The following is a 40603-nucleotide window of genomic DNA, read 5'->3' as shown; positions in this document are numbered from 1 at the left end:
CGCAGGATATCGCGTTCCCCCAGGAGTGCCGCGACATCGCAGGCCATGCCCGCCAGCCCTAGGTCCTGGCCGCGCAATAGCAAATGGCCAATGCGTGGATGCGCCGGCAGCTCGGCCATGGCCTGACCATGACGGGTCAGCGTCTCGCCGTCCAGAGCGCCCAGGCGCTGCAGCAGATCCTGCGCCTGCGCATAAGCCGCTGTCGGCGGGATATCCAGCCAGACCAGTTGCCCGGGCGTCACGCCCCAGCGACCGAGTTGCAAGGCGAGCCCGGCAAGGTCCGCCGAGAGGATTTCTGCACTGGCATAGGCCGCCAGTTGTTCGTGCTGATCCTGGGACCACAGGCGATAACACACCCCCGGCTCCAGACGCCCCGCCCGGCCCGCACGCTGGGTGGCGCTGGCGCGGGAGATGCGCTGAGTGTCGAGGCGGGTCATGCCGCTGCCGGGATCGAAACGCGGCACCCGCGCCAGCCCGGCATCGATCACCACGCGCACGCCGTCGATGGTCAGACTGGTCTCGGCGATGTTGGTGGCCAGTACCACTTTGCGTTTGCCCGCAGGGGCCGGATCAATGGCCGCTCGCTGGGCAGCAAGGTCCAACTCGCCGTGCAGCGGGCAGAGCAGCACCGGGGAACTGTCGCCCAGCGCATCGGCTAGCTGTTGATGCACTCGACGAATTTCCGCCTGCCCGGGCAGGAACACCAGCACGCTGCCGGCCTCATCGTTCAAGGCTTCGAGTATTGTCTGCACCAGCCGCGGCTCGATGAATTCACCGGCCTGGAACGGCCGACCCCAGCGCATCGCCACAGGGTACATGCGGCCCTCGCTGCGCAGGATCGGCGCATCATCGAGCAACCCGGCCAGACGCTCGCCTTCCAGGGTCGCCGACATCAGCAGGATTTTCAGCGGCTGGTCTTCGCGGAACAGCTCCCGGCCGTTGAGGCTCAGGGCCAGCGCCAGGTCGGCATCCAGGCTGCGCTCGTGGAATTCATCGAAAATCAACAGGCCCACGCCTTCCAGCGCCGGGTCATCCTGCAGGCGTCGAGTGAGAATACCTTCGGTCACCACTTCGATACGGGTGTTGGGGCCTACTTTGCTGTCCAGACGAATCCGATACCCCACGGTTTCCCCGACCTTCTCGCCCAATTCACTGGCCAGGCGCTCCGCCGCGGCCCGCGCGGCCAGGCGCCGTGGTTCGAGCATCAGGATGGTCTGCCCGGCCAGCCAGAGCTCGTCGAGCAAGGCCAGAGGCACCCGAGTCGTCTTGCCCGCGCCAGGCGGTGCTTCGAGCACGGCTTCATGACGTGCGGCCAGGGCTTCACGCAGGGCGGGTAAAACTTCATCGATCGGTAAAGAAATCATGCTGGCTCCCAAACAGAGGCGCGAGTATAACGGCGAACTGCCTGGCGTTTATCACGGTCCTAATTCATACCGACGACGCTTCGTTTTCCAGATGACTCAAGGAGATTCATATGCGTGCTCCCTTTCGCCTGATAGGTGGTGTGTTAGTAGCGACCCTGCTGACTCAAGTGACCGCCTGCGGATCGATCTTCTACCCAGATCGGCGCGGTCAGATTGATGGCAAGATCGATCCGGCCATTGCCGTATTGGATGCCGTGGGCCTGCTGTTCTATATCGTCCCGGGCCTGATTGCCTTCGCCGTGGACTTTGCTACCGGCGCGATCTACTTCGAGCCGGGCAAGACCGCCCAGGTCGCTCCGGAAAAACTCCAGCAAGCGATTGGCGCGGACGGCCAGGTCGACAAGCGCAAGCTGCAGACCATTCTGCAAACCGAGCTGGGCCGCAGCTTCCCGCTGGATGATCCACGCCTGATCCAGCACAAGGGCAGCACCCAGCAGTTGGCGATGTTCGGCCTGCAACCCGCTGCATAACCTTAATTGCAAGGAACCGCCGCACTTATGATTTCCAGCTCCGAACACGCCCGCCTGCTGCGGTTGGCGACCCGAGCCTCGGTGGCGGTAGCCTGTACGCTGGTCGTCGCCAAAGCCATCGCATGGTGGTTAAGCGGCTCGGTCAGCATGCTCGCCGGGCTTACTGATTCGGCGCTGGACGGCGTCACTTCGATGCTCAACCTGCTGGCGGTGCATTACGCTCTGCGCCCGGCCGATGACGATCACCGCTACGGCCATGGCAAAGCCGAGTCGCTGGCCGGCATGGCCCAGGCGTTGTTCATTGGCGCAAGTGCGGTGCTGATCGCCTTTCAGGCGTTCGACCGGCTGCGACACCCCGAGCCGGTAGGCGCGCCCTGGATCAGCATCGGGGTGATCCTGTTCTCCCTGGTGCTGACCCTGGCGCTACTCGTGTTGCAGCATCGAGTGGTCAAGGCGACCGGCTCCAATGCGGTGCACGCCGACTCCCTGCACTATCGCTCGGACCTGCTGCTCAACGGCAGCATCCTGATCGCGCTGGTGTTGGCGGGGTTTGGCTGGCATCAGCTGGATGCGTGGTTCGGCCTGGGCATCGCCATTTATATTTTGTGGAGCGCCATCCAAATCGCTCGCGAGAGTTTTACTGTGCTGATGGATGAAGAGCTGCCACTGGATGTCAGCCAGCACATGCTTGAACTGGCCTGCAGCGTGCCCGGCGTACTGGGCGCACACGACTTGCGCACCCGGGTCTCGGGCAATCAGTGGTTCGTACAGTTACACCTGGAGTTGCCCGGCAACTTGACCCTGTCCGTCGCCCACGGCATCAGCGATCAGGCCGCCGATGCAATCCACGCAGCTTACCCGCGCGCCGAAGTGCTGGTGCACGCCGACCCGCAAGAAGTGGTGAAAGCGGCCCGCGTTCAGAATTTGACCTGATAACCGCGACTGCCGAGACAGTTGCCTTGCGCCTGACGGTAGATCTGCACCACCGATGGGTCCGGCTGGTAAGTGTCGGCGCGCGGATCGAAACCACTCTGCTCGACCGCATACCGGTAGCAGTCGTAGCCGTCCTGATTGACCTGCTCCGGCGACTGCCCATTCGCTGGATAAGCTTCCACGTCGAAGCCACTGCTGGCCGACTGCGGCAGCGGTAATCCCGGCGGCTCGACCACCACGTAATCCCGGGTGCTTTCCTGATAAGCGTAGTAAGAGCCGGCCGCCAGGAACAGTAGCGAACCGCCGATCCACACCTCACGCGCGTAATCGGGCAGGTAGCCCACCCGAATGCCGCGCGGTGGTTGCACCACCACATAACGCGGCCCCTGTGGACGGTACCAATAGCCGCCCGAGTAGAAATAATCGCGGCCACCGTAAGGCACGCGGTAATCACGGTCCGGGAAGCGGTCAATCACATGACCTGGACGATATTGCGGCCCCGGTCCCCAGCCATTACCGTGCCCAGGGGGGCGACCAGCCCAGCGATGATCATCGGGACGCGAACCCGGCCCCCCAACCTGCCACTGTTGGTTGCCATTGTTGCGTCGTGGCACATCCTGGTAGTACCCCCGCTGAGGTTGCTGGGTCTGGCGCACGCTGTCGGGGCGGCCCTGGATCGGCAAGTCGTTGGCCGGTAACTGAGGTGGCGGCGGCGGTGGCCGCACGGGGCTGTTGTAATCCGGTGGCGGGCGGCTCGGCCCATTGCGATTCTGTCCGTTATGCTCGAACTGCCGGCTGTTGTCCCCGCCAATGATGTCGTTGTTCTGCCCCCGGGGCTGATTGTTCTGCTGAGGAGCGTTCTGCGGGCGCTGCGGGTGATCGTTGCCGCCGCGTCCCTGGTTGCTGCCATGGTGACCATCACCCTGTTGCCCACCATTGGGCCCACGATTTTGCGGCTCATCAGCCAGCGTTTGCGTCGTGACACTGATGCACACCAAACCAACACCGGCCAAACGCCAGATGCGCGACTTCATGCTTTTCCTCACAGGAGCTCAGGGCTTGTACGTAAGACTGGGAAAGCACAGGCCGGTTCTGCAACAGGTTATCAGTCGCACGGTATTTTTTTGGCATTAAAAAAGGGAGACCCGTCGGCCTCCCCTTGAGAACTTCGTCCGTGCTCGACGCTTATGACGTCGGCTCACCTCACGCCGTCTTCTGGACAGTGTGCAGCTCGGAGGCCGGCACATCCCCGGTGGGGGTGGCGGCCGCGGCTGGCCTGATTGGGCGAGCCGCAGTGGACTGTTTGTCCGAGCAGTGATTCTGGTAATAAGAATAGGCCTGAGGCAGCGACAGAGGATTGCGAAGATTGCTGAATTAAACATCACTTGCGCAATTTTTAACCCTGGATAGATAATCCGCCGCAATAGTTATGATAAAGGCCTGAATGATGAGCAAACTCGACCGATACGACTTAAGCATTTTGGCGGAATTACAGCGTGATGCGCGCATCTCCAACCAGGAGCTGGCTGAACGCATAGGCCTTTCACCTTCCCCTTGCTCACGTCGGGTCAAGCAACTGGAGGACGACGGCTACATCACCCGCCAGGTCGCCCTGCTGGATCGCAAGATGCTTGGCCTGAGCCTGACGGCATATGTGCTGATCGGCATGGACCGCCACACGCCGGAACGCTTCGAAAACTTCGAAGCGGCGATCCGAACCTTGCCCCAGGTGCTGGAATGCAGCCTGGTGACGGGGATGGACGCCGACTATCAGCTCAAGGTGGTAGTGCCTGATATGGATCACTACCAGAAATTGCTGCTGGGGCACCTGACCCGGATTGACGGGGTGACGAGTGTGCGCTCGAGTTTTGTGTTGAACCAGGTGTTGAACAGTACCGAACTGCCTTTGACGCATCTGCGCAGTTGAAGACCCCATCGCGGGCAAGCCACGCTCCCACAGGTTTTGTGTTGAAATCACGATTGTGAGTGAGCCAAAACCTGTGGGAGCTGGCTTGCCAGCGATAGGGCCGGCAAAGGCGACCAATGACTGCGGCACACCGACGCAGGTCAATACTGCGCGAACCTTGCGTAACGTATACTCGCCCCGCCCTTTTAGCCGCGCCCATGCTGGAGATGTTCGATGGATCCTGCCGTATTCGAAGAGTGGATGATGACCGGACTGGTCACCATCCTGATCATATTCATGGGTTTCATCGTCTGGGATCTGGCGAAGAAATCCAAGGCTGGGCGCTTTGGTTCGATGATTCTGTTCTTCGTGCTGGGCCTGGGCGTAGCGGCGTTTGTCATCAAGAGCGTAGTGATCGGGCTGATCGAATCCGGCGCCTTATAAACGCGCCGGCACTTCCTTCCACTGGCCTTGATCGAGCCCTTCGATCGTCCAGTCGCCAATTCTGACCCGCACCAGGCGCAAGGTCGGCAAGCCCACGGCAGCCGTCATGCGCCGCACCTGGCGGTTGCGCCCCTCGCGAATGACCAACTCCAGCCAACTGGTCGGCACGCTCTTGCGAAAACGCACGGGTGGATTGCGTGGCCAAAGCTGCGGTTCTTCCAGTTGCCGGGCCTCGGCGGGCAAAGTCATGCCGTCATTGAGCTCGACGCCATCGCGCAGGCGTTGCAACTGCCCGGCGTCCGGCTCGCCTTCCACTTGCACCCAATACGTTTTGGCCAATTTATGTTTCGGGTCGGCGATGCGCGCCTGCAACCGTCCGTCGTTGGTCAGCAACAGCAAGCCCTCGCTGTCCCGATCCAGACGGCCCGCCGGGTAGATACCGGGTATCTCGATGTAATCCTTGAGCGTCGCCCGCCCTTCACCGTCGCTGAATTGAGTCAGCACATCGAATGGCTTGTTGAACAGGATCAACCTGGATTCAACCGGGGGCGCTTTGGCAACCCGGCGCGGGCCTGGCGGAGGTGGCGTGCCAGGGCGACGGGAGACGGGACGAGGTGGACGAGGCATGGCGAAATGAACATCTAACGGTCAGGGCTGCTAATGCTAGTGCCCTGACCGCCAAATGACCATGAGAACAATCAGCGGAACGGCGGCTCGTCGAAGCTGCGCAGTTTGCGCGAGTGCAGCGAGTTGAGTTCTGTGCGCAACAGGTCCACCGCCTCAATGCCGATCTTCAAGTGCTGGCTGACCGCACGCTCGTAGAACGCGTTTGCCGAACCTGGCAGTTTGATTTCACTGTGCAGCGGCTTGTCCGAGACGCACAGCAAGGTGCCGTACGGCACCCGCAAGCGATAACCCTGGGCGGCGATGGTACCGCTTTCCATATCCACCGCCACGGCGCGGGACAAGTTGATCAGCGGACGCTCCTGGGCCCAACGCAATTCCCAGTTACGGTCGTCGTAAGTCAGCACGGTACCGGTACGCAGACGTTTCTTCAGCTCGTCGCCCTTCTCGCCGGTGATATTCGCCGCCGCTTGCTGCAAGGCCATCTGCACTTCTGCGAGAGCCGGAATCGGGATATTCGGCGGCACTACCCGGTCAAGAATGCCGTCGCGCCGCATGTAGGCGTGAGCCAGTACGTAGTCGCCGATGGTCTGGGACTGACGCAAGCCGCCACAGTGACCGATCATCAGCCAGCAATGCGGGCGCAGTACTGCCAGGTGATCGGTAATGTTCTTGGCATTGGACGGACCGACGCCGATATTCACCAGGGTCACGCCATGACCATCGCTGGCGATCAAGTGATAGGCCGGCATCTGGTAGCGGTGCCACACAACGCCTGCGGCAATGGCCGACGCCTCGCCGTGATCCATGCTCTTTTCGATGATCACGTTGCCCGGCAGCACCATGCGTACGAAGCGCGGGTCGCTGCGCAACTGCTCAAGGCCATGCACGATGAACTGGTCGACGTAGCGGTGGTAGTTGGTCAGCAGGATCCACGGCTGCACATGACGCCAGTCGCTGCCGGTGTAGTGCACCAGGCGACGCAGGGAGAAATCCACCCGCGCGGCATCGAACAGGGCCAGTGGCAGCGGGTCGGTGTTTTCCCAATCGTACAGGCCATCGGCGATGCCATCGGTGGCGGCGGACAGGTCGGTACTTGGGAAGACGCGCGCCAGCACGGCAGCCGTTACGCCGGAACCCGCCAGCTCGTCGCCCTGTTCAACCACGTAGGGATAAGGAATGTTCTGCTGACTGATCCCGACTTCCACGGTCACGGTGAAGTCATGCATCAGCGGCACCAACTGTTCCAGCAGGTATTTGCGAAACGCCGCAGGGTGAGTGACGGTGACGCTGTAAGTGCCCGGCAGTTGAACCTTGGCGTAGGCGCGAGTGGTCTGCGGCACTTCGCCCTGACAGTGGTAGGTCAGGCGCAATTCAGGATAACGAAACATCGCACGCTGCTCGGCGTCCGGTTCGATACGATCCTTGAGGTATCGCTTGAGCGCCTGATTCAGCGCGGTGGTTGCACGTTCGTGCAAGAGCGCAAGCCGGTCCACGGCTTGCTCGGCGGTTTGAACGACAATAAAAGCTTCGGTCACGATCAGCATCCTGTGTTCTGACTTGCAGAGCTTCATCTTGCCTGCATCGTCGCTTCACGGGAACAGCCGCCAGTGCACAATTGCTGCGACCACAGCGGATTTTGTGAGAGCGAGCCTGTCACAAGTTCGGTGTACACCAAAGGCCTGATGTGGGGGGGGGTATTCAAATACTCGGGGTCGAACGGGCGACAATTGCTTGCACATCCAGCCCCCGCGGCAAGGCGCCATATACACGGCCGGCCGAACCCAGGCGGCTGGTGATAAAGGCATCGCTGACCACGGCGTTACCCGCCTCCAGCAACAGCTTGGCCTGTAAACCCAGGGCAATGTCTTCGGTGAGCTGCCGGGCACGATACTGAATATCGCCAGTGTCCTTGAACGCTGCCTGCAACTGATGGATATGCGCAGCCAGGCGCTTGTCGCCGTGGCCATCGCCCAGTTCGTTGAACAGCACATCGAGCACTCCAGGCTCTTTCGACAACGCCCGCAGAACGTCAAGGCACTGTACGTTGCCGGAGCCTTCCCACGTCGAGTTCACCGGTGCCTCACGGTACAGGCGCGGCAGGATGCTGTCCTCGACATAACCTGCACCCCCCATGCATTCGGCGGCTTCGTTGATCATGGCCGGAGCGCGCTTGCAGATCCAGTACTTGCCCACGGCGGTCACCAACCGGGCGAATTTTGCTTCATGGGCGTCATCCAGATGATCCAGGGCGCGTCCCATGCGCAGGCTTAAGGCCAGCGCCGCTTCGCTTTCCAGGGCCAGGTCGGCCAGCACGTTTTGCATTAGTGGTTGCTCACTCAGCAGCCTGCCGCCGACGCTGCGGTGCGCGCAGTGGTGGCTTGCTTGAGTCAGGGCCTGACGCATCAGCGAACTGGAGCCGACCATGCAATCAAAACGAGTCATGGCGACCATCTCGATAATGGTCGGCACGCCGCGACCTTCCTCGCCAACCATCCACGCCAGCGCGCCGCGAAATTCCACTTCGCTGGAGGCGTTGGAGCAGTTGCCAAGCTTGTTCTTCAGGCGCTGGATATAGAACTGGTTGCGGGTGTCGTCCGGGCGGTGGCGCGGCAACAGGAAGCATGTCAGGCCTTTGTCAGTCTGGGCCAGTGTCAGGAAGGCATCGCACATCGGAGCCGAGCAGAACCACTTGTGACCCACCAGTTCGTAGGCCTGCCCCGGCCCACTGGCGCCAACCGGATAGGCCTTGGTGGTATTGGCCCGAACATCGGTGCCTCCCTGTTTCTCGGTCATCGCCATGCCGATGGTAACGCCGGCCTTGTGCGCCATGCCGATGTTGCGTGGATCGTATTCGGTGGCGAGAATTTTCGGCAGCCATGTGTCGGCCAGATCTGGCTGCAGACGCAGGGCCGGCACGCTGGCAAAAGTCATGGTCAGCGGACAGCCGCTACCGGCCTCAGCCTGGCTATGCAGATAGGTCATGGAGGCACGAGCAACGTGCGCCCCCGGCTGCGGATGCGCCCAGGGCAACGAGGTCAGCCCGTGCTCGACCGCCGCTCGCATCAACTCATGATAGGCCGGGTGGAATTCAACCAGGTCAATGCGATGGCCGTAACGGTCATGGCTGGAAAATACCGGTTTATTCTCGTTGGCCAGGAACCCCGCTTCCATCAATGGCCCACCAGCCAGCGCCCCGTAGACATCAATGCGCGATTCGGCCCAACCGGCACCAAAACGCCGCGACCACTCCTGAAGCGGCAAATCGATGCGGTACAGGTTGGCGCCATCCAGCGACGGTGGCTGGTTGGTGACTTCGTGGGTTTCGGCGAACTGATGCAGGTTCATGGCAGGGCTCCTTTGGTCAGCCAAGGGATTTTCAGTTAAGCACTGCCCCGTAGCCGATAAAAGTGTCATATCCGCCTAATTTGCGGCGCTTTCACCCTGCTCAAAACCCAGCAACCGTCGTTGCAATGCGGCCTGCAAATCCTCGAATTTTACCGGTTTGCTCAAGTAGTCGATGAAATTAGCGCCGGCGCAGTGCTCCCGATCAATGCTCAAGGCAATCATGAATATCGGCAACTGGGCGCATCCCGCCAGCGTACGGATCTGGCGGCTGAAAGAGGCTCCGTTGAATGGCGGTAACTGGCAGTCGAGCAATACCGCATCAAACGCCTCCCGCTGCAGGTAATCGAACGCCGCCGGACCGCTGTCGGTCGTGCACACCTGATACCCGAGCTTGAGCAGCATGCCGCGGATAACCAACTGGTTGACGGTGTTTTCGTCCACCAGAAGCACCTTGCAATCTCGCGACTGGCGCAGGCGCGAGAATTGCTGCGCTGTTCGGTGCGAAGATTGCGTCATGGAAAGTTCAAATTCGACATCCAGCTGGAAACGACTGCCGCGCCCCAGCTCGGAGCGGTGCGTCAGTCTTCCCCCAAGCAACTCCACCAGCTGCCGGCAAATTGCCAGGCCCACGCCTAGCCCGCCATATTCGCGGGTCATTGAGCCATCGAGCTGGAAGAAGCGCTGATACATCGTCGCCTCCCCCAGGTCGGTGAAACCGATACCCGTATCGATCACCGCAAAGCACAGCGCCATTCGGCCGGGTTGCGCGGGCTTGCCTGTGACGCGCAGCGCCAGTCCACCAACCCGGGTGAACTTGATCGCATTGTCCAGCAGGCATTCCAGGCACTGGGCTAACTTGGCGCTATCACCGTGCAAACGGTCGGGAAGGCCCGGTGTCACATCGACCTTGAAGTCCAGCGACTTGCTCAAGGCATTGCCCTCGAACTGCACGCGCAAGGTTTCGATCACGCTGCGCAAGCTGAACGACGCCCGGCTGGCCGAGAGTTTGCCGGCCTGCAACTCGGTCAGGGTGAGAATGCCGTTGACCATGCGCATCATCTCCCGGGCAGCTCCCGATGCCGTTTGCTGGTACTGCTCCAACTCCGGATCCATCTCGACAGTTTGCATCAGTTCCAGCGAACCGATGACCCCGTTCATGGGAGTGCGCAACTCGTGGGTCAGGGTGGCGAGGAACTCGTCCTTTAGCTGGTTGCTGCGGGCCAGTTGCTGGTTCAGCACTTCGAGCTTCTGCCCGGCATCAAACAGGGTCTGCGCCTGCTGCTCGCGCATGGCGTTGATGCGGTCGGCGAGCGCCAGGGACAGGAGAGCCACTTCGATGGCCGAACCAATCTGGCTGGAATACATGGTCAGGAACACGTTCGGCAGATACCCCAGGACCATCAGTGTATTGATGATGCCGCCGAGCAAAAAGGCCGACCAGGCAATGATGAAATACCGCGCTACGCGCAAACCGCGAAGCCAGGCGAAGATCCCTGCGGCAAAGATCACCACGGTGAAGGTCAGGGCCAGTGCCGTGGCCAGGCGCAAGGCCAGGGCATAGCTGGTCATGAGGGACAAGCCGATGACGATTGCGCCAAACGTAACCAGTGCCAGCAGCAGGCGATCGAGCCAGCGACTGTGGGTGGCCGTCTGCAGGAAGCTGCGGGCGAACTGACTGCCAAACAAGCCGGCACAGCCAATGAAGAATGGCGTGGCAGCGTTGGCCCACCAGGGATTGTTCGGCCAGAAGTACTGCACGGCCGCGCCGTTCACCGACAACTGATACAAGCCAAACGAGGCAATGTAGAAGATGTAATAAAGGTAACTGGTGTCCCGCACGCTCAGGTAGATGAACAGGTTGTAGACCAGCATCCCCAGCAACACACCGTAAATCAGGCCCAGCACATACAGGCGCAACGGTTGCTCTTCGAGGAATGCGGTACTCGACCACAAGGTGACCGGAGCCTGGATCGACCCCTCGCTCTGCAGGCGCAGGTACAGGGTTTGCGCCTGGTCGGGGGTGAAATTGATACCGAACAGGTAGTTGTTCTGGCGGATTTCCCGGGTAGAGAAAGGCAAGGCATCGCCGGTCTGGCGCACCAGTTGGTAGTTACCGGTAGCGTCTGGCAAATACAGATCAAGATGATCGAGGGGCGGATAAGCCAGCTCCAGCAACCAAGTCCTTTGCGCCGCCGGATTTTTCGGACGATAGTGCAGGTCGATTTTCAGCCAGAACACTGAACGCGAATAACCGGCGTTGAGGGTGGCATTATCGTGGGGCTTGAACTGTCCAGCGGCATCCTGGGCACGGACATCGGCAATGGTTGCCTGTCCACCTGCGTCTTCGAACACTTGCAGGGTTTGGCCCAATGGCAGGCTTTGAGTGTTCTCGTCGAACTCGACTGCGCTCGCCAAAAGGGGCAAGCAAAGTAGCAACATCAGCAAATAGCGCATCTAAGCCCCAGCGTGGCCAGTCCGGTTATCTCAGGAAGCCCCTCATTCCCTTTGAGTAGACGTAAAACCGGCATTACCTGTTATTGATTTGGATCCACTCTAGCATAGCCGTTAGTGGCCAATGTATACCATTGGAAAATTTCCTTCGATGGCTCTAGTACGGGCATTCCAGCGCTATAAATTGAGAAAGAACGGATTGAGCCACGCACGCGACTTCGAAGGGAGCCTGCCGCTGTATGCACCTCTCATGACTCGGTGGTCGACTGGTGGTAAGCTCGCGCACCATGAATATCTACAGCTCTCGCCCCGTTGTCCTCTGTCTCTCCGGCCACGACCCCAGTGGTGGCGCCGGCTTGCAGGCAGATATCGAAGCCCTGCTCGCCCAGGGCTGTCATGCGGCTCCGGCCGTCACCGCGCTGACTGTGCAAGACACGGTCAACGTTACTGATTTCCGCGTGCTCGACCGAGCGTGGGTGCTGGCCCAGGCCAATGCCGTGCTCAACGACTCCGAAGTCGCCGCCGTCAAGCTGGGCATGCTCGGCTCGCTGGAAATGGTCGACACCGTGGTCGAGTTGCTGCAAGCGCATCCGCACTTGCCAATGGTCTGCGACCCGGTACTGCGTGCCGGCGGCGGCGGACGACTGGGCAAGGATGAAGTCGGCTACGCGATGCGCGAACGGCTGCTGCCCTTGGCGATCATTGCCACGCCCAACCTGCCCGAAGCGCGGATCCTCGCCGAGCTGCCCGAAGGCACTGCAGACCAATGCGCGGAGAAACTCCTGCCGTACGTCAAGCACCTGCTGATCACTGGCGGTCACGGCGACGAGCAGGAAATCCACAACCGGCTGTACACCCGCGACGGTCGCCGCGAAACCTTCACCTGCCAGCGTTTGCCCGGCAGTTATCACGGTTCCGGCTGCACGCTGGCCAGCGCCCTGGCCGGCCGTCTGGCCCAGGGTGAAAACCTCGTCAGTGCCGTACAGACCGCGCTTAACTACACGTGGCGCACCCTGCGCGATGCGGAGCAGCTGGGCAAAGGTCAATTTGTGCCACGCCGCCTGCCGCTGGATTTCTGTTCGTAACTTCCCATTAGTCATGCGGTGAGGCTTGTCCGATGAAACTACGTGGCCTTTACGCCATCACCGACAGCCAGTTACTGGCCGGTAAATTCCTGTCGTACGTGGAGGCGGCGCTGGAAGGCGGCGTCACCTTGCTGCAGTACCGCGACAAGAGCAGCGACGAGGCCCGAAGACTGCGCGAGGCCGAGACCCTGCGTGATCTGTGCGACCGCTACAAGACCAGGCTGATCATCAATGACGACGCCGAGCTGGCAGCGCGCCTGAACGTTGGCGTACATCTTGGCCAGACCGACGGCCCGCTGACCCCGGCACGTGCATTGCTGGGCCGCCAGGCGATCATCGGCTCGACCTGCCACGCGCAAATCGACCTCGCCGAACAGGCGGCCAGGGAAGGAGCCAGTTACGTCGCCTTCGGTCGTTTCTTCAATTCCAGCACCAAACCCGGCGCACCGACCTGCAGCCTCGAACTGCTGGATCAGGCTCGCAGCAAATTGCATCTGCCGATCTGCGCCATCGGCGGCATCACCCTGGAAAATGCCGCGCCACTGGTGGCCCATGGGGTCGATCTGCTGGCGGTGGTCCACGGTCTGTTTGGCGCCGAGAGCACGGCTGAAGTGACACGCCGCGCCCGTGCCTTCAATGAACTGCTTTCCATTTAAGTCGCTTAAAATCTTTTTTGAGAGTCCGATCATGTCTCGTTCCGAAACTTTGTTTGCCAACGCCCAGAAACACATCCCCGGCGGTGTGAACTCGCCAGTGCGCGCGTTCAAGAGCGTTGGCGGTACGCCGCTGTTTTTCAAACACGCTGAAGGCGCCTACGTCACCGACGAAGACAATAAGCGCTACGTTGATTACGTCGGTTCCTGGGGCCCAATGATCCTCGGCCACAGCCACCCGCAAGTTCTGGACGCAGTGCGCAAGCAGCTTGAGCACGGCCTGTCCTACGGTGCGCCGACCGAGATGGAAACCCAGATGGCGGATCAGGTCTGCGCCCTCGTGCCGTCGATGGAGATGGTGCGCATGGTCAGCTCCGGCACCGAGGCGACCATGAGTGCCATTCGCCTGGCCCGTGGCTTTACCGGTCGCGACAGCATCATCAAGTTCGAAGGCTGCTATCACGGTCACTCCGACAGCCTGCTGGTCAAAGCCGGCTCTGGCGCCCTGACCCAAGGCGTGCCGAGTTCGGCAGGTGTGCCGGCGGCGTTCGCCAAACACACGCTGACCTTGCCGTTCAACGAAATCGACGCCGTCGAGACCATGCTCTCTGAAGTCGGCCAGGACGTCGCATGCATCATCGTCGAGCCAGTGGCCGGCAACATGAACTGCGTGCCTCCGGCCCCGGGTTTTCTCGAAGGCCTGCGGAGCTTGTGCGATCAGCATGGCGTTGTGCTGATTTTCGACGAAGTGATGACCGGTTTCCGCGTGGCACTGGGCGGTGCACAAGCGCACTACGGCGTCACCCCGGACCTGACCACGTTCGGCAAGATCATCGGTGGCGGCATGCCGGTTGGCTGCTTCGGTGGCAAGCGTGAAATCATGTCGCACATTGCGCCACTGGGCCCTGTTTATCAGGCCGGTACGCTGTCAGGTAACCCCCTGGCAATGGCGGCGGGGCTGACCACGTTGCGCCTGATCAGCCGTCCAGGCTTCCACGCCGAATTGACCGACTACACCAGTCGCCTGCTCGATGGCCTGCAACAACGCGCCGATGCAGCCGGCATCCCGTTCGTGACCACACAGGCCGGCGGCATGTTCGGCCTGTACTTCAGTGGTGCCGATGACATCGTGACCTTCGACGACGTGATGGCCAGCGATGCCAAACTGTTCGGGCGCTTCTTCCACCTGATGCTCGAAGGCGGCGTGTACCTGGCGCCAAGCGCATTCGAAGCCGGCTTCACCTCGATCGCCCACGGCGACGCCGAGTTGAAACTGACCCTGGACGCCGCTGAACGTGCGTTCGCTGCCTTGAAGTAATGCCGTGCCGCTGACGTTGGCGACTGCCAGCGTCAGCATTTACCTACATCCGCGCCCTTTCCCCTGATCATCTGCCAGGATTTTCCCGTAAATTGGGTTATATATTTCCCTCGCAGCAGAAAAACGAGTAAAGACTTTGTATGGATGGCCCTGCTTATTTCATAATGCGCGCTTATTGGATCCCCTCGTTGGGTCCGCGCGCCCTTCAGAGGTAAGTCGATTCCCATGAACCGCACCGGCCGCGCCCTTGCATTGGGCTGCCTGTTGCTCCTTCAGCCCTTGCTTGTACAAGCAGGCGGCAATTCGTTGTTAATCCCAGCGATGGGTCGCTGCACCCTCAATACTCAGCCGCAGGATTTGGCCCAGGCGCTTGCTGCCTGCCAGAAAGCCTCGGATGAAGGGGATGCACAGGCGCAATACGAGTTGGGTGAGTTCTACTACGACGGCAAGAATGCGCCGCGCGACCTCAACCAAGCCCTGAGCTACTTCGAAAAAGCCTCGCTGCAAGGCCACGCCCAGGCGCAATTCAAGCTCGGCACCATGTTTTTCCATGGCGAAGGCGTGCAGGCCAACAATGTTCAGGCTTATATCGTGCTGAAGATGGCCGCAGTCAATGGCGCGGAAGATGCGCTGGACACTGCCGACGAGGTGGCCGAGAAGATGCCGCGTGAAGAACTGGAAGTGGCGACCCAGGTGCTGGGGCAAATCTTCCGTAAATATTTGATGGAATTGCAAAGTGCGGATGGGCGTACGCCGTTTTCGCCACTTCCCTAGTTTTTGCTTAGATCTGACAACTCCATCGCTGGCAAGGCAGCTCCCACAGGATTGCAGTCGCTCACAAATAATGTGTACACCGCAGGTCTACTGTGGGAGCTGGCTTGCCAGCGATAGGGGCGACGCGGTCTCGGAGGCTTACTTGTCAGGCATCGGCATCGGAAACGGCATCACATTGCCCACCGCGCCACGGGCTTCGCTGATTTTCGGCGTACCCAGGCGCTCGACTTCATCGATGCGCACAATCGAATGCATCGGCACAAAACTGCGCACCACCCCCTCGAACTGAGCCTTCAACTTCTCTTCGCTCGGATCGACGACCACTTGCGTGCGCTCGCCAAAGACGAATTCTTCCACTTCCAGGAAGCCCCACAGATCGCTTTGATAGATCTGCTTGGCATACATTTCGTACACCTGGCCCTGGTTGAGGAAAATCACCTTGTATATTGGAGCTTCACGTTTGGTCATGGTGGGCGAGCAACACATAGGGGGATAAAAATGAGGGCGCGAACTATAGCATAGCCGCCGGACGCACAGCGGTAGGAACATGGGACCATGTTCCCTATAATGTGCGGTTCTTTGAATCACGTGATGACTCTATCCATGGCCAAGAAGCTTTACATCGAAACCCACGGTTGCCAGATGAACGAGTACGACAGCTCGCGCATGGTCGACTTGCTGGGTGAACACCAGGCCCTGGAAGTCACAGCACGCGCTGAAGATGCCGACGTGATACTGCTCAATACCTGCTCGATCCGCGAACGCGCCCAGGACCGGGTGTACTCCCAGCTCGGCCGTTGGCGCGAACTGAAACTGGCCAACCCGGACATGGTGATCGCCGTCGGCGGTTGCGTGGCGAGTCAGGAAGGCGCAGCTATCCGCGACCGCGCGCCTTATGTCGACGTGGTGTTCGGGCCACAGACCCTCCACCGCCTGCCGGAAATGATCGACGCCGCGCGCGCTACCAAGTTGCCGCAAGTCGACGTCTCGTTTCCGGAAATCGAAAAATTCGACCACCTGCCCGAGCCGCGCATTGATGGCCCGAGCGCCTATGTGTCAGTCATGGAAGGTTGCAGCAAGTACTGCACCTTCTGCGTGGTGCCCTACACCCGCGGCGAAGAAGTCAGTCGCCCGTTCGACGACGTGATCGCCGAGATCATCCACCTGGCCGAAAATGGCGTGCGGGAGGTGACCCTGCTGGGCCAGAACGTCAATGGCTATCGTGGCACCACTCACGACGCGCGCCTGGCCGACCTGGCCGAGTTGATCCGGGTAGTTGCCGCTGTCGATGGCATCGACCGCATCCGCTACACCACTTCACACCCGCTGGAGTTCTCTGACAGCCTCATCCAGGCCCATGCCGAGGTGCCGGAACTGGTCAAACACCTGCATTTACCGGTGCAATCGGGTTCCGACCGGATTCTCTCGGCGATGAAGCGCAACCACACGGCACTGGAATACAAGTCCAAGCTGCGCAAGTTGCGTGCAGCCGTGCCGGGTATTTGCATCAGTTCGGACTTTATCGTGGGCTTCCCCGGCGAAACGCAAAAAGACTTCGAGCAGACCATGAAGCTGATCGAGGACGTCGGCTTCGACTTCTCCTACTCCTTCGTCTATAGCCAGCGCCCAGGCACTCCGGCAGCCGACCTGGCTGACGAGACACCGGAAGCGTTGAAGAAGGAGCGCCTGAACGCCCTGCAACATCGACTGAACCAGCAAGGTTTCGAGATCAGCCGACAAATGGTCGGTTCGATTCAGCGGATCCTGGTCACCGATTATTCGAAAAAAGACCCCGGCGAGTTGCAAGGGCGGACCGAGAATAATCGGATCGTCAACTTCCGTTGCGACAATCCGACTTTGATTGGCCAGTTCGCCGACGTGCACATCGATGCCGCCCAGCCGCACTCGTTGCGCGGCTCGCTGATCCAGTAACACCTCATTCCCCTGCGGGAGCGAGCTTGCTCGCGATGGCGCCGGGTCAGACAAATAATATGTTGAATGTCAGACCGCCATCGCGAGCAAGCTCGCTCCCACAGGGACGGTGATCAGCCTTGGGTTATTTAAGAGCTTTCGCACCCAGCCCACTGGCGTTATCCTTGATTTCATCCTAATTGCCCCAGGGCGGCTAAATACGACCTTGAACGCATCCATCGAACCACATCGCTTTATCCTCGAGCCCTTTGAGGCTCGCCGCTTCGCCAATCTGTGCGGGCAATTCGACGAGCACCTGCGCTTGATCGAACAGCGCCTGGCCATCGAGATCCGCAATCGCGGAAACCAGTTCGAGCTGATCGGCGAACCCAAACACACCACCTCCGCGGAAAATCTGCTGCGCCGCCTGTACCGGGAAACCAAGGGTACCGAGCTGTCGCCGGACATGGTTCACCTGTTCCTGCAGGAATCGGCCGTCGAAGAACTGGACAACGTGTCCCCGTCCGAGCCCTCCGTCGCCCTGCGCACCAAAAAAGGCATGATTCGCCCTCGCGGCTTGAATCAGTTGCGCTATGTGAAGGAAATCCTCGGCAACGACATCAACTTTGGCATCGGCCCCGCCGGTACCGGCAAGACCTATCTGGCCGTTGCCTGCGCGGTGGATGCGCTGGAACGCGAGCAGATCCGCCGCATCCTGCTGGTCCGTCCGGCGGTTGAAGCGGGCGAAAAGCTCGGCTTCCTGCCCGGCGACCTGTCGCAGAAGATCGACCCGTACCTGCGCCCGCTGTATGACGCACTCTACGAAATGCTCGGCTTCGAATACGTGGCCAAGTTGATCGAACGCCAGGTAATCGAAGTCGCGCCGCTGGCCTACATGCGCGGTCGCACGCTCAATAACAGCTTCATCATTCTCGACGAAAGCCAGAACACCACCGTCGAGCAGATGAAGATGTTCCTCACCCGGATCGGCTTCGGTTCCACTGCAGTCATCACGGGCGACATTACCCAGGTCGACCTGCCGAAAGGCACCAAATCCGGGCTGCACCACGTGATCGAGGTGCTCAAGGACGTGCCGGGAATCAGCTTCACCCATTTCATGCCCAAGGACGTTGTGCGCCACCCACTGGTGCAACGTATTGTCGAAGCCTACGAGCGTTTTGAAAACCGTGTTGCCGACGAAGCACCCAAGGACAGCCGCCGCGATGCTTGAGCTTGATCTGCAACTGGCTACCGAAGCGCCTGTTCCCAGCGAAGCCGAGTTTCGCCAATGGTGCGAGCTCGCCTTGCGCCAACGCACCGCCGATTCCGAGATAACCATTCGCTTGGTCGACCAGGAAGAGGCTCGCGAGCTCAACCACACCTGGCGGCAGAAAGACTACGCCACCAACGTGCTGTCGTTCCCGGCCGACGTGCCTGACGAGTTCCTCGATATACCGCTGCTGGGCGATCTGGTGATCTGCGTGGCAGTGGTCGAGCGCGAGGCTGCTGAACAAGGCAAGGAACTAAAAGCCCACTGGGCACATCTGGTGATTCATGGCTGCTTGCATCTTCTGGGTTACGACCATATAGATGACGACGAAGCCGAGGAAATGGAAGCGCTGGAACGAACGTTGCTTGCCGAGTTGGGTCATCCGGACCCGTACGCGGACGACGAAACAGAACCATCCCCTATCGTTACAACAAAGGATTCAGAGTAATCGCTATGAGCGAAGATCGATCGAGCAACGGGCAGAAGTCATGGCTGGGTAAGCTCACCCAGGCTTTTGCCCACGAGCCGAAAAACCGCCAGGAGCTCCTCGAGCTGCTGCGTGATGCCCATCAGAACAAGTTGCTGGACAGCGAAGCGCTGGCCATTGTCGAAGGCGCCATTCAGGTCGCTGACCTGCAGGTTCGGGACATCATGGTCCCGCGCTCGCAGATGATCAGCATCAAGGCGACCCAGACACCCCGAGAGTTCCTGCCTGCCGTGGTCGACTCGGCCCACTCCCGCTACCCGGTGATTGGCGAAAGCCACGATGACGTAATGGGCGTGTTGCTGGCCAAGGACCTGCTGCCGTTGATCCTCAAGGAGAACGGCGACAGCTTCAACATCAAGGACCTGCTGCGCCCGGCCACTTTCGTGCCGGAGTCCAAGCGCCTTAATGTGCTGCTGCGCGAGTTCCGCGCCAACCACAACCACATGGCCATCGTGATCGACGAATACGGCGGTGTCGCGGGCCTTGTGACCATCGAAGACGTGCTGGAACAGATCGTTGGCGACATCGAGGACGAGCACGACGTCGAAGAAGACAGCTACATCAAGCCGCTGCCCAGCGGTGACTTCCTGGTCAAGGCCCTGACGCCGATCGAGAACTTCAACGAGTTCTTCGACAGCGAGTTTTCCGACGATGAGTTCGACACCGTCGGCGGCCTGGTGATGAGCGCGTTCGGGCACCTGCCAAAACGCAATGAAATCACTGAAATCGGCCCTTATCGCTTCCGCATCCTGAACGCCGACAGCCGTCGGATTCACCTGCTGCGCCTGACGCCTATTGCCCGCTAAGGATTGGGGTGTTTCATCAGCTGTTTCCTGCATCGCGTTGCGCCTGAAAGCGGGCCAGGCAAGGCGCGGTCCGCAGGGAATGGCTTGCCCTTTCCAAGGACTGCAACGCAGCATGGCCCGCTTTCAGGCGCAACCCGAAGGGCCGGGTCTGCTGTTACGAGGTCTGCGTTACTCGTCGCTCATTTGAAAAACCAAACCACACTCCTCGCGCCTTGCCCTGCGTAACAGCAGACCCGGCGCGATACAGGAAATAGCTGATGACACACCCCCTGCATCGTATGACCCGCCCCGGCTGGCCCGGTAACCTGCTGGCCGTGGTGGCCGGTGCACTCACCACCCTGGCCCTGGCGCCGTTCGATATCTGGCCGCTGGCATTGCTGGCGGTCGGCTTCTTCTATGCCGGCTTGCGCGAACTGGGACCCCGTCAGGCCTTGGGCCGTGGCTGGTGCTTCGGTTTCGGCCTGTTCGGCGCCGGTACCAGCTGGATCTATTACAGCATCCACCACTTCGGCGGCGCCTCGGTGCTGTTGGCCGGCTTCCTGATGTTGATCTTCACGGCGGCGATTGCCTGGTTCTTCGCCCTGCCCGCGTGGATCTGGGCGCGCTGGCTGCGCCGTAATGAGGCGCCCCTGGCGGACGCCTTGGCATTCGCCGCACTGTGGGTCGGCCAGGAAGCCTTTCGGGGATGGTTCCTCACCGGGTTCCCCTGGCTCTACTCCGGTTACAGCCAGCTCGACGGGCCTCTGGCCGGGCTCGCGCCTATGGGCGGCATGTGGCTGATTTCCTTTATCCTCGCCCTCACGGCAGCGCTTATCTATAACGGCCTGCGCCTGGTGCGCAGTGGACGCAAAGGTTTTATTGCTGCTGGCGCATTGCTGCTGGTCGGTCCGTGGGTGGTGGCCATTGCACTCAAGGAACACGCCTGGACCAGCCCGTCAGGCGCGCCGCTGAGTGTTGCCGCGATCCAGGGCAACGTCGAACAGAGCATGAAGTGGGACCCGGCGCAGCTGAACGCTCAGCTTGCCCTGTACCGCGACATGAGTCTCAGCTCCAAGCGGGTCGACCTGCTGATCTGGCCGGAAACCGCAGTACCGGTGCTCAAGGAATCCGCCGAAGGCTACTTGAACATGATGGGACAGTTCGCTGCCGAGCGTGGTGCCGCGCTGATCACCGGCGTGCCGATCCGTCAGGAAGTTCACCACCAGAAACGCTTTTACAATGGCATTACCGTGGTTGGTGAAGGCGACGGGACCTACCTCAAGCAAAAACTCGTGCCGTTTGGCGAATACGTGCCGCTGCAGGATATCCTGCGTGGGCTGATCGCGTTCTTCGACCTGCCAATGTCCGACTTCGCCCGCGGTCCGGCCGATCAGCCGTTGTTGCAAGCCAAGGGTTATCAGATTGCTCCGTTCATCTGCTACGAAGTGGTGTATCCAGACTTTGCTGCCGGCCTTTCGGCGCGCAGCGACCTACTGCTGACGATCAGCAACGACACGTGGTTCGGTACGTCCATCGGTCCATTGCAACACCTGCAGATGGCGCAGATGCGCGCACTGGAGGCCGGTCGCTGGATGATTCGCGCGACCAACAACGGCGTGACCGGCCTGATCAACCCATTTGGCCAGATTACCGCGCAGATTCCGCAGTTCGAGCGCGGCATCCTGTATGGCGAAGTGGTACCGATGCATAACCTGACGCCCTACCTGCAATGGCGTTCGTGGCCGCTGATCGTAGTTTGTATATTCTTGTTTGGCTGGGCGCTGGTGGCCAACCGGATGGCTAAAACCGTTTAATTCTCTGTAGGAGCGAGCTCGCTCGCGATGGACGTTAACGATGACGCGGGCATTCTGAATGAACGCGGTGTCTTTAAGTTTTTCGCGAGCAAGCTCGCTCCTATAGAGAGTGCGGAATGCCTAAGCATGGTTTATCGATAAAACATCAAATACCCCACCTGCCCTACCGCCTCGTTCATCAACTGCCCGCTCTGCCAGATCGACTTGAACTCCGGCATCCAGCCACCCAACGGTCGCGCATTATCCCCACCGAGAAACCCCACCGGCGCAGGCACCACCTCAAATCCGGCTTTCTGGAAACTCCAGACCGACCGCGGCATGTGAGCAGCCTGGGTCACAACCACCACGCGTTTGATCCCCTGGGGCAGCAACATGCTTGCGCTCATTTGTGCGTTCTCCCAAGTGGTGCGGCTGAGTCCTTCCTGCCAGCGTACGGTCACCCCGAAATCGTCAAGCATCGAATCCGCCATCAACCTGGCTTCGGAGGGCGGCGTGCCGTAATGCAACCCGCCACTGGTCAGCACCGGCAACCCCGATGCCTTGGCCAGTCGCGCCGCATAACGTTGACGCTCCAGACCAATACCTGTGGGCTGATCGGTCCCCCACGCCGGATCACCACGCTCGCGCCCTGAACCCAGCACCACGATGGCATCGGCACGCTGGCCAAGTGCTGCCCACTCTTCACGAGTCAACGGTGGCACGCGCTCCAGGGCATTGGCACTCCATTGCACGACAATCGGCAGGCTCATCAACCAGAAGCCCCCAAGGCCCAGCGCAAAGCACAGCCCGGCCAGTCGCGGCCGGGTGCGGCGCAACCACCAGCCCAAGGCCAGCAAAAGTAGAAGAATGCCGGGCGGCAACAGAAGTTGTTTCATGAAATAACGAAAAGGCATCGAGCATCTCCAAAGATGCCCGAAGCCTAAGAGGGTTGACGCAATGCGACAACTAAATCGAAAGGACTAAACGCTCTCATTACCTGAAATACGGCCTGTGCCTTATTTGAATTGCAGTGACCGGACCTTTACCGAGTCCCTGCCAGGTGCCTTGTCCTTGAGCCAGATGATTTTGGCCGAACGTGGTGCGTCAAGCTGCTTCACTGCTTCTGACAAGTATCCGTGTGTTTCACGTTCACTGCGGTCCAGATACGCTTTTACCAACGCAAACTCTGCGGGGCTGAGGCCACGCAGTTCCAACTCGAGGGGGCGCTCATCGCGCAGCCGGTCAGCGGTTTTTGCAGCGTCCAAGGCCATCCCCAGACGATCGATCAGTCGTTCATACAGTTCCGGTTTCGTGACTTTTTGCTGTGACTCAACCATCCCTCACCTCATTGAAAATAAGTCTTGCTCCCCATTTAGAGCTTAGCTTCCATCCCCAAACCGGCTGAGCGCCGCGACCAACGGCCCTCGCCGGGCAAATCGGGCGGCGCATGCTTGCAATCAGGGTTTCCCTCGGCAGAGCGCGGTCATGTATGCTACGGCGCTTCCTGTAACTCCACTTCCAGCTCGCCTGGACAGCGAAACGCCAAATTGGCGCGCTCACCGTCCAGCATTGCAACGAAGAGGATTAGGCCACCCCTATTCAGTTCAAAAGTAGCCATGCACGAACAATATCAGCCCCGTGAAATCGAAGCCGCCGCCCAGTCATTCTGGGACGAGCAAAAGTCCTTTGAAGTCAGTGAACAGCCAGGCAAGGAGACATTCTATTGCCTGTCGATGTTCCCTTACCCTAGCGGCAAGCTACACATGGGGCACGTGCGCAACTACACCATCGGCGACGTGATCTCCCGCTACCAGCGCATGCAAGGCAAGAACGTCCTGCAACCCATGGGTTGGGACGCCTTCGGCATGCCGGCGGAAAACGCCGCGATGAAAAACAACGTGGCTCCCGCCAAGTGGACCTACGAAAACATCGCTTACATGAAAACCCAGCTGCGTAGCCTGGGCCTGGCGGTGGACTGGTCCCGTGAAGTGACCACCTGCAAGCCCGATTACTACCGCTGGGAACAGTGGCTGTTCACCCGCCTGTTCGAAAAAGGCGTGATCTACAAGAAAAGCGGCACCGTGAACTGGGACCCGGTCGACCAGACCGTCCTGGCCAACGAACAGGTGATCGACGGTCGCGGCTGGCGTTCAGGCGCGCTGATCGAGAAACGCGAAATCCCGATGTACTACTTCAAGATCACCGCCTACGCGGATGAACTGCTGGAGAGCCTTGACGAGCTGACTGGCTGGCCTGAACAGGTCAAGACCATGCAGCGCAACTGGATCGGCAAATCCCGCGGCATGGAAGTACAGTTCCCGTACAGCGTCGATTCCATCGGCGAAACCGGTGCGTTAAAAGTCTTCACCACGCGCCCGGACACCCTGATGGGCGCGACATACGTGGCCGTGGCCGCCGAACACCCGTTGGCGACCCTGGCCGCAAAGAACAACCCTGAGCTGCAGGCGTTCATCGCCGAATGCAAAGGCGGCAGCGTGGCCGAAGCCGACGTCGCCACCCAGGAGAAAAAAGGTCTGCCGACCTCGCTGTTCGTCGAACACCCACTGACCGGTGAGAAACTCCCGGTATGGGTCGCCAACTACGTGCTGATGCACTACGGCGACGGCGCGGTCATGGCTGTTCCGGCGCACGACGAACGCGATTTCGAATTCGCCACCAAGTACAACCTGCCCATCAAGTCCGTGGTGCGCACCAGTTCTGGCGAAACCAACCCGGCGCCATGGCAGGATGCATACGGCGAGCATGGCACGCTGATCAATTCCGGCGAGTTCGATGGCCTGGACTTCCCTGGCGCGTTTGACGCCATCGAAGTCGCGCTGATCAAGAAGAACCTCGGTGCCTCGCGCACCCAGTTCCGCCTGCGTGACTGGGGCATCAGCCGTCAGCGCTACTGGGGCTGCCCGATCCCGATCATCCACTGCGATGCCTGCGGTGACGTACCGGTTCCGGAAGACCAATTGCCTGTCATACTGCCAGAAGACGTGGTTCCGGACGGTGCGGGTTCACCTCTGGCGCGCATGCCCGAGTTCTACGAGTGCAGCTGCCCGAAATGCGGCCAGCCGGCCAAGCGTGAAACCGACACCATGGACACCTTCGTCGAGTCCTCGTGGTACTACGCCCGCTACGCGTCGCCGCACTATGAAGGCGGCCTGGTAGAGAAATCCGCAGCTGACCACTGGTTGCCGGTGGATCAGTACATCGGCGGTATCGAGCACGCGATTCTTCACCTGCTTTACGCGCGCTTCTTCCACAAGCTGATGCGTGACGAAGGCCTGGTGAGCTCCAACGAACCATTCAAGAACCTGCTGACCCAGGGCATGGTGATCGCCGAGACTTACTATCGTCGCGAAGCCAACGGTGCCTACACCTGGTTCAACCCCGCGGACGTCGAACTCGAGCGTGACAGCAAGGCCAAGGTTATCAGCGCCAAGCTGATCGCAGACGGCCTGCCGGTGGAAATCGGCGGCACCGAGAAGATGGCCAAGTCGAAAAACAACGGCGTCGATCCACAGTCCATGATTGACCAGTTCGGCGCAGACACTTGCCGCCTGTTCATGATGTTCGCATCGCCACCCGACATGAGCGCGGAGTGGTCCGACTCTGGCGTGGAAGGTTCGCACCGTTTCCTCAAGCGCGTCTGGCGCTTGGCCCAAAGCCACGTCACTCAAGGCCTGCCGGGCAAACTGGACGTCGCAAGCCTCAACGACGACCAGAAAGCCATCCGCCGCTCGATCCACCTGGCCATCAAGCAGGCCAGCCACGACGTTGGCCAGAACCACAAATTCAACACTGCCATCGCCCAGGTGATGACGCTGATGAATGTGCTGGAAAAAGCCCCGCAAGTGACCGAACAGGATCGCGCCCTGGTGCATGAAGGTCTGGAAGCGGTGACGCTGCTGCTGGCTCCGATCACTCCGCACATCTGCCACGAACTGTGGAACCAGCTCGGTCACCCTGATGCCGTGATCGACGCCGGCTGGCCGGTACTGGATGAAACCGCGCTGGTGCAGGACAGCCTGACGCTGGTCATCCAGGTCAACGGCAAGTTGCGTGGCCAGATAGAAATGCCAGCCAGCGCGACTCGCGAAGAAGTCGAAGCCGCTGCGCGCACCAACGAGAACGTGCTGCGCTTCGTTGACGGCCTGACTATTCGTAAAGTGATCGTAGTGCCCGGGAAACTGGTCAATATCGTCGCCAGCTAATTGGCTCAGGCGCCAGGCTAGCCTGGCGCCGAGTAAAACCTTTCGGGCCGCACAGTCGGCCCACCTGGTTTCAAGGGGAACAACAAGATGATCAAACGCAATTTGCTGGTGATGGGCCTGGCGGTCCTGTTGAGCGCCTGCGGTTTCCAGCTGCGTGGTACTGGTACGACTGAGCTGGCGATCAAGGAAATCGACCTGAGCGCACGCAACGCCTACGGCCCCACCGTGACCCAGATGCGCCAGATGCTCGAAAGCAGCGGCGTCAAGGTCGCCGCCGGTGCTCCGTACAAGCTGATCCTGACTAACGAGCAGGAGAGCCAGCGAATCCTAAGCTATGCAGGTGCCGGCCGCACTGGCGAATATCAGCTGACTACCGTGCTTCAGTACGATATCCGTGGCCAGCGTGACCGCGGGCTGCTGAGCGACAAGATCGAAGTGCAGAAAGTGTTCATCCACGACGGCAACAACCTGGTGGGGTCCGAGCAGGAGGCCGACGATGCGCGCAAGGACATGCGCCGCGATCTGGTACAGCGCATGATGTTGCGCCTGCAACAGCTCACGCCAGCCCAGCTGGACCAGATGCAGCAGACTGCTGACGCCAAGGCCCAAGCTGAGGCCGCAGCACTGGAAGCGGCGCAGAAAGCCGAGGCGCAAACACCGCGCCAGTCGCCTATTGAACTGCCGCAGCAGTAAGACCTGCGGGGCGCCTTGGCGCCCCGCTCGCCCTTTCCCATGAAACTCGCCCCCGCCCAACTCGCCAAACACCTGCAAGGCAGCCTCGCGCCCGTCTACATCATCAGCGGCGACGACCCGCTACTGTGCCAGGAAGCCGCCGACGCCATCCGCGCTGCGGCCCGCCAACAGGGTTTTGACGAACGCCAGGTATTCTCCGCCGACGCCAGTTTCGACTGGGGCACCTTGCTGCAGGCCGGCGCCAGCATGTCGTTGTTTGCGGAAAAGCGCTTGCTGGAACTGCGCCTGCCGTCCGGCAAACCCGGCGACAAAGGTGCTGCCGCGTTCATCGAATATTGCTCGCGACCTGCCGAAGATACGATATTGCTGATCAGCCTGCCCAAACTGGACGGCAGCGCGCAGAAAACCAAGTGGGGCAAGGCGCTGGTCGAAGGCCAGCATACTCAGTTCGTGCAGATCTGGCCGGTGGATGCCAACCAGTTGCCCAGTTGGATCCGCCAGCGCCTGTCGCAGGCCGGCCTTTCCGCCAGCCAGGACGCGGTCGAACTGATTGCCGCACGGGTCGAAGGCAACCTCCTGGCTGCCGCCCAGGAAATCGAAAAGCTCAAGCTGATGGCCGAGGGTGGCCAGATCACCGTGGAAACCGTGCAAGCGGCGGTGGCCGACAGCGCACGCTTCGACGTCTTCGGCCTGACCGACGCAATCCTCAACGGCGAAGCGGCCCATGCCCTGCGAATGCTCGAAGGACTGCGCGGCGAAGGCGTCGAGCCGCCGGTCATCCTCTGGGCCCTGGCTCGGGAACTGCGCTTGCTGGCCAACCTGTCGCTGCAATACAGCCAGGGCATACCACTGGACAAGGCTTTCAGCTCGGCCCGGCCGCCGGTTTGGGACAAGCGCAAACCGCTGATGAGCAAGGCCCTGCAACGCTACTCAGCGCCTCGCTGGGCGCAGTTGCTGCTGGAAGCGCAACGCATTGATGCGCAGATCAAGGGTCAGGCTGCCGGTTCGCCGTGGATGAGCCTGAGTCGCTTGTCGTTGTTGATGGCCGGCCAAAGATTGATGTTGCCCGCCGAGTAAGGCTGCGATCTTTTGATCTTTTCATCCTGCAAATTGACCCGCATTCGCCCTATGGACAGATGCCCAACTTCGGCCGATGATTTGCCCCGCAAAACCCACTCACTTGCGAGATCCAGCCATGAGCAAAAAGCCATCTAAAAATGGCCCGAACAAAGCCAAATCCATCATCGCCCAGCCACTGTTCCGCAGCCGTCAGGAACGCGCCGGCAAGGGCAAAGGCAGCTACCGCCGCGAAGCCTTCCAGTCTAATAGCTGGGAGGCTTCTTACTTTCTGGCGGCCTGAAAGGCAACCAATCGCTCAACATGTTAAGGTCTGCACCTGATTCGTTTTCCCCTGGACCTGTGCATGCCCCTTAGTCTTTCCCGTCGTTGGCCACTGCGCCAACTGCTAGCTGCCTCCAGCCTCGTTCTGCTTGTCGCTTGCGCGGAAAAACCCACCGCCGCCGACGCTCAACCCCTTAAGACCCTCCCTGTCGCAACAGCCCCTGCGGTCATTCCGCCAGTGGTTCCGACCGGTGAAAATCTCGATATCCAGCCCACGCAGACGTTTGCCGAATGGCAGGCCGGTTTCCGCAAGGAAGCACTCGCTGCCGGCATCCGTGCTGACCTGTTCGATCGCGCCTTCGCCAATGTCAGCCTGGACCCCAGTGTCATTCGCGCTGACCGCAGCCAGCCGGAATTTTCGCGCCCGGTGTGGGAATACCTCGATGGTGCGCTATCGCCTCTGCGGGTGCGCAAGGGCCAGGCATTGGTCAACCAGTACGCCGACATCCTGCAAAGCATCGAACAGCGCTACGGGGTTGACCGTCAGGCACTGGTATCCGTCTGGGGCATGGAAAGCAACTTCGGACAGTTCCAGGGCAGCAAGTCGGTCATCAACTCCCTGGCGACCCTGGCCTACGAAGGTCGCCGTCCTGGCTTTGCCCAGGCGCAGCTGATTGCCGCACTGCAAATCCTGCAACAGGGTGATATCGAACCCGAGAAGATGCTCGGATCCTGGGCCGGCGCAATGGGCCAGACCCAGTTTATCCCCACCACCTACAACACCCACGCCGTGGACTTCGATGGCGACGGGCGCCGCGATATCTGGGGCAGCCCGGCCGATGCGCTGGCATCCACCGCGCACTACCTGCAAAGTTCGGGTTGGCAGAAGGGCCAGCCCTGGGGCTTCGAAGTGCAGCTACCGAGTGGCTTCAACTACGTCCTGGCCGACGGCACGACTCGCAAGACTGTTGCCGAATGGCGGCAGCTGGGCGTAACCCTGCCGGGTGGCGCCAAGGTTGCAGCGGGGTCAGAGCAACTGTCTGCCGCCCTGCTGCTGCCAGCGGGCTACCGTGGCCCGGCCTTTCTGGTGCTGGATAACTTCCGTGCGATTCTCAAGTACAACAATTCTTCGTCCTACGCCCTGGCCGTGAGCCTGCTGTCCGAACGTTTCAGCGGCGGCGGCCTGATCAGTGGTACATGGCCCAAAGATGACAGGCCGCTGAGTCGTACCGAGCGCATTGAATTGCAAAGCCTGTTGAGCGCGCAGAATTATGACGCGGGGACCGCCGACGGCATCATCGGCGCCAATACGCGCAAAGCGATTCGCAGTGCCCAGCAGTCGTTTGGTTGGCCGGCGGATGGGTATCCGACGCAGAAGTTGCTGGAAGGCCTGCGTAGCCGCTAAAAGCAAAAGATCGCAGCCTGCGGCCGCTCCTACCTTGGAATGCATTCCCCTGTAGGAGCGGCCGCAAGCTGCGATCTTTTTCGCATCACCCGGTTATTTGAATACAACATCCTGCTCCAACACTAACTCCTTGCGCCCCGCATCCAGCCTCACCAACGCTCCCATCGGCAGCGTCAGGTTCGGATCACAATGCCCACTGCGCCACCCCGCCAGTACCGGAATGCGCAACGGCGCGAAAGTCTGCTTGAGCAGTCGCTCCAGTGCAGCCGTCTCCACCCCCGCTACATCCCCTACCATAACCCCGCGTAGCTGGCCCAAGGTGCCCGCCAGGCGCAGATGGGTGAGCAACCGGTCAATCCGGTACAGTGGCTCGTTGATGTCTTCGATAAACAGGATGACGCCCTCGGCATCGATTTCGTAGGGCGTGCCCATGGTGGCAGCGATCAGCGACAGGTTGCCGCCGAGCAAGCGCCCGTGGGCAATGCCTGGCTCGATCGTAGTCAAGGGGTAGGCAACCGGGTGCGCCAGCACACTTCCCGCCTTCACCTGCCCTCTGAGCATGTTGAAGAACGAAGCCTCGGTCGGCCTCTTCTTGTCACCCAGCAGGTCGGCATTGAGCAGCGGCCCATGAAAGGTCACAAACCCGGCATATCGACTGATCGCCAGGTGCAGCGCGGTGATGTCGCTGTAGCCAATGAACGGCTTGGCATTGTTGCGCAGCAGGTCGAAATCGATGCGATCGAGCAACCGCGGGGTGCCGTAACCGCCACGCAAGCAAATGATCGCATCGACCTGCAGGTCGGCAAACGCGGCGTGCAAATCTGCAAGTCGCCTTTCGTCGCTGCCGGCAAGGTAGCCCTCCTTCTCGTAGACTCCGGGAAAGATCCGCAGCGCATACCCGCGAGCACGCATCCAGGCGATGGCTTTGTCGGTGTCCAGCGACGCGGGGCCGGCGGGAGCGATAACGCCGATCACGCCTTGGGCAGGCAGCGCAGGGACGGGAACGTGTGGGCTGAGAACGCAGGTTGGTTTAACAGTCATCCATGAATCTCCCGGTGTGAAGGCTTCTGGCACACAGTAGTCAGGAACGGGCACAAACAGAAGAGGGACAGCGCCTCTCAGGCCGCAGGAAAAAGCGCTGTTTGCCGTAGGCTAGACAAAAAACAGCCCGCAAGCCGGATAAGCCTTGCGGGCTGTTTTACCAGCAGTTGATCAGGACGACATCAGCTCGGCCTTGACTAGCTTGGCCTGCTCGTCGGCGTGATACGAGGAGCGGACCAGCGGGCCGGATGCGACGTTCTTGAAGCCCATCTTGTAACCTTCCTCGGCGAACCAGGCGAAGGTGTCCGGGTGCACGAAGCGCTGGACCGGCAAGTGGCTGCGAGACGGTTGCAGGTACTGGCCAAGCGTCAGCATGTCGATGTCATGTTCGCGCATGCGCTTCATCACTTCGATGACTTCTTCATCGGTTTCACCCAAGCCCAGCATCAGGCCGGACTTGGTCGGAATGTGCGGCATCATCTGCTTGAAACGTTGCAGCAGGGTCAGCGACCACTGGTAGTCCGAGCCCGGACGCGCAGCCTTGTAAAGGCGCGGCACGGTTTCCAGATTGTGGTTGAACACATCAGGCGGCTCGGCGGCAGTGATTTCCAGAGCCACGTCCATGCGGCCACGGTAATCCGGGACCAGGGTTTCGAGCTGCACGTTTGGCGACAGCTTGCGAATTTCCCGGATGCAATCGGCAAAGTGCTGGGCACCGCCGTCCCGCAGATCGTCGCGATCTACGGAGGTGATTACCACGTACTTGAGTTTCAGGTCGGCGATGGCGATAGCCAGGCTTTGCGGCTCATTGACGTCCAGTGGCTTCGGACGACCGTGGCCCACGTCACAGAACGGGCAACGACGAGTGCAGATGTCGCCCATGATCATGAAGGTCGCGGTACCGCCGGAGAAGCACTCGCCCAGGTTCGGGCAGGACGCTTCTTCGCACACGCTGTGCAGCTTGTGTTTACGCAGCAGCGCCTTGATGCGGTCGACTTCCGGGGAAACCGGGATGCGCACGCGGATCCAGTCGGGTTTCTTCGGCAGTTCGGTGGTCGGAATGATCTTTACCGGGATGCGTGCAACCTTCTCGGCGCCGCGCAGCTTGACGCCGGCTTCAACCTTGGCACGCGGGGCCGGACGCTCGGTAACATCCAGCGTCGGGATCATGGTTTGCACTGCATCAGTAGTCATATCAGTCGATTCCGCCCGTTAGGGTCGTCTGCTCAGCATAGTCGAGGTGTTTGACGAGCTGCGCGCGCAGCCGGGCACTTACCTCGGCAAATTCAATCGATCCTGCGTGATCGCGCAGCTGGGTCATCGCCAGCCCGGCGTATCCACAGGGATTAATCCGTCGAAACGGTTCCAGGTTCATATCCACGTTCAGCGCCAGGCCATGAAAAGAACAGCCGTGGCGAATACGCAAACCCAGAGAGGCAATTTTCGCCCCGTTGACATACACACCCGGCGCATCCGGCTTGGCGGCAGCGGTAACGCCATAACTCGCCAGCAACTCGATCAGGCAATGCTCCATGCGGGTGACCAGGTCACGCACACCAAAACCGAGCTTGCGCACATCAAGCAGCAGGTAGGCGACCAACTGCCCGGGCCCGTGATAGGTCACCTGACCGCCGCGATCGACCTGCACCACCGGGATATCCCCCGGCAGCAGCAGATGTTCGGCCTTGCCGGCCTGCCCCTGGGTGAACACCGGTGGGTGCTCGACCAGCCAGATCTCGTCTGCGGCATCGCTGCCACGTTCGTTGGTAAATCGTTGCATGGCATGCCAGACCGGCTCGTAAGCCATCTGGCCGAGCTCGCGGAAGCCCAGCGTGCCAGGCATCACAGCACCATGTGCACGAAACCGGTTGCGCGCAACTCGCTGTTGATGTCGTACAGCTGCTCTTGACCGGTAGCGATGATGTGCAGCTGGATGGTGGTGTACTTGCCGTTGGTGCTCTGGCGTTCGGCGAACGTCTTGAGGTCAACGGTGGCGTGCTTCTCAAGGATCGCGATGATCTTGTCCTTGAAACCCACGCCGGTATCGCCGATTACCTTAATAGGATAATCCGCGCAGGGGAATTCGATTTTTGGCGCCTTTACTTCGGTATCGGTCATGGCGTAACGGCCTCGTGAGCGTAAGCCGTGGTAACGAACATGGCCCCGCACCGGATTGGAACGGGGCCATGCAGGTCCACACTAAATCAGTTGAACAAGCCGTAGAAGAATAGACGGATGCTATCCCACATGCGACGGAAGATACCACCCTCGTCGACAGCGTCCAGTGCGATCAGGTCAGCGCTGTGCACAACCTTGTCGTCCAGTTTCACTTCGACTTTACCGATTACGTCGCCTTTAGCGATTGGCGCAATCAGTTGCGGGTTCATGATCATGCTGGCGGCGAGCTTTTTCAGCTGGCCTTTAGGCAGGGTCATTGTCAGGTCTTCAGCCAGGCCGGCCTTCACCTGGTTGGTGGTGCCTTTCCAGACAGGAGCCTGAGCCAGTTCGGCACCTTTCTGATAGAAGGTCTGGGTTTCGAAGAAACGGAAACCGTAAGTCAGCAGTTTCTGGGTCTCGGAAGCGCGAGCCACTTCACTGTTGGTGCCGAATACTACGGCGATCAGGCGCATGCCATCACGTACAGCCGAAGACACCATGCAGTAGCCGGCTTCCTCGGTGTGACCCGTTTTCAGGCCATCCACCGTCTTGTCGCGCCACAGCAGCAGGTTACGGTTCGGTTGCTTGATGCCGTTCCAGAAAAACTCCTTCTGCGAGTAGATCGCGTAGTGCGCCGGATCTTCGTGGATGATTGCGCGAGCCAGCACTGCCATGTCGTGAGCCGACGAGTAGTGTTCCGGGTTCGGCAGGCCAGTCGGGTTCATGAAGTGACTGTTGGTCATACCCAGGTCAGCCACGGTTTTATTCATCATGTCGGCGAAGGCGTCTTCGCTGCCGGCGATGTGCTCGGAGAGCGCAACACTGGCGTCGTTACCCGACTGGATGATAATGCCGTGCAACAGGTCGCTGACAGTTACTTGGGAGCCGACCTTGATGAACATCCGCGAACCGCCGGTGCGCCAGGCGTTTTCACTGACAGTCACTGGATCGTTCTCGCCGATCTGGCCACGACGAATTTCCAGGGTCGCGATATAAGCGGTCATCAGCTTGGTCAGGCTGGCCGGAGGCAGACGCTGGTCACCGTTATTCTCGACCAGCACGTTGCCGCTGCTGGCGTCCATGAGCACGTAGGATTTAGCTGCCAGTTGTGGTGGCGACGGCATCATCTCGACCGCGAAAGCGGCAGGCGAGAGAAGCAGCGGGACTAGCAGGCAAAGGCGTTTGGCAAAGGTGGTGATGTTCATCCGTCTCTCGAAATCGCTAATGGAAACTGCCCAAGGGCAAAACTAATCAGATGACCTTCTAACGGGTCATCGCGTGTTTAGTTGTTCACTCATAACCCTTGCCGGGCTTTTGTTCTTCATTGAGCCAACAACCAGGTTCACCCCCCAAATCGCAAGTGAACCCTCAATCAAGTACTACGTGTTACTCGGCAGTGACCACACTCGGCAAACCGAGATTGGCCAATCGCACGCTGTTCTGCACCTGCTGGATTTCACCCGGCGAGCCCATCGGCCCCAGGCGCACCCGATGCAGGGTCTGCTGATTACGCACGATCGAACTGATGAACACCGGGGCGCTCACCATTGCGCTCAACTTCGCCCTCAAGAGCTCTGCAGCGTCCGGGTTGGCGAACGCGCCCACCTGCAGATACTGGCCAGAGGCTGGTACAGAAGCGTTTTTTTTTGCATCGATCTGCACCGGCACCACGGTCGCCGCGTGTTGCTGCGGTGGCGGAGTCCATTGCTCGACCGTGCCGGCCGAAGCCGTGATGACCGGTGCCTTGTTCTGGGCGATCTGGGGTTCATTGAGCATCAACGGCGCCGGACGACCTTTGGCCGCCCACCATTGTTGCGGGTCGATACCCTCGACCTTGACATGCGCGGTACCGGTTTCGGCATAGCCAAGCTTCTTGGCCGCCGCGTAGGACAGGTCGATGATCCGGTCGGAGTAGAACGGCCCACGATCGTTGACTCGCAGCACAACCGTTTTGTTGTTGTCCAGGTTGGTCACCCGAACGTAACTTGGCAGTGGCAAGGTCTTGTGGGCGGCACTCATGCCGTACAAGTCATAGACTTCACCGTTAGCGGTGTTCTGGCCATGGAACTTGGTGCCGTACCAGGACGCCGTACCAGAGGCCACGTAGGTCTTGGACTCCTGCAGCGGAAAGTAGGTCTTGCCCAGCACAGTGTAGGGGTTGGCTTTGTAAGGGCCGGTGTGCAGGGTCGGCGTGGCATCCGGAATGCGCGATACGTCGACATCCCACCAGGGCGCGCCGTCTTTGTGAGCGCGGTTGATGTCCAGCCCCGGCATGCTGCGCACGGCCGAAGTAGCAGGCTTTTGTGCAGGTGAGCGGCTGGTCGAACAACTGGCGACCAGCACCGCCAAGGCACCGAAAGCCATCAGCTTCAGGGGTTTATTCATAGGCAATGCCCGCATTACTTGACGCCCCGTGCTTGGACCAGCTGTTCAGACAGTTGATGTACGGCCATGGCATACATCACGCTGCGGTTATAACGCGTGATCGCGTAAAAATTCTTCAGGCCCATCCAGTATTCAGGACCTTTGTCACCTTCCAGGCGAAAAGCCGTGACCGGCATATCATCGCGCAGCGCATCATGACTCGACCACCCCAAGGCTCGCAACTCCCCGACGGTTTTAGCTGGCTCGATGCCGGTGGTCAAACCTTCGTCCACCTGGTCGCCACGCACGTCGGCGCGACTGACCACCGGCTCTCCGGCCACCCAGCCGTGACGCTTGAAATAACTGGCGACACTGCCGATGGCATCGTCCGGGTTGGTCCAGATATTGATGTGGCCGTCACCGTCGAAATCCACTGCATAGGCGCGAAAACTGCTGGGCATGAACTGCGGCAGCCCCATCGCCCCGGCGTAAGAACCCTTGAGAGTCAGTGGATCGACCTGCTCTTCCCGAGCCAGCAGAAGAAACTCGCGCAACTCCTTGCGGAAGAATTCGGCACGCGGAGGATAGTCGAAACCCAGGGTGGACAAGGCATCGATCACCCGGAAATTACCGGTATTACGGCCGAAAAAGGTCTCAACGCCAATAATCGACACGATCATCTGTGCCGGAACCCCGTATTCCTGCTCGGCACGCGCCAGTACTGCCTCGTGCTGACGCCAGAAGTCCACACCACGGGCAATGCGCGCGTCGGAAATGAACATCGGGCGATATTCGTTCCACTGCTTGACCCGCTCGGCAGGTTTCGAGATCGCGTCCAGAATCGACTGCTTGCGCTCGGCTTCGCGGAATACGCCCATCAGCTGCTCACCGGCGAAACCGTAGTCGCGGGTCATTTCACCGACGAACGCGGCAACCTGCGGTGTGCCTTCGTAATCGCCGGCCAGCGCTTGCTGCGCTGTGCCAAGGATGCTCACCAGGCCGACCCACGGCGCGTATCGAGTCGCCCAGCCACGCATTTCTTGCATTGAAATCTTCACCTTATTCAAACTTGCGCGATCCACTTACGATGGGTATGGATCGACATCAAAACCCCAAACGCTGACAGCAGCGTTACCAGCGAAGTTCCTCCGTAGCTAATAAACGGCAACGGCACCCCCACAACCGGCAACAGGCCACTGACCATACCGATGTTGACGAAAACGTAAACAAAAAACGTCATGGTCAGCGCTCCGGCGAGCAATTTTCCGAACAATGTCTGGGCTTGGGCAGTAATCACCAGGCCACGGCCGATCAGCAACAGGTAGATCAGCAGCAGCGCACAGATGCCCACCAGACCGAACTCTTCACCCAATACCGCAATAATGAAGTCAGTGTGGCTTTCCGGAAGGAAATCCAGGTGCGACTGGGTGCCCAGCAGCCAGCCCTTGCCGAACACGCCGCCGGAACCGATAGCGGCTTTGGACTGAATAATGTTCCAGCCAGTGCCCAGCGGATCGCTTTCTGGGTCGAGGAAGGTCAGGACGCGTTGTTTCTGGTAATCGTGCATCACGAAGTACCACATGGCGATAGATACCGGCACGGCGGCAGCCAGCACGCTGAGGATCCAGCGCCAGCGCAGGCCTCCCATGAACAACACGAAGGCGCCCCCCGCCAGAATCAGCAATGAAGTGCCGAGATCGGGCTGGCGCACGATCAGGATGAACGGCAAGCCGATCAGGAACAGGCTGACGCCCACATGCTTGAGCTGCGGCGGCAAGGTGCGCTTGGACAGGTACCAGGCGATGGTCGCCGGCATCAGGATCTTCATGAACTCCGAAGGCTGGAAGCGGATGACCCCGGGGATGTTGATCCAGCGCGTGGCACCCATGGCGTTGTGGCCCATGATGTCGACCACCAGCAGCAACAGCACACCCAACACATAACCCACCGGCACCCAGCGAGCCATGAAACGCGGTTCGAACTGAGCGATGACGACCATCGACACCAGTCCGATGCCGAACGACGTGGCCTGCTTGGCCAGCAAATCCCAGCTCTTGCCGCTGGCCGAATACAGAACGAACAGACTGCCGGCAGCGAGGGTCAGCAGCAGGATCAGCAATGGACCGTCGATATGCATGCGTTGCAACAGCGTCGCACGGCGACGCATCACATCTTCGCTGGAGAGGATGCGATCGAAATTACTCTTCACGGGCCGTAGCCTCCGCACTGATAGGACTGGCGTACTCGGCTTTCAGCCGACCGTCCTGGCCAAGGAGCCAGGCGTCCATGACCTGGCGGACCACAGGTGCGGCAACGCCAGAACCGGACTCGCCGTTCTCGACCATTACCGACACGACGATTTTCGGGTTATCGGCTGGCGCGAAGCCAACGAACAAGGCGTGGTCGCGGTGACGCTCCTGAACCTTGGAGCGGTCGTACTTCTCGCCTTGCTTGATCGCGACCACCTGGGCCGTACCACTTTTGCCGGCAATCCGATATTGCGCACCGATGGCCGCCTTGCGCGCGGTGCCCCGGGCGCCGTGCATCACCTGCTGCATGCCGTGGTTGACCTTGGCCCAGTCCGACGGATCGCGCAGGATAATATCCGGCATCGGGTTCTCGTCCTTGGGCCTCTCGCCTTCGACCGTCATGGCCAGGTGCGGCCGATTCCAGACACCTTTGTTCGCCACCAGCGCCGTGGCTTGCGCCAGTTGCAGAGGTGTCGACTGCATGTACCCCTGGCCAATCCCCAGGATCAGTGTCTCGCCAGGGAACCAGGCCTGACGGCGGGTGGCGCGCTTCCACTCGCGGGACGGCATCAGCCCCGGCGACTCTTCGAACATGTCCAGCGAGACCTTCTGGCCGATGCCGAACTTGCCCATGTACGCGGACAGCCGATCGATCCCCAGCTTGTGGGCCAGGTCGTAGAAGTAGGTGTCGTTGGACCGCATGATTGCCGTATCCAGGTCGACGAAGCCGTCGCCGGAGCGGTTCCAGTTGCGGTATTTGTGGTCGTAGTTTGGCAGCTGGTAATAACCCGGATCGAAAACCCGGGTCGATGCGGTCACCACGCCCGAGTCCAGCCCGGCAATGGCCACGGCAGGCTTGATAGTCGAGCCCGGCGGATACAGACCGCGCAACACGCGGTTGAACAGCGGCCGGTCAATGGAATCGCGCAGCTCGGCGTAGGCCTTGAAGCTGATGCCGGTGACGAACAGGTTAGGGTCAAAGCTCGGCTGGCTGACCATCGCCAGAACCTCGCCGGTGGCCGGGTCCAACGCCACCACGGCGCCACGCCGTCCGCCGAGCGCCGCTTCGGCAGCCTCCTGCAATTTGATGTCCAGGCTCAGGACGATGTCCTTGCCGGGAATCGGATCGGTACGCTTGAGCACCCGCAGTACGCGGCCTCGCGCGTTGGTTTCGACTTCTTCGTAACCCACCTGGCCGTGCAGCGCGGGCTCGTAGAATCGTTCGATACCGGTCTTGCCTATATGATGGGTGCCGCTGTAGTTGACCGGATCGAGGGATTTCAGCTCTTTCTCGTTGATCCGCCCCATATACCCCACCGAGTGCGCGAAGTGCGAGCCCTGCGGGTAGTGACGCACCAGTTGCGCAACCACTTCCACCCCTGGCAGGCGGAACTGGTTTACCGCGATCCGGGCGATCTGTTCTTCCGAAAGCTCAAACAGGATCGGCACCGGCTCGAACGGCCGGCGCCCCTGCTTCATGCGCTTCTCGAAGATCACCCGGTCTTCCGGAGTCAGCTCCAGCACTTCGACGATCACATCGAGCACCTGCTGCCAGTCGCCGGAACGCTCGCGGGTCATACTCAAGCTGAAGCTGGGCCGGTTGTCGGCTATAACTACGCCATTGCGGTCGAAGATCAACCCGCGCGTGGGTGGGATTGGCTGCACATGCACCCGATTGTTTTCCGACAAGGTCGAGTGATACTCGTACTGAATCACCTGCAGGAAATACAGCCGCGCGATCAGCACACAGATCAGCGTCACTACCGCAATTGCCCCGAACACGACGCGGCCACGCACCAGACGGGCGTCTTTTTCGTGGTCCTTGATGCGGATCGGCTGGGGCATGAGGGCAAAGCTACTTGTGGTAAGGGTGGCCGGACAGCACTGTCCAGGCACGATACAGCTGTTCGCCGATCAGGATCCGCACCAGTGGGTGCGGCAGGGTTAACGGCGAGAGCGACCAGCGCTGATCCGCCCGGGCACAGACTTCCGGCGCCAGCCCTTCGGGGCCGCCGACCATGAAGTTCACCGTGCGCGAGTCCAGCCGCCAGCGATCGAGTTCGACCGCCAACTGCTCGGTACTCCAGGGCTTGCCGTGGACTTCAAGAGTGACAATCCGCTCGTTCGGACCGACTTTAGCCAGCATGGCTTCGCCTTCCTGACGGATGAAGCGTGCCACGTCGGCGTTCTTGCCACGGGTATTGAGCGGTATTTCCACCAGTTCCAGCGCCAGCTCGGATGGAAGGCGCTTGGCATATTCATGCCAGCCTTCCTCCACCCATTTGGGCATGCGTGAACCGACGGCGATCAGTCGCAGTCGCACAGCGGTCCCTTATTATTGCTGGTCTTTATTGAGCTTGGTGAAATGCTCATGGGTGTTCTCTGGGCTGTGGTGCGCAGCGCTGGCCGAACGGCTTTGCTCGGCACCGGCCCACAGGCGTTCCAGGTCGTAGAACTGACGTGCCGAGGCGGTCATCATGTGCACGATGACGTCGTCCATATCCAGCAACACCCAGTCGCTGTCGCCCTTGCCTTCTTCACCCAATGGCTTAACGCCCAGGGCTTTGACGGCTTCGCGGACCTTGTCCAGCATCGCACCGATCTGGCGGTTCGATGTACCGGTCGCGATGATCATGAAGTCGGTGATGCTTTGCTTTTCACGAACGTCGATGACCTGGATATCCTGGCCCTTCACATCTTCCAGGGCTGCAACGGCAACCTTGACCAGCTCTTCACCGCGCAGCTCCGGCCCGGTTGGAGCCTCTACTGGCAGAGGGGCGCTCTTGAATGTGCCTTTGCGCTTTACTTTAGCTACGTCTTTGTCAGTCATATAAAACTCGTTTTGCTCGTATGTTCGGGCGCTTCGCTACACGTGATCACGTGCCTTGAAGCTTGCCCTTTTTCAGTTCGACGCACGGTAGAGTCCGTGCGCATCGATGTAGGCCAGGACCGCGTCGGGCACCAGGAAACGTACCGACTTACCGCTGGCCAGCAGTTGACGGATCTGGGTGGCGGATACCGCGAGCGGTGTCTGCCAGACGAATGCAATCTGTCCGCTCGGCCCTTTGAGGGCCAGCGGGTCGCTCACCGAGCGCGCCGCCAGCAGGTTGCGCAAGGCATCCGGCGGTTCGCTGTCGGCATCCGGGCGTTGCAGCACCAGGATGTGGCAATGCTGGAGTAACTCTTCCCAGCGGTGCCAAGTGGGCAGGCCGCAAAATGCGTCCCAGCCCAAAAGTAGAAAAACCTGGTCCTGAGCCGCCAATTCGGCGCGCATCAGCTCCAGGGTGTCGATAGTGTAGGACGGTTTGTCCCGCTGCAATTCGCGGGCGTCCACCACCAACGGTGCCACGCCGGCCACCGCGCATTCGACCATCGCCAGACGGTCCCTTGCCGACACCTGCGGCGTACCGCGATGAGGCGGCCGGGCGCTGGGCGTCAGGCGCAATTCATCCAG

39 protein-coding genes are annotated in these 40603 nt (G+C 60.4%); 18 read left to right on the top strand and 21 right to left on the bottom strand.

Features of this window, described 5'->3' with window-relative positions; all coding sequences use genetic code 11:
• A partial coding sequence (hrpB, locus tag L9059_RS27840; protein WP_247294172.1) for an ATP-dependent helicase HrpB occupies positions 1 to 1364 on the bottom strand: 1364 nt, incomplete at its 3' end.
• A 110-nt stretch (positions 1365 to 1474) separates the two neighbouring features.
• Here hrpB and L9059_RS27835 point away from each other — a divergent pair.
• Together L9059_RS27835 and L9059_RS27830 are read left to right on the top strand one after the other, a co-directional pair.
• Complete coding sequence (locus tag L9059_RS27835) at positions 1475 to 1894, top strand: polyribonucleotide nucleotidyltransferase (RefSeq protein ID WP_247294171.1); 420 nt, start codon at positions 1475 to 1477, stop codon at positions 1892 to 1894.
• Between the two features lie 27 nt (positions 1895 to 1921).
• A complete protein-coding gene (locus L9059_RS27830; protein WP_247294170.1) occupies positions 1922 to 2827 on the top strand; it encodes a cation diffusion facilitator family transporter in 906 nt (301 codons plus the stop codon).
• Here the strand turns inward: L9059_RS27830 and L9059_RS27825 are convergent.
• The gene (locus L9059_RS27825) at positions 2812 to 3861 is read right to left on the bottom strand and encodes a DUF6515 family protein (RefSeq protein ID WP_247294168.1); all 1050 of its coding nucleotides are present in this window, start codon (positions 3859 to 3861) and stop codon (positions 2812 to 2814) included. The two genes, L9059_RS27830 and L9059_RS27825, sit on opposite strands and share 16 nt — an antisense overlap.
• A 413-nt stretch (positions 3862 to 4274) precedes the next feature.
• On the opposite strand from L9059_RS27825, the gene L9059_RS27820 reads away from it, so the two are divergent.
• A complete protein-coding gene (locus tag L9059_RS27820; protein ID WP_045062103.1) occupies positions 4275 to 4754 on the top strand; it encodes an Lrp/AsnC family transcriptional regulator in 480 nt (159 codons plus the stop codon).
• Positions 4755 to 4967: 213 nt separating this feature from the next.
• Positions 4968 to 5177 carry a DUF2788 domain-containing protein gene (locus L9059_RS27815; protein ID WP_045062067.1) on the top strand — a complete coding sequence of 70 codons (210 nt, stop codon included), beginning with the start codon at positions 4968 to 4970 and terminating at the stop codon, positions 5175 to 5177.
• Here the strand turns inward: L9059_RS27815 and L9059_RS27810 are convergent.
• The 4 genes from L9059_RS27810 to L9059_RS27795 all read right to left on the bottom strand — a co-directional run bounded on the left by L9059_RS27810 (position 5172) and on the right by L9059_RS27795 (position 11603).
• Positions 5172 to 5804, bottom strand: a complete 633-nt coding sequence (locus L9059_RS27810) for a pseudouridine synthase (protein WP_247294165.1) — start codon at positions 5802 to 5804, stop codon at positions 5172 to 5174. The two genes, L9059_RS27815 and L9059_RS27810, sit on opposite strands and share 6 nt — an antisense overlap.
• A 71-nt stretch (positions 5805 to 5875) precedes the next feature.
• On the bottom strand, positions 5876 to 7375 hold the full coding sequence (gene amn, locus L9059_RS27805; protein ID WP_177328595.1) for an AMP nucleosidase: 1500 nt from the start codon (positions 7373 to 7375) through the stop codon (positions 5876 to 5878).
• A 127-nt stretch (positions 7376 to 7502) separates the two neighbouring features.
• The gene (locus L9059_RS27800) at positions 7503 to 9149 is read right to left on the bottom strand and encodes an acyl-CoA dehydrogenase family protein (RefSeq protein WP_247294163.1); all 1647 of its coding nucleotides are present in this window, start codon (positions 9147 to 9149) and stop codon (positions 7503 to 7505) included.
• Between the two features lie 75 nt (positions 9150 to 9224).
• Positions 9225 to 11603, bottom strand: coding sequence for a hybrid sensor histidine kinase/response regulator (locus L9059_RS27795; RefSeq protein WP_247294162.1), 2379 nt, complete (start codon positions 11601 to 11603; stop codon positions 9225 to 9227).
• Positions 11604 to 11887: 284 nt separating this feature from the next.
• Here L9059_RS27795 and L9059_RS27790 point away from each other — a divergent pair, with 284 nt between their 5' ends.
• The 4 genes from L9059_RS27790 (at position 11888) to L9059_RS27775 (ending at position 15430) form a co-directional block, all read left to right on the top strand.
• Complete coding sequence (locus L9059_RS27790) at positions 11888 to 12685, top strand: hydroxymethylpyrimidine/phosphomethylpyrimidine kinase (RefSeq protein ID WP_045062071.1); 798 nt, start codon at positions 11888 to 11890, stop codon at positions 12683 to 12685.
• Between the two features lie 32 nt (positions 12686 to 12717).
• On the top strand, positions 12718 to 13341 hold the full coding sequence (gene thiE / locus L9059_RS27785) for a thiamine phosphate synthase (RefSeq protein ID WP_247294161.1): 624 nt from the start codon (positions 12718 to 12720) through the stop codon (positions 13339 to 13341).
• A gap of 31 nt (positions 13342 to 13372) precedes the next feature.
• On the top strand, positions 13373 to 14656 hold the full coding sequence (hemL, locus tag L9059_RS27780) for a glutamate-1-semialdehyde 2,1-aminomutase (RefSeq protein ID WP_247294160.1): 1284 nt from the start codon (positions 13373 to 13375) through the stop codon (positions 14654 to 14656).
• Positions 14657 to 14881: 225 nt separating this feature from the next.
• Positions 14882 to 15430: a tetratricopeptide repeat protein gene (locus L9059_RS27775; protein ID WP_247294159.1), complete on the top strand. Its 549-nt coding sequence runs from the start codon at positions 14882 to 14884 to the stop codon at positions 15428 to 15430.
• A 138-nt stretch (positions 15431 to 15568) separates the two neighbouring features.
• Here L9059_RS27775 and L9059_RS27770 read toward each other — a convergent pair whose 3' ends face one another.
• Positions 15569 to 15898 (bottom strand): DUF1820 family protein, encoded by a 330-nt coding sequence (locus tag L9059_RS27770; protein WP_045062075.1) that lies wholly within the window; start codon positions 15896 to 15898, stop codon positions 15569 to 15571.
• Between the two features lie 135 nt (positions 15899 to 16033).
• On the opposite strand from L9059_RS27770, the gene miaB reads away from it, so the two are divergent.
• The 5 genes from miaB (at position 16034) to lnt (ending at position 21697) form a co-directional block, all read left to right on the top strand.
• The gene (gene miaB / locus L9059_RS27765) at positions 16034 to 17362 is read left to right on the top strand and encodes a tRNA (N6-isopentenyl adenosine(37)-C2)-methylthiotransferase MiaB (RefSeq protein WP_247294158.1); all 1329 of its coding nucleotides are present in this window, start codon (positions 16034 to 16036) and stop codon (positions 17360 to 17362) included.
• A 205-nt stretch (positions 17363 to 17567) separates the two neighbouring features.
• The gene (locus tag L9059_RS27760) at positions 17568 to 18572 is read left to right on the top strand and encodes a PhoH family protein (protein ID WP_247294157.1); all 1005 of its coding nucleotides are present in this window, start codon (positions 17568 to 17570) and stop codon (positions 18570 to 18572) included.
• On the top strand, positions 18565 to 19059 hold the full coding sequence (gene ybeY / locus L9059_RS27755) for an rRNA maturation RNase YbeY (RefSeq protein WP_247294156.1): 495 nt from the start codon (positions 18565 to 18567) through the stop codon (positions 19057 to 19059). Before L9059_RS27760 ends, ybeY begins: the two co-directional genes overlap by 8 nt.
• Positions 19060 to 19064: 5 nt before the next feature.
• The gene (locus L9059_RS27750) at positions 19065 to 19904 is read left to right on the top strand and encodes a CorC family transporter (protein ID WP_247294155.1); all 840 of its coding nucleotides are present in this window, start codon (positions 19065 to 19067) and stop codon (positions 19902 to 19904) included.
• A gap of 269 nt (positions 19905 to 20173) precedes the next feature.
• Positions 20174 to 21697 carry an apolipoprotein N-acyltransferase gene (gene lnt / locus L9059_RS27745; RefSeq protein WP_247294174.1) on the top strand — a complete coding sequence of 508 codons (1524 nt, stop codon included), beginning with the start codon at positions 20174 to 20176 and terminating at the stop codon, positions 21695 to 21697.
• A 131-nt stretch (positions 21698 to 21828) separates the two neighbouring features.
• Here lnt and L9059_RS27740 read toward each other — a convergent pair whose 3' ends face one another.
• Both L9059_RS27740 and L9059_RS27735 read right to left on the bottom strand, forming a co-directional pair.
• The gene (locus L9059_RS27740; protein WP_247294154.1) at positions 21829 to 22590 is read right to left on the bottom strand and encodes a YdcF family protein; all 762 of its coding nucleotides are present in this window, start codon (positions 22588 to 22590) and stop codon (positions 21829 to 21831) included.
• A gap of 102 nt (positions 22591 to 22692) precedes the next feature.
• The gene (locus tag L9059_RS27735; RefSeq protein WP_247294152.1) at positions 22693 to 23013 is read right to left on the bottom strand and encodes a hypothetical protein; all 321 of its coding nucleotides are present in this window, start codon (positions 23011 to 23013) and stop codon (positions 22693 to 22695) included.
• A gap of 279 nt (positions 23014 to 23292) precedes the next feature.
• On the opposite strand from L9059_RS27735, the gene leuS reads away from it, so the two are divergent.
• The 5 genes from leuS (at position 23293) to L9059_RS27710 (ending at position 29338) form a co-directional block, all read left to right on the top strand.
• The gene (gene leuS / locus L9059_RS27730; RefSeq protein WP_247294150.1) at positions 23293 to 25899 is read left to right on the top strand and encodes a leucine--tRNA ligase; all 2607 of its coding nucleotides are present in this window, start codon (positions 23293 to 23295) and stop codon (positions 25897 to 25899) included.
• Between the two features lie 87 nt (positions 25900 to 25986).
• The gene (locus tag L9059_RS27725) at positions 25987 to 26592 is read left to right on the top strand and encodes an LPS-assembly lipoprotein LptE (protein ID WP_247294149.1); all 606 of its coding nucleotides are present in this window, start codon (positions 25987 to 25989) and stop codon (positions 26590 to 26592) included.
• Between the two features lie 39 nt (positions 26593 to 26631).
• The gene (holA, locus tag L9059_RS27720; protein ID WP_247294147.1) at positions 26632 to 27669 is read left to right on the top strand and encodes a DNA polymerase III subunit delta; all 1038 of its coding nucleotides are present in this window, start codon (positions 26632 to 26634) and stop codon (positions 27667 to 27669) included.
• 118 nt (positions 27670 to 27787) lie between these two features.
• Complete coding sequence (arfA, locus tag L9059_RS27715) at positions 27788 to 27952, top strand: alternative ribosome rescue factor ArfA (protein ID WP_094470475.1); 165 nt, start codon at positions 27788 to 27790, stop codon at positions 27950 to 27952.
• 63 nt (positions 27953 to 28015) lie between these two features.
• Positions 28016 to 29338, top strand: coding sequence for a lytic murein transglycosylase (locus L9059_RS27710; protein WP_247294145.1), 1323 nt, complete (start codon positions 28016 to 28018; stop codon positions 29336 to 29338).
• Positions 29339 to 29431: 93 nt separating this feature from the next.
• On the opposite strand, the gene L9059_RS27705 is transcribed toward L9059_RS27710, so the two are convergent.
• The 12 genes from L9059_RS27705 to nadD all read right to left on the bottom strand — a co-directional run.
• A complete protein-coding gene (locus L9059_RS27705; protein ID WP_247294143.1) occupies positions 29432 to 30379 on the bottom strand; it encodes a S66 peptidase family protein in 948 nt (315 codons plus the stop codon).
• A gap of 171 nt (positions 30380 to 30550) precedes the next feature.
• Positions 30551 to 31573 carry a lipoyl synthase gene (gene lipA / locus L9059_RS27700; RefSeq protein WP_007894397.1) on the bottom strand — a complete coding sequence of 341 codons (1023 nt, stop codon included), beginning with the start codon at positions 31571 to 31573 and terminating at the stop codon, positions 30551 to 30553.
• A 1-nt stretch (position 31574) separates the two neighbouring features.
• Positions 31575 to 32222 (bottom strand): lipoyl(octanoyl) transferase LipB, encoded by a 648-nt coding sequence (gene lipB / locus L9059_RS27695; RefSeq protein ID WP_247294141.1) that lies wholly within the window; start codon positions 32220 to 32222, stop codon positions 31575 to 31577.
• Entirely contained in the window at positions 32222 to 32497 is a 276-nt protein-coding gene (locus L9059_RS27690; RefSeq protein ID WP_162439931.1) for a DUF493 domain-containing protein, read from the bottom strand. Before L9059_RS27690 ends, lipB begins: the two co-directional genes overlap by 1 nt.
• An 86-nt stretch (positions 32498 to 32583) precedes the next feature.
• The gene (locus tag L9059_RS27685; protein WP_247294139.1) at positions 32584 to 33741 is read right to left on the bottom strand and encodes a D-alanyl-D-alanine carboxypeptidase family protein; all 1158 of its coding nucleotides are present in this window, start codon (positions 33739 to 33741) and stop codon (positions 32584 to 32586) included.
• Positions 33742 to 33922: 181 nt separating this feature from the next.
• Positions 33923 to 34936 (bottom strand): septal ring lytic transglycosylase RlpA family protein, encoded by a 1014-nt coding sequence (locus L9059_RS27680; RefSeq protein ID WP_247294138.1) that lies wholly within the window; start codon positions 34934 to 34936, stop codon positions 33923 to 33925.
• A complete protein-coding gene (gene mltB / locus L9059_RS27675) occupies positions 34936 to 35946 on the bottom strand; it encodes a lytic murein transglycosylase B (RefSeq protein WP_247294137.1) in 1011 nt (336 codons plus the stop codon). The genes L9059_RS27680 and mltB overlap by 1 nt, the downstream gene beginning before the upstream one ends.
• A gap of 17 nt (positions 35947 to 35963) precedes the next feature.
• On the bottom strand, positions 35964 to 37067 hold the full coding sequence (gene rodA, locus L9059_RS27670) for a rod shape-determining protein RodA (RefSeq protein WP_247294173.1): 1104 nt from the start codon (positions 37065 to 37067) through the stop codon (positions 35964 to 35966).
• Positions 37068 to 37098: 31 nt separating this feature from the next.
• Positions 37099 to 38994: a penicillin-binding protein 2 gene (mrdA, locus tag L9059_RS27665; protein ID WP_247294136.1), complete on the bottom strand. Its 1896-nt coding sequence runs from the start codon at positions 38992 to 38994 to the stop codon at positions 37099 to 37101.
• Positions 38995 to 39004: 10 nt separating this feature from the next.
• A complete protein-coding gene (gene rlmH, locus L9059_RS27660; protein ID WP_003185785.1) occupies positions 39005 to 39472 on the bottom strand; it encodes a 23S rRNA (pseudouridine(1915)-N(3))-methyltransferase RlmH in 468 nt (155 codons plus the stop codon).
• A 12-nt stretch (positions 39473 to 39484) separates the two neighbouring features.
• Positions 39485 to 39979, bottom strand: a complete 495-nt coding sequence (rsfS, locus tag L9059_RS27655) for a ribosome silencing factor (RefSeq protein ID WP_045062095.1) — start codon at positions 39977 to 39979, stop codon at positions 39485 to 39487.
• Positions 39980 to 40051: 72 nt separating this feature from the next.
• Positions 40052 to 40603, bottom strand: a 552-nt coding sequence (nadD, locus tag L9059_RS27650) for a nicotinate-nucleotide adenylyltransferase (protein ID WP_247294135.1), incomplete at its 5' end; no start/stop codon positions are given.

The sequence above is a fragment of the Pseudomonas violetae genome (assembly GCF_023072615.1).
Classification (GTDB): domain Bacteria; phylum Pseudomonadota; class Gammaproteobacteria; order Pseudomonadales; family Pseudomonadaceae; genus Aquipseudomonas; species Aquipseudomonas violetae.
This window is presented reverse-complemented; position numbering and strand designations above follow the sequence as displayed.

Excerpts from the sequence above, each read along its gene's own strand:
- L9059_RS27710 (WP_247294145.1), top strand. The coding sequence starts at position 28,016 with ATGCCCCTTAGTCTTTCCCGTCGTTGGCCACTGCGCCAACTGCTAGCT.
- miaB (WP_247294158.1), top strand. The coding sequence starts at position 16,034 with ATGGCCAAGAAGCTTTACATCGAAACCCACGGTTGCCAGATGAACGAG.
- L9059_RS27725 (WP_247294149.1), top strand. The coding sequence starts at position 25,987 with ATGATCAAACGCAATTTGCTGGTGATGGGCCTGGCGGTCCTGTTGAGC.
- rsfS (WP_045062095.1), bottom strand. The coding sequence starts at position 39,979 with ATGACTGACAAAGACGTAGCTAAAGTAAAGCGCAAAGGCACATTCAAG.
- amn (WP_177328595.1), bottom strand. The coding sequence starts at position 7,375 with ATGAAGCTCTGCAAGTCAGAACACAGGATGCTGATCGTGACCGAAGCT.
- L9059_RS27750 (WP_247294155.1), top strand. The coding sequence starts at position 19,065 with ATGAGCGAAGATCGATCGAGCAACGGGCAGAAGTCATGGCTGGGTAAG.
- L9059_RS27835 (WP_247294171.1), top strand. The coding sequence starts at position 1,475 with ATGCGTGCTCCCTTTCGCCTGATAGGTGGTGTGTTAGTAGCGACCCTG.
- L9059_RS27815 (WP_045062067.1), top strand. The coding sequence starts at position 4,968 with ATGGATCCTGCCGTATTCGAAGAGTGGATGATGACCGGACTGGTCACC.
- L9059_RS27685 (WP_247294139.1), bottom strand. The coding sequence starts at position 33,741 with ATGAACATCACCACCTTTGCCAAACGCCTTTGCCTGCTAGTCCCGCTG.
- L9059_RS27735 (WP_247294152.1), bottom strand. The coding sequence starts at position 23,013 with ATGGTTGAGTCACAGCAAAAAGTCACGAAACCGGAACTGTATGAACGA.
- L9059_RS27810 (WP_247294165.1), bottom strand. The coding sequence starts at position 5,804 with ATGCCTCGTCCACCTCGTCCCGTCTCCCGTCGCCCTGGCACGCCACCT.
- thiE (WP_247294161.1), top strand. The coding sequence starts at position 12,718 with ATGAAACTACGTGGCCTTTACGCCATCACCGACAGCCAGTTACTGGCC.
- L9059_RS27705 (WP_247294143.1), bottom strand. The coding sequence starts at position 30,379 with ATGACTGTTAAACCAACCTGCGTTCTCAGCCCACACGTTCCCGTCCCT.
- hemL (WP_247294160.1), top strand. The coding sequence starts at position 13,373 with ATGTCTCGTTCCGAAACTTTGTTTGCCAACGCCCAGAAACACATCCCC.
- lipA (WP_007894397.1), bottom strand. The coding sequence starts at position 31,573 with ATGACTACTGATGCAGTGCAAACCATGATCCCGACGCTGGATGTTACC.
- holA (WP_247294147.1), top strand. The coding sequence starts at position 26,632 with ATGAAACTCGCCCCCGCCCAACTCGCCAAACACCTGCAAGGCAGCCTC.
- L9059_RS27800 (WP_247294163.1), bottom strand. The coding sequence starts at position 9,149 with ATGAACCTGCATCAGTTCGCCGAAACCCACGAAGTCACCAACCAGCCA.
- L9059_RS27740 (WP_247294154.1), bottom strand. The coding sequence starts at position 22,590 with ATGCCTTTTCGTTATTTCATGAAACAACTTCTGTTGCCGCCCGGCATT.
- L9059_RS27820 (WP_045062103.1), top strand. The coding sequence starts at position 4,275 with ATGAGCAAACTCGACCGATACGACTTAAGCATTTTGGCGGAATTACAG.
- arfA (WP_094470475.1), top strand. The coding sequence starts at position 27,788 with ATGAGCAAAAAGCCATCTAAAAATGGCCCGAACAAAGCCAAATCCATC.
- L9059_RS27795 (WP_247294162.1), bottom strand. The coding sequence starts at position 11,603 with ATGCGCTATTTGCTGATGTTGCTACTTTGCTTGCCCCTTTTGGCGAGC.
- rodA (WP_247294173.1), bottom strand. The coding sequence starts at position 37,067 with ATGCGTCGCCGTGCGACGCTGTTGCAACGCATGCATATCGACGGTCCA.
- L9059_RS27790 (WP_045062071.1), top strand. The coding sequence starts at position 11,888 with ATGAATATCTACAGCTCTCGCCCCGTTGTCCTCTGTCTCTCCGGCCAC.
- mltB (WP_247294137.1), bottom strand. The coding sequence starts at position 35,946 with ATGCAAGAAATGCGTGGCTGGGCGACTCGATACGCGCCGTGGGTCGGC.
- L9059_RS27770 (WP_045062075.1), bottom strand. The coding sequence starts at position 15,898 with ATGACCAAACGTGAAGCTCCAATATACAAGGTGATTTTCCTCAACCAG.
- L9059_RS27690 (WP_162439931.1), bottom strand. The coding sequence starts at position 32,497 with ATGACCGATACCGAAGTAAAGGCGCCAAAAATCGAATTCCCCTGCGCG.
- leuS (WP_247294150.1), top strand. The coding sequence starts at position 23,293 with ATGCACGAACAATATCAGCCCCGTGAAATCGAAGCCGCCGCCCAGTCA.
- lipB (WP_247294141.1), bottom strand. The coding sequence starts at position 32,222 with ATGCCTGGCACGCTGGGCTTCCGCGAGCTCGGCCAGATGGCTTACGAG.
- ybeY (WP_247294156.1), top strand. The coding sequence starts at position 18,565 with ATGCTTGAGCTTGATCTGCAACTGGCTACCGAAGCGCCTGTTCCCAGC.
- L9059_RS27775 (WP_247294159.1), top strand. The coding sequence starts at position 14,882 with ATGAACCGCACCGGCCGCGCCCTTGCATTGGGCTGCCTGTTGCTCCTT.
- L9059_RS27680 (WP_247294138.1), bottom strand. The coding sequence starts at position 34,936 with ATGCGGGCATTGCCTATGAATAAACCCCTGAAGCTGATGGCTTTCGGT.
- L9059_RS27830 (WP_247294170.1), top strand. The coding sequence starts at position 1,922 with ATGATTTCCAGCTCCGAACACGCCCGCCTGCTGCGGTTGGCGACCCGA.
- mrdA (WP_247294136.1), bottom strand. The coding sequence starts at position 38,994 with ATGCCCCAGCCGATCCGCATCAAGGACCACGAAAAAGACGCCCGTCTG.
- L9059_RS27825 (WP_247294168.1), bottom strand. The coding sequence starts at position 3,861 with ATGAAGTCGCGCATCTGGCGTTTGGCCGGTGTTGGTTTGGTGTGCATC.